This is a genomic window from uncultured Kordia sp. (assembly GCF_947489565.1).
Classification (GTDB): Bacteria; Bacteroidota; Bacteroidia; order Flavobacteriales; family Flavobacteriaceae; genus Kordia.
The window spans coordinates 57,672-115,342 of sequence record NZ_CANLEA010000010.1 but is presented as its reverse complement, the minus strand read 5'-3'; the positions used below and the strand labels follow the sequence as shown (position 1 = coordinate 115,342).

Sequence of the window (57,671 nt, the reverse complement as noted above, 5' to 3'; positions counted from 1 at the left end):
AATTTTTAGACAAACCTTACGATTTATTGATCAGTTATTACAGTGATGATATTTTACCATTGCAATTAGCGTCAGGTTTACAAAAGGCAAATTTTAAAATTGGAATTGCCGGATGCAGTCAAGAAATTCACGATGTTATCATTCAAACCAAAGAAAACGAATTGAAAATATTTGCAAAAGAATTACACACATATTTACACATACTAAATAAATTACAATAATGAAGAAATTCATAGGAACTGGAGTTGCCTTAGTGACACCTTTTAACAAAGACACTTCAGTAGATACGATTGCATTGGTCAACATTGTTGAGCATGTAATTGAAGGCGGAATAGAATATTTGGTGGTTTTAGGAACTACCGCAGAAAGTGCCGTTTTAACCACAGAAGAAAAACAGTTGGTTATCGATACTGTCGTAAAAGCAAATAATAAACGTTTGCCAATGATTTTAGGTATTGGAGGAAACAATACTGCTGCCGTTGTAGATGAATTAAAAAACACCGATTTACAGGATTTTGATGCGGTATTATCCGTTTCTCCATATTATAATAAACCTACTCAAGAAGGAATTTATCAGCATTTTAAAGCTGTGGCTGAAGCAAGTCCAAAACCAATAGTTGTATATAATGTTCCTGGGCGAACAGCAAGCAATATATTGCCAGAAACAATTATTAGACTCGCGAATGATTTTAAAAATATCATTGCTGTAAAAGAAGCAGCAGGCGATATTGTTCAAGCAATGCGATTGCTAAAAGATGCTCCAGAAGATTTCTTGGTAATTTCGGGAGACGATATGATTACCTTGCCTATGGTAAATGCTGGTGGAGCAGGTGTTATTTCAGTGATAGGACAAGGGTACGCTAAAGAATTTTCGGAAATGGTGCGTTTGGGCTTGGCAGGAAATATTAAAGCTGCCAATGAATTGCATTATCAATTGATGCCAGCCATTGATTATATTTTTGAAGAAGGAAATCCCGCAGGAATCAAAGCTGTATTTGAAAAATTGAACCTATCAACAGCTACGGTTCGTTTGCCTTTGATAGAAGCTTCGGAAGCACTCAAAGAAAAGTTGCATAATTTTACAGATGCATTATATGCTTAAAGAACGTACATGGCAAAAAAAGTAAAAGACCCAGGATTAGGAGAAGCTACCATTACATCCGCAAAACGAATGGTCAACAAAGATGGTTCGTTTAATATTAAACACCTGCATGGAAAAGTTGGAATTTCTGCTTTGTACGCGTATTTGGTAGATATAAGCTGGTCACGCTTTTTTTGCTTGGTTTTTTTAGTATACTTTATCATCAATATGACATTTGCCACCATCTATGTGAGTATTGGTGTCGAATATATTTCTGTAGAACCGCAAGGTTTTTTAGTAGATTTTGTAAATGCATTTTTCTTTTCCTCACAAACCATTACTACGTTAGGATATGGAGCTATGGCGCCAACAAGTGTATTGGCAGGAATTGTGTCGAGTTTTCAAGCTTTGATTGGGTTGTTAAGTTTTTCATTCGTCACAGGATTGTTGTACGGACGTTTTTCCAAACCAAAAGCATCTATTCAATTCAGTGATCATATGATTTACCGTGATTTTAAAGAGGGAAAAGCATTGATGTTTCGCTTGATGAATAGTAAGATCGATGTCATGATCAATCCGCGTGTAAAAGTCACGTTGGCGATGACAGAACCCGATGAAAAGCAAGGTTACAGACGTAATTTTTATCAGCTAGAGCTGGAAAGAGATCATATTACATATTTGCCAACCACATGGACATTAGTGCATGAAATTACAGAAGAATCACCTTTGTATAAATTCACAGAAGAAGAACTCAAAACACTCAACGGCGAGTTTTTAATCATGGTTTCCTATCATGATGAAGCTTTCAATGAAGAAGTGCACAAACTGCATTCGTATACTTTTGAAGAATTGCTGATGAATGTCGCTTTTGAAAAAGCATTCTATTACGATGAAGATGGTTTTACCGTGTTAGATCATCATAAAATAAGTAATACAAAAAAAATATAGCAAATCTTTATTTCAATAATCCTTCAATAGTAAGTCCTAATCTTTGAAGTTGCGAGAAGTTTTTAAAATCTTCTAGCAGCATTTTTTTAAAGCTTAAATAATCGGATGTCTCTTTCATTTTCGATTGAAATCGCGCTTTTTGAAATTTAAACTTTTCGATTTCCTCGGAAGTATCTTCTCCCGCATTTTTCTTTCGTGAGAAGGCTTCAATACTATCTAAAAGTCCCATGAAAATAGATTTTAAGTCCAAACCAGCTTCCATACGATCGGCAACCAATTTGGTTCGGTTCAAACCATACAAGGCAATGGAGATTTCGCCTTTTTTGCTTGGTTTATTATCGTCTAAAACTTTTGCTTTTACAATGCCAACGTCCTTTTCTTCGTTCACAGGAAATACAAAATGGTCGTCAGGATCATCGACACACGGATCAATAATCAATAAAATATCTTTTTCAGTATCTAAATCTTGGTTGTGCGATCGGATTCGTTTTGTTTCTTCGGCGATAGGGAAGCGGTTTTTCTTTCCTAGTGGTTTCAAACCTTCAACATTGGGTTGATCTAAATTGCTTTTTCGATTGCAAAGAATACACGACCATAGTAAATTGTGCCAATCAGCAGCCAACCAATAATAACCCGGTTCTATGAGTTTTTCATCGACAGCATCTCTAAAAGGATTGAATGCTTTTTTTGGTCTAAAATGCTCAATATCGGCATTGCTATTGGCTAAAAACTTACTATCGCAATACGCACATTTATCATTAAATACAGTACGAATTTTTTCTTTTAACTCTTTGTCTTTATACACCGTAAAACTTGGTGCTTTTTTGCCTTCCACTTTAAAATTAGCGGGATCAGCATAATAATTGATGGCTTCCAAAGTTTCTTCCTCAGCTTTGGTAAACATTTCATTTTCATCTTCTAATCGCGAAACGAAACCTTGAAAATGGACAGCATCTTCAGCAATCAATTTCAACAAATTGGTGCGCAGTTCAAGAGAGAGCGATTTTGTCTTTTCTGTATAGATGTTAATATTTGGAGTCTCTGGACGATTAATTTTTATCATGGCGTATGCTAGTAATTAAAACGTTACGATTTCCAAAGTTCTTGTACAGCTGATAATGTATCATCTGTTAGCTTTTCTAGATCACTTGGTTTTTCATTTTTCTTATAAAACTCATATTTTTCCTTTACGATTTTATATTCTTGCGTATTTAACAAAGTTTCACCTAACAATAAATCAGGTTTCAATTGCGCTTCCAACTCGCTCATTTCTTCTTTTTCCTCTTCGGATCTTGAATTCATAGCTCTCAATTCAAAATAGCGATTAAACTCAGCTTCTAATTCTGGATCCATCGTAGAACTCAAGCCAAATACAGAGGTTAAAATTTGTCCAATCCGCAATTCTTTCGGATTAGGAAGTTCCGTGATCACTTCTACATGTCTGTCCGCATCTCGTCGCATCAAAATCACTTCGCCATCATCCAAACCTCTCAAACACAACGGTTGATGTGTGGAAGCAATAAATTGCATGTTTTTAAAGGCTTTGCGAATACTACTCACAATGCGCATTTTCCATTGCGGATGTAGATGTGCGCCAATTTCATCAATAATAACAATACCTCTGGCTTCATCTGGATTTTCCCAGAAATTCATCACCAATTGTAAAATATCGGTAGTCAATGCCATTACGGACTGATATCCATCACTTAAATCTTTGAAGGTTTCCAAATGATGATTGACATATATTTTTACTTCATTTTCGGTTCTTAAAATTTCCTCATCTTCTGGAATGCGTAATAAATCTTTGATGATAATGGCAGCTCGTCGGAACAATTTTTCATCTAAATTCAAAAGCCATTTTTCAGCATCTCCTAACGGAATAAAAGGATTGAAAAGATTGTCAAGCTTATTCATTTTGTTGACAATATGTTTAGCTTCATGTTTGGAACCTCTTGGAAGCAATCGTGTAGCGCCATATGCCAATAAAAAAGTAGGAGAGGACCAAACTTTACTTTGCATATTTTCTTCCTGTAGTGATAATGGTAGCGTAACACTTTGTTCTTTAACATTGGTAAATGTCACGGAATCTTCTTCTATTTCTAATATTCGAGGATTTTTACTTCCTGTCATCCACACTTTAATAGTGGCTTTAGATTCTCCGTGTTTTATAAAACTTGTTGGATCAATTAAATCCATTCGAATCATATCCTGAAAATAATCAATATCGCACAAATTCATGCATAAGGATTTTAATACGGTACTTTTTCCAGTGCCATTTTCTCCTAATAACATGAACCACAATACAAAATTGCCTTCATCATTTACCAAATTGAATTCTTGACTTGTATACGTTTTTACATTGGTCAATTCAATCTTAGCGACAAAATGTTCTTTCAGCATATACATAGAACTCATTTCAGATTCTACATCCATATAGCTGCTTTCAACTTCTTGTGTAAAGTCTTCATATTCTTTGGTTGCGGCTTGCTTTTCGTCGTCTGTGTAGGTTTTGGTATATTCGAAAGATTTCGTTTGTAAAGGTTCCGTTTTAAACTCTTCAAGTTCTTTTAAAAAGGATAAAATATACTGTCTTTTGAGTCCAGCATACTCTTCGGAGCTAGCTGTCATTTTTTGCAAAATCTCGATTTCTGATTTTAGAAATTCAGGATCTTTTGCGTCCGACTCAAGTAATTTATATATTCTCGCGATAGCAGCTTTAATAGTAATGATGGTTTTTTCACGAGCTAGCACAAGCGCTGTACGATTTAAGCCTAAAATCATGATAGAAGCTTTTCCTCTTTCTGTTTTAGAGACAATCACACCTTTATCCGTATACATAAAGTGTTCTTCTGGATGATCGATACATGGATTTAAAATAAGAGGATTCTCGTCATTCAAATCATCATTGGGCGAAAACGCTCTTTTCGTTTCATCTTTAATAGGAAAGTAATTCTTTTTTTTAATATTACAGTTTCTACACGAAACTAATAAATTATCCCAATCATTTACCAACCACCAATATCCTGGATGGTCTGAAGATTCTGAAACACCACCTTTAGGTCGGTAATGTTCCAGATCTCCTACAAATGTGGTCAATATTAAACTTTCACAGTATGCACATTTTCCATGAAAAAGATCTTTTAGCGCATTTTTAATGGTTTTATCTAAATAATTCTTAAAACGAAATCGCCGTTGTCCTCTTGAGTGTTCGGCATATTCAAAAAAAGCTTTTGCTTCTTCAAGTTCTCTTGCTAATCTTTTGTTGTTTGGAAGAAGAGCTGATGGAATTGGGACAGCAGTACGATCTATATGAATCATTGCAAGACAATTTAAGGAGTTGTTATACGTTTTTAGAATCTACTAAAATTACAAAATTTTCTCACAGTCACAAAATGGCAAATATGCTTCGTTTGATAAAATTTAGAATTGCTAAAAAAATCAACAATCTAAAAGCGAAATATGTCTAATCTTCCAAAAGGATAAGACACCTAAAAACGCTTACAAGCTAGCTAAAAAGTTAAATCTATGATAAAGAATACTAAAATCAGATTTGTAAAGTTATTTTAGCGCTTTAAAAATGTTTTCATAATACATAATAAATACCTATTTTTGCCAGATGTTTAAAAAGATGAGGAAATTTCTATACCTAATTCTAGCAGTTGCTACGCTCGCTTCTTGTAGTGAATACCAAAAAGCGTTAAAGTCGGAAGATACGAAAGTAAAATACAAACTTGCGGAGCGTTTATACAAAGAGAAAAAGTTTAAAAAATCAAGTAGACTTTTCGAGCAAATTGTACCTAAATTTAGAGGAAAGCCACAAGGAGAGCGTGTTACATTTATGTACGGACGCACGTTGTTTGAAATTGAACAATATATTGTATCTGGATATCAGTTTGAGCGTTTTGCACGTTCATATCCAAAGAGTGATAGCGTAGAAGTAGCTTCTTTTTATGAAGCAAAAAGTTATTATATGCAATCGCCTCGTTTTAGCATAGACCAAAGAGATACATATACTGCCATTAATAAATTACAAGGATTTATCAATAACTATCCAGATTCAGAACATCTTGATGATGCCAATAAAATGGTAGATGAATTAACAACTAAGATAGAAAAGAAAGCATACGAAATTGCAAAACAATACAATACAATTTCAGATTACAAAGCTGCTATCAAAGCAACAGAAAACTTTCTTTCAGATTTTCCAGGAACATCTTTCAGAGAAGATGCAATGTATTTGCGTTTAAGCGCGATGTACAATCTTGCTATCCGAAGCTTTGAAACCTTAATGGAAGATCGTTTAAACGAAGCAGGATCAGCGTATAAGTCGTTGGTCAAGTTTTACCCTGAATCAAAATATAGAGAAGAAGCCGATAAAATCATGGCTACTATAACAGAAGAATTAGCAAAATTTTCAAAATAAAAATTATGGTTGATATTAAAAACTTAGACGCTCCAATTAGCACAAAAACAATTGAAAGAAATCAGTTTGATGCACCGACGGACAATATTTATGAAGCAATTTCAGTTGTAGCTAAAAGAGCGATTCAAATCAACTCTGAAATCAAAAAAGAATTGATCGAGAAATTAGATGAATTTGCTACACACAACGACAGTTTAGAGGAAATCTTTGAAAACAAAGAGCAAATCGAAGTATCTAAATTCTACGAAAAACTTCCAAAGCCACATGCAATTGCAGTTCACGAATGGTTGGAAGACAAAATTTACTACCGTAACACAAAAGAAGAAGCATAATTTATGTCAATATTAAGGGGCAAAAAAGTATTAGTAGGCGTTACCGCTGGTATTGCCGCTTATAAAATAGCTTCTTTAGTACGGTTATTCATAAAAGCAGGCGCCGAAGTCCAAGTGGTGATGACGCCTGCTTCCAAAGACTTCATTACACCGTTAACGCTATCTACATTATCTAAAAATCCAGTACACTCATCTTTTACGAATGAAGAAGATGATAATGCTGTATGGACAAATCATGTTGAATTAGGCTTGTGGGCAGATTTTATGTTGATTGCACCTGCAACAGCCAATACAATGTCCAAAATGGCTTCCGGAAATAGTGATAATCTATTGTTAGCAACTTATCTGTCAGCAAAATGTCCTGTATATTTTGCACCTGCGATGGATTTGGATATGTACAAACATCCATCTACCAAAAACTCTTTTGAACAACTCACCAAGTTTGGAAACAAGATGATTCCTGCAACAAGTGGTGAATTGGCGAGTGGTTTGGTTGGAGAAGGACGTATGGCGGAACCGGAAGATATGGTCGCGTTTATTGAAAAAGATATTTTAGATCAACTTCCGTTAAAAGGGAAAAAAGTCATGATTACGGCTGGTCCAACTTATGAAGCTATTGATCCTGTGCGTTTTATTGGGAATCATTCTTCAGGGAAAATGGGCTACGAATTGGCACGTGCAGCAGCTAACTTAGGTGCAGAGGTCACTTTAATTGCTGGCCCCAACAATCAAAGTATTTCGCATGCATCCGTAAAAGTAGTTGATGTAATAAGTGCGGAAGACATGTATAATGCAGCACACAACGATTTTTCATCGGCAGATATTGCCATTCTTTCAGCAGCAGTTGCCGATTATAAACCAAAAGATATTGCTACTCAGAAAATAAAAAAGAAAGATTCATCGTTACATATTGAGTTGGTGAAAACAAAAGATATTTTAGCATCTTTAGGAGACATCAAAAAAGCACAATTTTTAGTAGGTTTTGCATTAGAGACAAATAATGAATTGGAAAACGCAAAAGGGAAACTTACGCGTAAAAATTTAGATATGATTGTCCTAAATTCTCTAAACGATAAAGGAGCAGGATTTGGAAAACCAACGAACAAAGTAACTATTATTGACAAAAAAATGAATACCTTAGCTTTTGGGTTAAAATCGAAAGCCGAAGTAGCCATTGATATATTTAATGAAATTTTAAAGCGAATCCATGCGTAATCTTGTTTTAAGTCTATTGTTTTTATGTGGAATTTCTTTTGCAACAGCACAAGAATTGAACTGTCAAATCACTATTGACACACAACAAATCAATCAAACCAATCAGCAAATCTTTAAAACGCTCGAACGTTCGTTGAATGATTTTGTAAATAAAACCCAGTGGACAAATAAAAAGTTTGCTACTACAGAACGTATCAATTGTAGCATGGTGATTAATGTTTCTCAATACAATTCAGATGAATTTGTAGCCACCATCCAAGTACAATCATCACGTCCAATTTATAATTCATCTTTTGAATCGCCTGTATTTAACTTTAATGACAGACAGTTTCGATTTATTTATCAAGAATTTCAACCAATTGTATACAATCCGAATGCTTTTACATCAAACTTAGTTTCGGTTGTAGCGTATTATGTATATGTAATTTTAGGAATTGACGCAGATACGTTTTCGCTTCGTGGCGGATCAGATTATTTTGCACAAGCACAGCAAATTGTCAATCTTTCACAATCAGGACCATTTTTAGGTTGGAAAGAAGCAGATGGAAATCGTACACGTTGGACTTTACTAGATAACATGTTAAACAACACGCACAAAGAATACAGAACTGTAATGTATAACTACCACAGAGTAGGAATGGATAAAATGGCAGACGATTCGCGTGCAGCAAAATCCGCAATTGGTGGAACGCTAGAACTCTTTAAAGCATTGAACAATAGAAGACCAAATTCTTTCTTATTACAAACATTTTTTGATGCCAAATCAGAAGAAATTCAGCGAATATTTTCTGGTGGACCAAAAATAAATGTGGTACGCTTGGTAGAAACCTTAAATAAGGTAGCGCCATTTCACGCAACCAAGTGGGAAAAAATTAAATTCTGATTTTAGCGAAAATTTAGAGCAATACGCTATTTTTGTGAGCGGAAAACTAACGTAACAAAATTCTACAGCATTGCTCACACAACTTTCTATAAAAAACTTTGCCCTCATTGATTCTTTACAAGTCGAATTTGATAAAGGATTGACAATCATCACCGGAGAAACTGGAGCTGGAAAATCTATTCTTCTTGGAGGACTGGCATTGATATTAGGGAAGCGAGCAGATTTATCCTCCTTAAAAGACAAATCACGTAAATGTGTGATTGAAGCTGAGTTTTCTATTAAGAAATACAAACTCAAAAATTTCTTTGCAGCTAAAGATCTCGATTACGATCACGATACCATTGTGCGTCGAGAAATATTGCCTTCGGGGAAATCAAGAGCTTTTGTAAACGATGTGCCTGTACGTTTGGATGTATTGAATGCGCTAGGTGATCAATTAATTGATATTCACTCACAACATCAAACGCTACAATTAACCGACAATCAATTTCAATTTCAAGTCATTGACATTTTGGCGAATGTTTCAGAAGAAGTCAATTCGTTTAGAGAAGTGTTGAAAAACTATCAATTCACACAAAAAGAATTGCGTAACATTCGAGAAGAACAAGCAGCTTTAGAAAAAGAGCACGATTACAATATGTTTTTGTTGAAAGAATTGGAAGAGGCAAAACTTGAAGGATTGATTCTGGCAGATTTAGAAGCGCAATATGAACGTTTAAACAACGCAGAAGATATTAAAACAAATTTGAGTACTTCTGAACAAATACTTTCGGACGAACAAGTAGGAGTTTTAAATTTACTTTCGGAACTACAAGTCGCTTCGGGGAAACTATCGGAAATTGCGCCAGAATTTCAACAGTTGGCGGAACGTATTAAAAGTTCGTATATAGAATTGGATGATATTTATAACGAAATCATCAACTTGCAAGGAGAAGTTTCTTTTGATCCAGCATTGTTTGAAGAAATCTCTGGAAAGCTTCAAAAAATATTCGATCTGCAAAAAAAGCACAATGTACTTACCGTAGAGGAATTACTTTCGATTCAAACAGAACTTTCAGAAAAAGCTTCCGTTTCAGAAAACATAGATGCGGTGATTCAAGGAAAAGAAAAAGAATTACAAGAATTGAGTAAGGAACTGCAACAAATAGCAAAGATAATTCACAAAAAACGTTCGCAAGGAATTCCAACATTAGTGCAGCAGCTAGAAAATATGTTAGCAATGCTTGGCATGCCGAACGCACGTTTTGAAATCAAAGTACATATAGGAAATCAGTTTCACGCCAATGGTATGGATGATTTACAGTTCTTATTTTCGGCGAATAAAGGAGGAAGCTTTAATGAATTGAAAAAAGCGGCTTCTGGCGGAGAATTATCGCGCGTTATGTTATGTATAAAAGCCATCTTATCAAAATACATGCAATTGCCAACCATTATGTTTGATGAAATTGATACAGGAGTTTCTGGAGAAGTGGCTAATAAAATGGCAAAAATCATGCAGCAAATGAGCAAAAGCATGCAAGTATTTTCCATAACGCATTTGCCGCAAATAGCAGCCAAAGGGAAACAGCACTTCAAAGTATACAAACAAGATGTAAACGAAGTTACGACTACACAATTAAAACAGTTGCATGCAGAAGAGCGCGTACAAGAAATTGCGCAGATGTTAAGTGGCGCTAAAATTTCGGATTCAGCCTTGGCAAATGCAAAAGAATTGTTACAATCCTAAAAAAGAAGTTTCGAACCTTAGAAATCGATCATTTCAATCTTTTACCATATATTTGAACCACCAAACGACTTAAAAATAACAAGCATGTCATATAACTTATTAAAAGGAAAAAAAGGGATCATATTTGGTGCTTTAGACGAAAACTCTATCGCATGGAAAACTGCTGAACGCGTGCATGAAGAAGGAGGAACATTTGTATTAACAAATGCGCCAATTGCAATGCGTATGGGAAAAATAAATGAATTAGCAGAAAAAACTGGTTCAGAAATTATTCCTGCTGATGCTACAAACCTCGAAGATATTCAAAACCTAATAGAAAAGTCAATGGAAATCCTTGGCGGGAAAATTGACTTTGTATTGCATTCTATCGGAATGTCTGTAAATGTTCGTAAAGGAAGACATTATACAGATTTAAAATACGATTGGATGACTAAAGGTTGGGATGTTTCTGCAGTATCTTTTCACAAAGTAATGCAAACATTATACAAAACCGACGCAATGAATGAGTGGGGAAGTATTGTTGCATTGACATATATGGCAGCACAACGTACATTTCCAGATTACAACGATATGGCAGATAACAAAGCATACTTGGAATCAATTGCGCGTAGTTTTGGATACTTTTTCGGAAAAGATAAAAAAGTACGTGTCAACACAATTTCTCAATCGCCAACTCCTACAACAGCAGGTCAAGGTGTAAAAGGTTTTGGAGGATTTATCTCGTATGCAGAAAAAATGTCACCGCTTGGAAATGCAACTGCTTTAGACTGCGCAAACTATACAGTCAGCTTATTCTCTGACTTAACAAAGAGAGTAACTATGCAAAACTTATACAATGATGGTGGATTCTCAAATACAGGTGTCAGCCAAGAAGTAATAGAAAGATTCACAGAAGAATAAAAAATATTTTATCAAAAATGAAAGTGCCTCTAAGTTTAACTTAGAGGTATTTTTTTTGGAAAAAGTGTACAGAAAATTAGTATTGATAAAGATGCTGTGATTTTTAGAAAAGAAATCAAAAAATACTTATTACTGTTTAAGCTTAGTAAACACGTAGGTTTTATTAGAAGTTAGATGCTTTATCATTGTGCTTCATGAGTATATTAGTGTTAAATATTTGTGAAATTTAAGTTGTTTTAATAGTTTAGGAGTCTCGAACTCAATAATTTATTTACCGACTGCCTATGAAAAGACGACTACGCTTCTCCTTTTCGTTTATTATTTATATCATCTGTTTTCAGCTAAATGCACAAGCTTATTTTGAAAATCAAGCGACCACATTGGGTGTGGATGATTTTAGCGGAACTACATATCTAGGAAATGGAATTTCTTTTTGTGATTATAATGATGACGGATGGGACGATATTACCATTGGTACACAAAGTGGCGATCCTTTAAAGATTTACAGAAATAACGGAGATGGAACTTATGCGCTTGAAACTACATTGGTTCCAAATAACAATGCGCAACAAAAACAAGTAATCTGGGTAGATTTTGATAATGATGGCGATAAAGATTTATATGTTTCTGGCGATGTTGATGGAAGTCGTTTATACAGAAATAGCGGAACTACTCTAGTAGATGTAACTATAAGTTGTGGCTTACCAACGGCAGCTCAAGATAACTTTGGAGCTTCTTGGGGCGATTATAATAATGATGGATACTTAGATGTTTTTCTATGCAACAGAGGATTAAGTACGCCACAACCAAATTATTTATACAAAAATAACGGTGATGGTACTTTTTCAAATGTAAGTGCAGCTGCAGGAATAGACAATGGAAGTCACTTATCATTCTGTTCTGCATTCTTTGACTATAATAATGATGGATGGCAGGATATATACATGGCAAACGATAAAGTGAATACCACAAATATTTTATATAAAAATAATGGCGATGGTACTTTTTCGGATGTAAGTGAAGAATCAGGAACCAATCTAGCAATTGATGCAATGTCAGTTACGATTGCTGATTTTGATAGAGACAGTTGGTTTGATATTTATGTAACCAATGGAATTCCAGGAAATTATTTATTGCGAAACAATGGCGATGGAACATTTACAAACATTGCTTCTGATACAGGAACCATGTTTGAAAGCATTGCATGGGGATCCGTCTTTTTAGATGCTGAAAATGATGGTGATTTAGACTTATACGTAAGTGGATCACTTGATGGAGGAGTCCCAAGCCTTATTTCAGCAGCATTCTACACAAACAATGGTAATGGCACATTTAGCATTTTAGGAAGCTCTGGTTTCGAAAATGATAATACTGAAAGTTATGCAAATGCTATTGGAGATACGGATAATGATGGTTTTCCTGAAATTATAGTGAGCAACTCTGGCGGAGATGATATCTTTTTGTGGAAAAACCAAACGACTTCTAGTAATAATTGGCTAAAAGTCAATTTAGAAGGTGTTGCAAGCAATAAACAAGGAGTTGGAGCTATTATAGAACTCAAAAGTGAAGGAGTATCTCAGTACAGATATACTGTATGTGGAGAAGGTTATATTTCGCAAAACTCAGAAACAGAATTCTTTGGTATAGGAGTCAATACAACAATAGAATATGTAAAAGTTACTTGGTTAGGAGGTGCGCAAGACATTATATATGATGTAATACCAAATCAAGCTTTAACTATTTTAGAAGGAAGTAGTCCTTTAAGTACTGAGGAATTTCAAGAAAGAAATGCTGTTCAAGTATATCCAAACCCAACTAACGGAAAAATTTGGCTACAAACAACTACAAACGAGACCTATAAATATGTCATTTTTGACAGTCGAGGAGTACAAGTAAAAAATGGAAAAATAACGCCTCAAAATTACATGGATATTTCAACATTATCTTCAGGTTATTATACGCTTAAAATATTGGGTGAAAAAGCCGTTTTTAATAAAAAAATAATGTTAAAATAATGTAAATATAAACCGTAAGAAAAACCGCTTTTTGGGTGTTTTGTCGACAAAAAATGTTCTTTTATCGATATTAACATGGTTGATTCAAAAAAAATGTGGTTCTTTCAATTGATATTCAACTAACTAACAAAAAATCAAACTTTTTATGAGAAAAATTACACTTAAAATTTTTATGGTAATGTGCTTGTTTGGGACCTTTATTGGTACCTCTCAAACATTAAACCAGGCAGCAAACTGGCCTAACGCCGGTTGGTCGCTTTCAGGTACTTACACAGCTGGAGGATTACTTTCAGATCCTACTGGTGCTGGTACCTCTTTAACTTGGGATGATGATGCTGCCGGAAACGGATCAGCAGATGATATCATTGCAACTTCACCAGTAATCGATCTTACTGCAGCTAGTGGAGCAGGAGAAACTTGGATTACTATCAATAGTGCATTTACGTATAGAGCTCTTGGTGGAGACGTCTTAATTATTGAAACGTATGACGCAGACGCAATGACATGGTCTACGTTATATACATTTGCAGGAAATTCTACTGTCAATGACTTTCAAACATGTGCTAACACAGAAGCATATACGACTCCAGTACTCGATATTTCTGGATTTACAGGTACTCAGTTGTCAGGATTCCAATATAGAATATCTTATAATGACCAAGGAGGTTGGCAATGGGGATGGTGTGTAACTTCACCAACTATTACATCTGCTGCACCGCCATCATGTATTGACCCTTCTATGTTAACAGCAACAAATATCGCAGATACTACTGCTGATTTAGGATGGACAGAAAACGGAACAGCAACAGCATGGGATGTAGAAGTTGTAACTAGTGGTGCAATGGCAACAGGAACACCAACTGCTTCTGGGGTAATGAATCCTTATGGAGCTACTGGACTTACTGCTGATACATTATATGACTTTTATGTAAGAGCTGATTGTGGTGGATCTGGAACATCTAACTGGATTGGACCATTCACATTTAGAACTGCTTGTGCAGCAATTGCAGCAACATATACAGAAGACTTTGAAACGTTTACACCTGCAGTAGATGCAGCATTTGCAGCTGAAAACTGCTGGACAGGAACTAATACTGGAGGATCTTACTTCTGGGAATCTGCAGCTGGTACAGATGCAGGGTCAGGAGGAACAGGACCAGATCCAACAATTACTACAGGAAATTATTTTTATACTGAAGCTTCTGGAGCAGCAAACGGAGATGTAGCTGAATTAGTTTCTCCATTAGTAGACTTAACAGCATTGACTGCGCCTGCATTAACATTTAACTATCACATGTTCGGTGCACAAATTGGTACTTTAGATGTAATTGTTAATGGAACAACAAATGTTTGGACATTATCAGGACAACAACAAGGAACTGCTACTGCACCATGGGAACTAGCAGTTGTTGATTTAGCTGCGTATGCAGGACAATCGATTACTGTAACGTTTAGAGCAACAGCAGTAGGAACTTTTGAAGGAGATATTGCTATTGATAATGTATCATTTACTGAATTACCAGCATGTCCATTGCCAAATGCATTAACAGCTACAATGATCACAGATACTACTGCTGATTTAGGATGGACAGAAAACGGAACAGCTACAGTTTGGGATGTTGAAATCGTTGATGTAACTGGTGGAGGAATGGCAACAGGTACGCCAACAGCTACAGGAGTTGCGAATCCTTACTCAGCAATGGGACTTACTCAAAACAATGATTATGCTTTTTATGTAAGAGCTGATTGTGGTGGAGGAACATTCTCTGCATGGGCTGGACCATTTAACTTCTCAACGTTAGAAACTTGCCCAGCGCCATCAGGATTAACCGCTACAAATATTATGGAGACTAGTGCTGACTTAGGTTGGACAGAAAATGGAACTGCAACTACTTGGAATATTGAATTAGTAGACATAACAGCTGGAGGAACAGCAACAGGAACTGCTACAGCTACAGGAGTTATGAACCCTTATTCAGCTACAGGTTTAGTTGGAGATAATAACTATGAATTCTATGTACAAGCTGATTGTGGACCAGGTGGATTATCTGCTTGGGCAGGACCATTTGCATTTGCAACACCTTATGTTGCAGTACCGCCATCTTGTACTAATGGTATCTTCTTAGATTCAGGAGGTAACTCAGGAGATTACGGTGTTGGTGAAAATATTACATATACAATCTGTCCAGATATGGCTGGAGATGGTGTAAATGTTGAATTTACATTCTTCTCTGCTGAAAATAATGGAACTGGATGTTGGGATGGACTAACTATTCACAACGGTGCAGATGCTATGGCAACAACTATTGATCCTGCTGGAGGCGGAACAATTTGGTGTTGGGATAGAAATGACACGCCTGCTGATGGTTCAGGAGACTTACAAGGTATGACTATTACGTCTACAGATGCTTCTGGATGTTTAACATTCGTATTTACATCTGATGGTTCTGTTACAAGACCAGGATGGACTGCAAATGTAACTTGTGCACCATTATCAGTAGAGTCTGCAGAAGTTAGAGGTTTCTTACACTATGTAGATACTGTAAACAACAGCTTTGTAGTAAACGCACAAAGTACTATCAATTCTATTGAAGTATTCAACTTAGTTGGACAAATCATTACGACTGCGAAGCCAAATGCTGCTGCAGGAGAAGCGAACTTAGGTTCAGTTAAGAATGGAGTGTACTTTGCAAGAGTAACATTAGAAAACGGAAGAACTTCAGTTGTAAAATTCGTGAAGTAACCTTCTAAACAATATATTATAATGAAAAGCTGCTCAATATTGAGCAGCTTTTTTTATTTCCTGTTTTAATGAGTATACTTATTCTCAAAAATATTGTAATACTATTTATATGTAGATAAATAAGTTTTTCTCGATTTTAGATAAAGTAAAGTGTCTTAGTAGTAAAACTAACGATCAAATAACCGTTTTTACTGCTTATAAACGAGAGATGTGTAGTTGGTAAGCAGTTGTATGTAAATAATTCATATATTTATATACAACTATTTAACAACCATATACATGAGAAAAACTACACTTAAAACTTTATTTATAATGTTTTTTGCATTTACCTATATTGGGTATGCTCAAACATTAAATCAAAATGCAATGTGGCCTAATGGAGCTTGGACGCTTACAGGAACATACAATGCAGATCCTTTAGCATTGGAAGCTGATCCTACAGTTTCACCAAATTTCGCTTTTGATGATGACGATGCTGGAAATGGAAGTGATGATGATATTGCGGCAGAATCACCAGTAATTGATTTAACGGCTGCGCATGCAGCAGGAGAAACTTGGATTACCATTTCTGGTGATTTTGTTTATAATTATAACAATGATGACATTCTACAATTTGAATACTGGGATGCAGATGCAAGCACTTGGAATATTATAGGACAACCATTTAATGCTGATACAGCAGGAGCTCCAACAAATGATTTTTGTTCAGGGACTTCAGAAACTTATACAACCGAAGTTCTTAATATTGTTGCTTTTACGCCAACACAATTATCAGGCTTTCAATATAGAATTTATTTTGATGATTTAGTAGGTGGCCCAGGTTTTGAATGGGGATTTTGTTTTGATTCACCAACAATTACTTCTGCGGCACCACCAACATGCCCAGATCCATCTACTTTAGCAGCTGCTAATATTACCGCTTCAACAGCAGATTTATCTTGGTTAGAAAGTGGATCTGCTACAGCTTGGGATGTAGAAATAGTAACAGCTGGAACAGCTCCTACAGGAACACCTACAGCTACAGGTGTTTCAAACCCATATACTGCAATGGGACTTATGGATAATACAGAATATGACTTCTATGTAAGAGCTAATTGTGGTGTAGATGGTGTTTCCAATTGGATTGGACCTTTTACATTTAGAACAGCCTGTACTGCATTTACAGCACCATACACTGAAAATTTTGAAACATTTACTACTTCGGGATCAGCATTTGCTTCTGAAAATTGTTGGGAAGGAACTGGCGGTGCTTATTTTTGGGAATCAGCTCCAGGAACTGATGCAGGTTCAGGAGGAACAGGACCAGACCCATCAATTACAACAGGAAATTACTTTTATACTGAAGCATCTAATGGAACAGCAGGCGATACAACAGACTTAATATCTCCATTAGTAGACTTATCAGGATTGACAACTCCATCACTAACATTTAACTATCATATGTTTGGAGGAGAAATAGGAACTTTAGATGTATTAGTAAATGGAACTACGAATGTTTGGACATTGTCAGGACAACAACAAACAAGTGCAACAGCCGAATGGGAACTTGCTACTGTAGATTTATCTGCATTTGCAGGTCAAACTATATCGGTTACCTTTAGAGGAACAAGCGCAGGAACATTTGAAGGAGATATTTCAATTGATAATGTAGTATTTGATGAATTGCCAACATGTACATCGCCGAATGCATTAACAATTAGTAATATCACTGATACTACAGCCGATTTAGGATGGACAGAAAACGGAACAGCCACCATTTGGGATATTGAAATAGTAACAGCTGGAACACCGCCTACAGGAACACCTACAGCTACAGGTGTTACAAATCCATATACTGCAACGGGACTTACAGAAAATACAGAATATGACTTCTATGTAAGAGCTGATTGTGGTGTAGATGGAACATCAACGTGGGCAGGACCTTTTACGTTCAGGACAGCTTGTGCTCCAATTGCAGCAACATATACAGAAGATTTTGAAACCTTTACAACAGCAACAACAGCTTTTGTTTCTGAAAACTGTTGGTCAGCAACCAATACAAGTGGGTCTTATTTTTGGGAATCAGCACCAGGAACCGATGTAGGTTCAGGAGGTACTGGACCAGCACCATCTATTACGACAGGAAACTATTTTTATACAGAAGCTTCAGGATCAGCAATAGGAGATGCAGCAGAGTTGCTTTCTCCTCAAGTAGATTTAACAGCTTTAACAGCGCCTGCATTGACATTTAACTATCACATGTTCGGAATGCAAATCGGGTCATTAGAAGTCATTATAAGTGGATCTACTGTTTGGTCTTTATCAGGTCAGCAACAAGGAGGAGAAACGGAACCATGGGAACTTGCAGTTGTCGATTTAGCAGCGTATGCTGGACAAACTGTTACAGTAACATTTAGAGCAAGAAGTGCAGGAAGTTTTGAAGGAGATATCGCTATTGATAATATTTCCTTTACAGAATTACCAGCCTGTCCTACACCAAATGGGTTAACTGTAACTAATATTATGGATACTAGTGCTGATTTAGGATGGACAGAAAATGGAACATCTACAGCTTGGGATATTGAAATCGTTGACATTACAGGAGGCGGAATGGCAACGGGCACACCAACAGTATCAGGAGTTACAAACCCTTACACGGCAATGGGACTTACTCAAAATAATGATTACTCTTTCTATGTAAGAGCTGATTGTGGAGGCGGAACATTCTCTGCATGGGCAGGACCATTTTCATTTACAACACTTGAAACATGTCCAGCGCCAAATGGATTAACAGCCACAAATATTACGGAAACTACAGCTGACTTAGGCTGGACAGAAAATGGAATGGCTACTTCGTGGAATATTGAATTAGTAGATATAACTGCTGGAGGAACTGCAACAGGAACTGCTACAGCTTCTGGAGTTATGAATCCATATATGGCTACAGGTTTAGTAGGAGACAATAATTATGAGTTTTATGTACAAGCAGATTGCGGACCAGATGGAGTTTCTGCATGGGCAGGACCATTTGCTTTCAATACACCTTATGTGGCTGTACCACCTGATTGTACAAATGGAATCTTCTTAGATTCAGGAGGAGCTTCAGGAGATTACTCAAGTAATGAAGATATTACGTATACAATTTGTCCAGATATGGCTGGAGAAGGAGTACAAGTAACGTTTAGTTCGTTTAATACAGAAAATAATGGAGCTGCAGCTTGTTATGATGGATTAACAGTTCATAATGGAGCTGATGCAATGGCAACAACAATTGATCCACCAGGAGGCGGAACTATCTGGTGTTGGGATAGAAATGATACACCAGCAGTAGGAACAGGAGATTTACAAGGTATGACCATCATTTCTACAGATGCTTCAGGATGTTTAACTTTTGTATTTACTTCAGACGGATCTGTAACAAGACCAGGATGGGAAGCAACAGTGACCTGCGCACCATTATCTGTTGAATCTGCGGAAACAAGAGGTTTCATACACTATGTAAATACGATAACGAATAGCTTTGTAGTAAATGCTCAAAGTACTATCAAATCTATAGAAGTATACAATTTAGTTGGACAAATTCTTACGACAGCAAAACCAAATGCGACAGAAGGAGAAGCAAATTTAGGTTCAGTTAAAAACGGAGTGTACTTTGCAAGAGTAACATTAGAAAACGGAAGAACTTCAGTTGTAAAATTCGTGAGGTAAGCTTCTAAACATATATTTATCATTAAAAGCTGTTCTTCGTTGAACAGCTTTTTTTGTTTCCCTATATTTGCGGCATGCAAATAAAATTCTCAATTGTTGTTCCTGTATATAACAGACCTGATGAAGTAGCAGAGTTGCTTGAAAGCATCTCAAAACAGACATATCTGGAAGATTTTGAAGTTGTGATCGTAGAAGATGGTTCTACAGTTTCTTCTGAAGAGATTGTGAATACATACAAAGATTCGCTAGATATTAGTTATTATTTTAAACCTAATTCTGGACCAGGTGACTCACGTAATTACGGAATGAAGCGTGCTAAAGGGAATTATTACCTCATATTTGATTCAGATTGTATTTTACCACAGCAATATTTATCAGAAGTTTCAAAAGCATTAGATCATAAGTATGTAGATTGTTTTGGCGGACCAGATGCAGCGCATAGTTCATTTACTACCATACAAAAGGCAATTAGCTATGCAATGACCGCTTTTTTAACCACAGGAGGAATTAGAGGTGGAAAAAAGGCTGTCAATAAATTTCAACCGAGAAGTTTCAACATGGGAATTTCCAAAGAAGCCTTTGAAAAAACTCAAGGTTTTGGACAAATTCATCCAGGAGAAGATCCAGACTTAACAATTCGTATTTGGAACGCAGGTTATGAAACCATACTTATTCCAGAAGCGTATGTATATCATAAACGTAGAATTTCTTGGGAAAAATTTCATATTCAAGTCAACAAGTTTGGAATGGTGCGTCCAATACTCAATTTGTGGCATCCAGAAACGGCTAAACTTACGTACTGGTTTCCAACACTATTCTGTATAGGACTTGTAACTTCTATAATTCTCAGTATATTTTTTGCTTTTCATTGGTTTTTAATAGGATATGGTGTATATTTTATAGCCATATTACTAGATGCACTGCGCACAACAAAAAGTATCAAGATTGCGTTTTTATCAATCATAGCAGTCTGTATTCAGTTTTATGGATATGGTATTGGATTTTTAAAATCGACCATCGCATTAAAAATTTTCAAACAAAAACCCGAAGAGCGATTCCCAAAACTCTTCTTTAAAAAATAACATGCTTAAAGGAATAAAAAGTTTATTTAGCGCTACGATCAAAGGAAAAAAAATCAACGTATTTTTAATATTCTTTGTGGTTTCCTTTATTGTTTGGACACTTGTAAAACTCTCTGATACGTATACTGATACGATTAATATGACGGTTGCTTATAAGAACTTGTCAAACGATAAAATTCTATTAGGAAGCCAAGAAAATAACGTGCAGGCGCAAGTAAAAACGACAGGATTTCGCATGTTGCGTCAAAAATTCTTCAAAAAAGAAATAGAAGTAGACTTAAAGAAAGTTGCAAAAACAAAAAAAGAGAATACATTTTATGTGCTTGCTAACGACGCTATCAACAAACATATTTATCAAGATATTGAAATTTTAAACGTATCTCCAGATACCTTATACTTTACATTAGGAAAAAACAAAACGAAACGCGTTCCTGTAATTCCTCAATTAGAACTTGAGTTTGAACAAGGATTTAATTTATACGATTCGTTGCGTATAGAACCAAAATTTATTGAAATATCAGGACCTGAAGATGTTGTAGACAAACTAAAAGTAGTGTATACCGAAATCAAACAATTGGAAGATATTAATGCTGATATTGATTTAGAATTAGAACTCGTAAAAAATGATTCCTTAAAACGTCTGAAATATTCGCAACCAACGGTAAAGGCAGTAGCAAAGGTTGATAAATTTACAGAAGGGAAACTAAATATTCCATTACAAGTGCAAAATCTTCCTCAAGGATATTTAATCAAACTATTTCCAAAAGAAATAAGCATTACCTATACGGCGAATGTATCTGACTTCAATAAAATTACGGAAAACGACTTTGCGGTATATTGCGATTACAATGATATTAAAAACACAAATGCATCTTTTTTTATTCCGAAATTGGTGAAATTTCCAAAAACGGTAAAAACACATCGCATTGAAGACAAAAAAATAAATTTTTTAATCAAAAAATGATAGTAGGACTTACAGGCGGAATTGGCAGTGGAAAAACAACCATTGCAAAGATGTTTCATGAATTAGGCGTTTCAATATACATAGCAGATATAGAAGCTAAAAAGTTGATGCATACTTCTCAAGAAATCAAAGAAGAATTGATCGCTGCTTTTGGAGAAGAAACCTATGTAGATGGTGAGTTAAACCGAAGTTATTTATCAAACATTGTATTTAATCAACCAGAAGAACTACAAAAGATAAACGCTATAGTGCATCCACGTGTTGGCCAACATTTTAAAGATTGGTATATGTCACGAAGCGAAGAAAAATACATTATAAAAGAAGTTGCCATTTTATTTGAAAATGATTCTTATAAACATTGCGACAAAATTATTACGGTTGTAGCACCTTTAGAAACACGTTTTCAACGTTTGTTACAAAGAGACCAAACCACACGAGAAGCCATTCAAAGTCGAATCAATAATCAGTGGGATGATGCTAAAAAAATAGCACTTTCTGATTATGTAATTCACAATGAAGATTTAGAAAAAGCAAAAACTCAAGTTGCTAAAATACATCATGAAATTTCGCTGTTAAGTCAGAAAATCTGATGAAATTAACATATTTGTTAAGGTTTGGTTAAAAAGTTAATATAACCGATATTATACGTTAATTTTGATCAAATGAGTAAACGATTATTTATTGTTCTAGTCATTTTGATGAGTTTATCACTCATTGGGATTATATTTGTTCAAGGCTATTGGATTGCCTCTGCTGTTGAAGAAAAACAAGAGTCTTTTTCCTTGAATGCAAATCAAATCTTAACCAGTGTATCCGAAAGAGTGTCTGAGTATGAGGACCGAAGATACTATTTGCGATTTCAAAAATTGATGGATAGTGTAGGAGAACCAAAAGATGCACAAGTGTTAAATGTCTATCAGATTACTAGTAGAGATGAAAAAAATAATGAAACTAGTATATATACTCGCGGAATTATAGAGGAAGATTTTAATATTTTTCCAACGTTCATTGACAGTGCTTCCGAAGATGACAGTACTTCCATTAAAAACTTTAAAGTGGTGGAAACGCGCGTTACGTACCGAGAAGATTTATTAGATAATACCGATTTAAAACTATCTCCAGTACAGAAGTTTAAAAGAGTAAACAGCGTTTCTAAAAAGATGGCGCAGTACAAGGAAGTCATTAATGAATTGACGAAACAAGCTCCCATTGATGAACGTGTAAACAATGATTTGTTATCCTTTTTAATACAAGCCTATTTGGATGAGTTGGACTTGGATATGGATTTTGAATATGGTGTGTATGATGATGGACTTGCTACAAAAATAAAATCGGACGGATTTAAGATAACAAATGAAGGAATGTACGATGTTCCATTATTTGAAAATGACGATCAAAAAACAGGGTATACATTATTTGTAAGTTTCCCAAAAAGAAACAAATATGTATTGTCATCCATTATGGGAATGGCAATTATGTCCATCGTTTTTACGTTAATAATTATAATTGCATATTCTAGTGCTTTGTATCAGTTGATCAAACAGAAGCAGATTTCTGAAATTAAAACTGATTTTATCAATAATATGACGCACGAGTTTAAAACACCAATTGCCACCATCAATTTGGCTTTAGATGCTGTACGAAATCCGAAAGTCATTGACGATAAAGATAAAGTAAAGCGTTATTTGCGAATGATTCGTGAAGAAAATAAACGAATGCATGCACAGGTAGAAAATGTATTGCAAATTTCCAAACTTGAAAAAAACCAGTTGGAAATTAGTAAGGAAGAAGTAGATGCGCACGACTTAATAGAAGATGCAATGTCGCATATAGAATTGATTGTAGAAGATCGAAACGGATATGTAAAAACGCATTTGGAAGCAAATGATTCAATGGTAATGGCAAACGATACACACTTTACCAACGTTTTGGTAAATGTATTAGACAACGCCATTAAATATACGGAAGGAGAGCCAAAAATTGATATTTACACTGAAAAAGTGAAAAATAATATACAGATTAGAGTAAAAGATCAAGGACAAGGAATGTCCAAATCTGTACAAAAAAGAATATTTGAAAAATTTTATAGAGAACATACAGGTGATATACATAATGTAAAAGGGCACGGACTTGGCTTGGCTTATGTAAAACGTATTGTCGACGATCATGGTGGACAAATAAGCGTTGAAAGTGAGAAAGGAAAAGGAAGTACATTTATCATTAAATTACCTTTAATATTGTAACTAGCATGGAGATTCAAAACAAGAAAATTTTATTAGTAGAAGATGATCCGAATTTTGGAACTGTATTAAAAGACTATCTATCAATGAACGATTACGACGTTGTTCATGCAAAAAACGGAATGGAAGGATTTGAGAAATTCAAAAAAGACAATTACGACCTTTGCATACTTGACGTCATGATGCCGTACAAAGATGGTTTTACACTTGCGAAAGAAATTCGTGAAAAAAATACAGAAGTCCCAATCATTTTCTTAACTGCAAAAGCACTCAAAGAAGATGTGATGAAAGGATATAAAGTAGGCGCAGATGACTACTTAAATAAGCCTTTTGATTCGGAAGTATTATTGATGAAAATCAAAGCAATAATGCAACGTAAAACATCAGATTCAGTAGCAGACAGCAAACAATTTGAATTCGTTATTGGAAGATTTAGCTTAAACTCAAAACTACGTTTCTTAACGTTTGATCAAGAGGAGCCAATCAAATTATCGCCAAAAGAAAACGAATTATTGCGTTTATTAGCATTGCACGAAAATGATTTAATGCCAAGAGAACTGGCGTTAACAAAGATTTGGAGAGATGATAACTATTTCACTTCACGATCTATGGATGTTTATATTGCCAAACTACGTAAGTATCTAAAAAGAGACGAAGACGTAGAAATTTTAAACATTCACGGAGAAGGATTTAGATTGGTAATCAAAAATAAAGCGGAGTAGTAGTACTGCTCTAATTTTCCCTCAAACATTTGAAAAATATAGTCGACTACCCGAATGTCGACTTTTTCATTTATTCCCTAGTAAGTCTATGGAATATGCACTTATGGTCAAAGTTGTTTTTTTGATCATATTTAGAAAAAGCTCAGTTTTTAGTACCTTTAACGAAACTGATTGCTATGAAAAAATACTACTTACTATTAACTATCTTTTTAATAGGGTCAAGTCCTTTATTCTCTCAAGATTTAGATACATATAATTTTATAAAAACTAGTGTTAATGGTTATGATTTATGGAATTATGCCTTTACTACTGATGGTACGGGAAATATCTATGCTACGGGAAAACTAGACAATAATAATACCAACTACGAAGAAATTGTTACAATAAAATACATGCCAAACGGAGTTTTAGATACTTCCTTCGGAACTGATGGTATTTTCACCTACGATTTTGGATCAATGATATATCAAAGAGGCATTGATATTGCGATCGATGCCAACGGAAAAATATTGGTAACAGGCTATGCTGCAGAATCATTTACACATCGAAATTTATTTGTGATTCGATTGAATCAGAATGGAACATTAGATACAAGTTTTAATACTGATGGTGTATTAGAAATTGATAATGGATATTCAAACACTGCCTATAAAATTATAGTTGATGATAATGATGAAATTTTTGTCGGAGGTACTATTTCTACAAGCACTGTTAGTCAATTAGCAATTATTAAATTAAACGATGATGGAACGTATGATACTACTTTCAATCTTGACGGAATAAGTGTTACAGATCTTGGAAATAGTTCTGATAACAATTATATAAGTGACATGAATATACTTCCTGATGGTAAAATAATGACGCTTGCCAATACAGAATATAGCATATTACTCGTCAGATTCACAGATAACGGCCAACCAGATACAACCTATGGCAGTGGTAATGGAATCTATGAATACAGCTCAGGAAGTACTAGTTTTGAATATTATGCGAGTGAATTTCATATCAACACTGATGATACTATATTTATATTAGCTACAAAATACTGTGTTGGATGCAACCCTGGAAGTGGAAGTAATACCAATCGTTTTATTTTTAAAATGAATGCCAATGGAGCTTATGACAATACATTTAATGGGAATGGAGAATATTTTATAGACGACTTCTTCTCGCCAAGAGTATCTATGGCAGTTTCTCCAACGCAAGAAGTATATATTGCTGTGAAATTATTTGATTTTCAACTTCGAAAATTGACAAGCAGTGGAAATTTGGATACTTCTTTTTACGGAGATGGAAGTTGGAATCCTTCAGAAACAGAACGTAGAAAAATGTATCCGCTAGAAATGAATTTGAATGCAAGTGGAGAATTAATGATATTAGGTAAATCCACACTCAATCAACTCAGTGATGAATCATTATTCTATTCCGTGTTACCAGAACAAAGCAATGTTATCTTAAGTGTAGATGAAAATGAAGTTAACGGAACATTTGCAATGTATCCAAATCCAACGAATGATGTTGTTTATGTAAAAAATGACAATATGCAGGCTTCTATAACTGTTGAAATATTTAATGCTTTAGGCATGCGTTTATTTTCAAAAGAAATTTCAAACATGGACAACGCTATCAGTTTAAAAGGATATCCAGCTGGAATGTATTATGCAAAAGTTTTAGGAACAGATACGACAAAGTCAATTCTAAAAAACTAATATATTTTCTAAAAAATTAGCGTGTTAATTTGTGAATAATGTCTGCATGTTGCGGATATTCCTGTTGTAAGCTTGTACGTTCTGCCAATTCGAAATCTTCAAAATCGAATCCTGGTGCTACTGTACAACCTACAAACGCGTATGAATCTTTTTGTGAAACACTTGATGCGAACCAACAACCCGCCGGAACCACTAATTGTGGCTGTTCTCCTTGACTAAAATTCATTCCGACTTTATGTTCTATATAATCTCCATTTTGATCAATTACATGAACGCTGAGTGAACTTCCACCATAAAAATGCCAAATTTCATCTTGTTTAATTCTGTGAAATGCTGAAAAATTCTCAGAAGTCAATAAAAAATAAATACTTGTACAATAGCTGCGATCTCCAGAAAAATTATCTGGTAAGGCAGCTTTAGCAATCACTTTTTCACTGCGGTATACTTCTTTATAAAATCCGCCTTCCGGATGTGGTAATAATTGTAAGCTTTCTACGAGTGTTTGTATTTCTTGGTTCATGGGTTTTTGGTCTTTGGTTTTGGGTCTTTGGTTTTGGTAATGTTTTTTAATAATTAGTTTTAGTGATTTTTTGTCATATTGAACACAGTCGAAATAAAGAAAAGTTGCATCGAGAAGAATTCTTTAAATCTTAGCTGTTCTCGATACTAAATTTTTTCAAAATTTCACTCGAACTAACGTTCAGATAATCTAACAAGTCTAAGAAAGTCTAAGAAAGTCTAAGAAAGTCTACCTTCAATTTTCTCCACAATCGTTTTTATATCTTCTTCATAATCAAACCATAAAGTAGTTTCATCTCTTCGGAACCAAGTTCCTTGTCGTTTGGCAAAACGGCGTGTATTTTTCTGAATCTCGCTCACGGCGAATTCCAACGTGCAATTTCCGTCCATATATTCAAAAAGCTCACGATAACCAACAGTTTGTAAAGCATTCAACGCTTTATGCGGATACAACGCTGTTGCTTCTTCTAGCAAACCTTCGTTCATCATAATGTCTACACGTCGATTGATACGATCGTACATAATCTCACGTTCGGCAGTAAGTCCAACTTTGATCGCTGTAAAATTTCGAGTAGCCGTTTTATCTTTCAAAAAGCTAGAATACGGTTTACCGCTTCCAATACAAATTTCCAAAGCGCGTATCAAACGATGCGGATTTTCAAGCGCAACACGTTCATAATACACAGGATCGAGCTTGAGCAACATTTCTTGTAAAGACGCAATGCCAGCAGTTTCAAGCTGATTATTTAGGTTTTCTCTAATTGTAGGATCAACTTTTGGAAAATCGTCCAGACCTTTAATCACGGCATCTACATACAATCCGCTTCCGCCAACCATGATTACAATATTGTGTTTTTGAAACAACGTGTCTAGCTTTGCAATGGCGTCTTTTTCAAACTGTCCTACATTATAATCGTCAAAAATACTGATATGCTGAATAAAATGGTGTTTTGCAGCACCTAACTCTTCCGCAGAAGGAACAGCAGTACCAATTTCCATTTCTTTAAAAAACTGTCTGGAATCGCAAGAAATAATTTCTGCCTTAAAATGTTGTGCGAGTTTTATACTCAGCGCTGTTTTTCCAATGGCAGTAGCACCGACAACAGAAATTAAATAGTTTGTCATCAAAAAAGGATTAATCAGTTTTTTTAGGATTCAATTTTTCACCACAATCAAAACAAAATTCGGCATTATCTCTGTGTCCTTCCGCAGAACAATTTGGGCATGATTGTGTATTGAGATGAATTTCTTCTTTTTCCATCGTAGCCAATTCAGCCGTAACAATTCCCGTAGGAACAGCAATAATTCCGTAACCCAAAATCATAATGATAGAGGCAATAAACTGTCCCAAAGGAGTATGCGGAGCAATGTCACCATAACCCACAGTCGTCAAGGTCACAATGGCCCAATAAATACTTCGCGGAATGCTTGTAAAACCGCTGTCTTTTTCACTTTCTATCAAATACATAACAGAACCCAAAATGGTACAGAGAATTAAAATAAACATGATAAAAACACCTATTTTAATTCTACTAGACTTTAATGCTCGCATGATATTGTTCGATTCGCCAATATAACGCGCTAGTTTTAAAATTCTAAAAACACGCATTAGGCGCAGTGCTCGTAAGGCAATTAATGATTGAGAACCCACGATAAAGAAGGACAAATACATCGGAATTGTAGATAGAAAATCAATAATTCCATAAAAGCTAAAAATATATTGTGAAGGTTTTCGAATCGAAATAATTCTGGCAAAGTATTCAAACGTAAATAATATCGTAATGATCCATTCTGCTATAAAGAGAAAATTTCCATACTGCAAAGCAAAATCATTCACACTTTCTAGCATTACCAATGCAATACTAGCCAAAATCAACACTAAAATAACTACATCAAATAGTTTTCCCGCAGGTGTGTCAGCTTCATAAATAATTTCGTGAAGTTTCGATTTCCAATGTTTCGCCATGCTGCTAAAATACTATTAATTTAGGAATTCTTTTTCTTAATGGTTAAAAGTGTATTTTTTTGAATTTTTACGACATCTCTAAAGAACGATTTTAAGACTTCATATTCGTCAGTAAGATAGTGAAACTCATTGATCATTAATGTAAACGTCATATTGAGTTTTCCATCTTTTTCGACTGTCGTAAGTTTGTACGCAGCTTTCTTTTCTGGCATTTCAAAGAGTTGATCTTTGGGTAAATTTTCAAAAGAATAATTTGCAGGAAGTGAAACTACAAAACGCGTAGTATACATTCTTGGATATGCAAAATCTACAGGATATTCGCGTTTTTCTAGTGTAAACGGATTCTTAGGAAAGATTTTAAATAAGAAAGGATCTAAAAATAAAGCATCATTCGTAAATTCTTTATCAATAGTAAATTCAAAAGATTCTCTTAACGGAAGTTCGGGCGTTTCTTTATCGAGGACTTTATAATTGGTGATTTCCAAATCGGGATATTCGGTTTCTATGATATTTAAATAATCTTCAACACGTGTTGTATCTGCAACCGTTCTGTGACGCAAAGCTATGTGTCCTGTAGACATGTTTGTGAATCGACCTTTAATTGCACCTTCTTCATCAAATTGTATGCTGATCGATGTGATAAATTTATTTATAGGATTTGGAGAAATTGTTTCCCAGTAACTTTCTGCCACAAAATCAAGAGCTCTTCCTTTGTAATTCAACGCTCTCAAAGGCAAAATACCAAAAGGAGCATTTTTGTCAGTAGCATCTAAAAAGTACACATTTCCATTGACAATAGTTTTTACAATGATATAATTGAAATCACTCATTTCTGGATACTTCTGAGTCGGAATGCCATGATCTCGTGTAGATAATAACAATACTTCTGCATGAACTCCAGCAGCTTGCAAAGCATTCATTAATGATAAATTGATTTCTGTTGCGTTGCCTCGTTTTTTTCGAAACGCTTTTCTAAGCTCATTTTCACTAAGTCCGCCAAGTTCACCACTAAACGTATAATGATCTCTGATGAATTCGTATATTTTGGTTGCTTTTTCTAAAGAAGGTTTGATTGCTAAAATTTCTTTAGGAAGAAATCCTTTGAACATCGGTTTTTTTAGAATGGATTTGATATTATCATGATCTTCATTGATGGCAGCATCAAACTTTGCCCAAGTATCTGTATATCCGTAACTTCCAATGCCATACAAACGGAAACTTCGATACTCTGCAAGATCAAATTCAATTCTAGCGATATAATTTTGATATGATAAGGAATATTGTTCTTCTTTAAAAGCAGGAACATTGAGCATTACATAGCGCAATACCTCACAAGAACCTGCATCGCTTAATTCTGGAATTTTAAAACAATTCTTAAGCGCAAAAGCCTTGTTCACATCAAGTTTTAATTGTCCTTTGAGCGATCTGAGGAATTTATAATTCGATGGAATTTTTGCATTAAATTCAGAGCGTACTTTCGGAATGGTAGCTTGAAACATCCAAGGTCTAAAAGCAAACGCGTATGGAGATACAAGACTGTATTGATATTCAATGACACTTCCAACTTTTACATTAGGAAGCAATAGTTTTACCTCTGAAATACTTCCAGAAACATTGTTTTTTATAATTTGAGTTTCCTCTAAATTTGAAGAACCATCCGGATTGTGTGTAATTCCTTTTATATGAATTACTTTTTCCGATCCTATATGCGGAATGGTAATATTGGCTTCTTCTAAACCTTCTGTGGATAGAATTTTGATTTTAGAATAATAATGAAGAGTTGTGTAAATATCATTAGCTTCTTCTACATATTCAAAAGTTTTGTTTCCTTGTTCATTCAAAACCACCGCTGCGGCATTGGTATCTTTTGAATACACTGTCATACTGAGTTCTTGCTCAGATACTTTATTAAACTGTTCTTCAAATGGATTTTGCCCAAAAGTTTGGAATGATACGATGCATAAAATGCACACACATAAATATTTCATAAATAAAGAATAATATTAACCTAGTTTCTTTTTAATGGCCAATCGTGTGTTTTTTTGGAGGATGGATAATTTACTAAAAAAATCTTTCAATTCCTGATATTCTTCAGGTTCAAAGTAAAAACTGTTTAAAATAAGCTTAAAAGTTAGATTTAATTGTCCGTTTTGTTGTATCACTTTTAAACCACAAACTGCTTTTCCATCGGCCAAAGTAAAATTTTGGTTCTCTGGAATGTTTACAAATTCATAATTTGGAGGTAATGATAACAAAAAACGTGTGGTATGTACACGCGAAAATGCAAAATCTACAGGATATTGACGTTCGTTCAAACGGAACGGATTTTTTGAAAATACTTTGGTGAAAAACGGATCAATATAGGTTTCTCCACTTGAGAAACCTTCTTCATCAAATGCTAGCGTAAATACTTCTTTTAGCGGTTTGTCAACATTGGTGCGTTCTTGTGCTTCATACTTTTCAACCTCCAAAAACGGCAAACTTTCTTCAAAATCGTCCAAATAATCTTCGGTACTTTGCGATGCCAATTCTTCACGTTTGCTGTATGCTAAATATCCGGTATTTACTTCCGTCAATTTTCCTTTGGCTACACCTTCTTCATCTACAATAATAGTGACAGTCGTATTTTGGCGATTTTCTGGATATGGATTGATGGTACACCAATAACTTGGATTTTTAAAATCCATGGCGCGTCCATTATAATTTAAAGCACGAATTGGCAACAATCCAAATGAAAGCAACTTTTCTGTAGCATCTAAAAAGAAGGTTTCTTCACCGATCGTAACTTTGGCAATTACATAATTAAAATCAGACATTACAGGATGTTTCTGTGTTGGCAATCCTTTGGCGCGTGTTGATAGCATGACAGTTTCCGCTTTAATATCTGCTGCGAGTAAGCTGTTAATTAGCGAAAGATTGATTTCGGTAACATTTCCAACTTTATTCTGAAAAGCTTGTCGCACATTGGCATCTTGAAACAATTTATAATCTCCATTCCATGCGTAATGATTTTTGATGAATTCGTATACTTTTTGTGCTCTTTTTAATTTAGAAGGTTCATTTAAAATTTCTTTTGAAAGTTGATTCTTAAAGAACCCTTTTTTTCGCACTTGTGCACCAATATCTTTGTCTTTGCGCATTTCTTTATCAACGGCTTTCCATGTTTTTGTATACACATCTTTTCCGCCATCAAAACGAACAAATTCAGCCAATTCAAAAGCAATTTTAGACAAATAATTATTTCTTGAAAGCATGTATGATTCTTCCTTAAACGCAGGAATATCTTTCATGGCATATTTAAGTAATTCGCAATCAGCTCTGCCAGTAATGCCAGGAATTTTAAAACATCTTTTTGTAACAGATGCTTCATTAACAGCTAACTTCTGAAAACCTTTTAATGTTCGGTTATAACGATAGTTTGCAGGAATTTTGGCATTAAATTCACTGTACATTTTTGGAATGTCCGATTGAAAATCCCAACCTTCAAAATTGTAAATAAAAGGTGATTCAAGCGTGTACTGATATTCCAAAACGCTTCCAACTTTTACATTGGGAAAGGTGAATCGTTTTTCGCCATAAAAGCTATTAATATCTACCGAAAACACCTGATCTTTTCCTAAATGGTCAATTTTATCAGAATTGTGTGTAATGGCTTTTACGTTCTTAATGACTTCATACGAATTTTTACCTTTATAAAACGGAATTTGAACTTTTGCAGCTTGCTCAATTCCTTGCTTGTCTAAAATTTTAATCTTCGCATAAAAATGTTTGATTAAAAAAATACGATCATTCACAACATCAAAATAATTTTCTCCGTATTCTTCAATCACTACGGCGTGTGCAGTCGTATCTTTCTCATAAACAGTCATATTAAGTTCTTCTTGTGATACTTTATTAAACTTAATACTCATTGGATTTTGCCCATGACAAAACAGAACGCTTAACATGGTAACTAGTTGGTACATCGGTTTCATAATGCTAATTATGTGTTATAAGGTAATGATCTTAAATTTGTTTTTACGGCGAAGATGACTCTGAATAATATGTTGAACATCTCTATTATTCTGCATTGGAGTAATGATGGTTTTTAAAACTTCTCTATTGGTAATTTGATAGTTTAGACTGTAAAAACCATAGCCTTTATATTCGCCATTTTCAATTAAAATGGCACTGCGTTCATCATGATGGCGTCCGCGATCAATGATCAACATATCTTTGTTTGAGTAACTGTATTTTTCAATAGCTTGTAATGCACGTTTATTATAACTTTCGGGAGTTTCTTCCTTAATACAAGCACCTTGACATTCTTTTATAGTATACTGAAAACAGTGCTTTTTAGTGGCGTACAGTTCGTTTAGTTTTTGGCACAAACCAAATTCTTCTGTCAGTTTAAACATGACATGCTTTGCCTGTGAAATATTGGTGAAAGTAGTGATGTACTTTTTGCGTCCATCTGCTTTTTCTAAACGAAAATTAATATAGCCAAACTCATCTGTATGCGAAGTCATGCCGTATTGAAAAATAGTTCTGCGTTGCGCACGATTGTAGATGGGTTTTTTAAGTTTTATTTCTTGACTTTCTTTTAAAAGTGCCACCAATTCGCTTCCTGTACGTTCAAAAGTTACAGCTGCGACTTGTTTTTGAATCTTTTTAGATTTGTTATTGGTGCCTGTGAAATGTTGATTGACACGTTTTTTAATATTCTTACTTTTCCCGATATAAATAATTTCACCTTTATTATTGTGCATATAATATACGCCCGTGGCAGAAGGTAAATTTTCTAAAATATCGAGTAGGCGTGTGGCAACTTTCTTCTTGATTTCTGTTTTGACAGCTTGTTGAATGATATCTTTTTCAGAATCTTTATCCAACAGTAATTGAAATAACTTTACCGTAGCAAGTGCATCGCCAGAAGCTCTATGTCTATCACTCATAGGAATTCCCAATGCGCGAACTAGTTTTCCTAATTTGTATGATTCCATTTCTGGAATGAGCTTTTTAGAAAGTTCTACGGTACATAAAGATTTGCGTTTGTATTCGAAACCTAGACGTTTAAATTCCATTTGAAGAATTCTGTAATCAAAACTTGCATTGTGTGCTACAATGATACAATCTTGTGTAATTTCTACAATTCGCTTGGCAACTTCGTAGAATTTAGGAGCATCGCGAAGCATTTTATTGTTAATTCCAGTCAAATTTACCACAAAAGGTTGAATTTCACGTTCAGGATTTACGAGGCTAATAAATTGATCTACAACCTCATGACCGTCAAATCTATAAATAGCAATTTCTGTAATTCCTTCTTCATTATATTTTCCACCTGTGGTTTCTATGTCTACTATTGCGTACAAACGATCTGCGTAATTTTTAGATTATGCTATAAATATAAAAATATCCTAAGGATGTTTGCTATCTAATGACGCTTAATCTTTAAAAAATATAGATGAAATACGGGTAAATACCTGTTTATTACTTTTCCTACAATATAATAATGATGGTATTTGTTGAATTTTTAGAAGCAAACAAACTCATTCATGGCTTATATAGGATAATTTCGTGCGCCAAAAATACTACTTCCAATACGCACCATGTTGCTACCTTCTTCAATAGCGAGTTCATAATCGCCACTCATGCCCATAGAAATAGTTTCCAAGCGTTCATGAATAGATTGTAAAACACCGAAGGTGTCTTTTAGTTTTTTAAACTCTTGTCGCACTTGCGTGAGATTGTCTGTAAAAGTTGCCATTCCCATCACACCAACAATGACGATATTTTCTAGTTCTTGAAATTCATTGGAAGTAAGTAGCGCAGTAGCTTCTTCTTCAGACATTCCAAATTTAGAATCTTCTTCGGCAATTTTTATTTGAAGCAAGCAATCAATGACGCGATTGTGTTTTTTTGCCTGTTTGTCAATTTCTTTTAGAAGTTTGAAATTATCTACACCATGAATCAAATCTACAAACTCAGCCATGTATTTGACTTTATTTCGTTGTACATGACCAATCATATGCCAAGAAATATCTTTGGGTAATACTTCCCATTTTGCTGCCATTTCTTGAATCTTATTTTCACCAAACACACGTTGTCCAGCATCATATGCTTCTTGTAAATCGCTGACAGGTTTTGTTTTGGAAACAGCAACTAAGGTAACTTCTTTCGGTAAGGAAGATTTTATATTGATTAATTGTTCTTTGATAGACATTTCTAATCTTTTAGTATTTGATTTTTGATTAACGATTGATGATTGATGATTGATGTTTTTTTAAACATTAGAACTCATAAATAGTAACACCACTGCGTAATTTAGGTTCTATATACGTGCTTTTTGGAGGCATGGTTAAGCCTTCGTCAGCAATACGCTTCATTTCATCAACATTCACAGGAACGAGTCCGAAACCAACAGCAAATTCGCCTGAATCAATTCGGTTTTTCATTTCAATGACATTGTGCTTGTCATATCCGTAATCAATTCGACTATCGTTTCGCAAATCGGTAATACCTAAAATAGGTTTCAATATGGTAATGAAGAGAATATGTGTGTCTAATTTGCTTAAGGAATCGGTAAATTCATAATCTGTCTTTCGCAAGTATAACGAATAAAATTCACCATCTAAATACATGCTAAAATGATGTTTTTTAGAAGGTTTATAAAGTCCGTTACCTCTATTTTCAATACGAAATACTTGATCGAGCTTTAGCAAAAAATGTTCTTTTGATAAGCCATTTAAATCTTTAATCAAACGATTAAACTCATAAATACGCAACTCTGATTCAGGAATCAAATAGCTCATAAAAGAATTGTAGCTTTCTTTGCCTGTATGCGCACTATTTTCATTTTTGGCATCGACACTTAGTAAAAAAGAAGAAGCCGAACGGTGATGTCCGTCCGCAATATAAATAGCATCCATACGCGTAAATTCTTCCTGAATAGCTTTGATATCATCAGTATTTTCAACCAACCATAAATAATGTGTATCTCTATAAGTTGTGGTAAATTCAAATTCGGCACGTGTTTTTGTATACGATGCTAAAATGTTGCCAATAGTTTCAGAATCAGGATAGGTGAGGAGCACAGGTTCGGCGTTGAAACCAGCCGTTTTCAGATATTCTTTAAAAATCTGTTCTCTATATTCTATCGTATCTTCATGTTTCTTGATGATATTATTTTTATAGTCTTCTGTACTTGCTGCAGCGACAATTCCTGTAAAAACTTGCTGTTCGCGATTGACAACTCTATAAATATAAAAACACGGTGATGCATCTTGCACCAAAATTCCATCTTCTTTAAACTCCAAATACCGATTGCGCACCAAACCATAGCGTTCTTTTCCAGAAATTTCTTTATGATATTTATACCCAGGATTTACAATATGTAAAAACGAAAACGGATTGTAATTCAAACGCGCTTCTCGTTGGTCTTGTGTATAACTTTGATACGATCGTGCTGCGACAAGACTTACTTTGTCACGTGTTGGTCGTACTGCTTTGAATGGTTGTATTTTTGCCACGTTATTCTCTGTTTGATTTGATAAATTTCGTAGGATCTAAAAATCCTTTTGTATTCTTACTATATCCGCCACCGATTTCCATAAAAATGGCGTCGCGAATTTCTAAATGTAAATGTGCATAATAAGCGCCATCAGCATTGCCAATAGTGCCAATTTGCATTCCTTTGGTTACAAAGCTACCTTTTTTTACAGAAATTTTATCGCAATGTGCATATAAGGATTCGTAATAGTTGCCTTTGTATTTGTGAACGATGCGAATGACATTTCCCCAACCGCCACCATAGTCTTCAGCAAATTTTACATATCCATTTCCAATGGCATAAATAGGATCGCCTAAATCGGTGTTTCCGCCACCAGTTCCGTTCCAATCGTCACCTAAATGATCGTTTACCGTAAATTTTTGTGCATTGTAATAGCCTTTTGCATCTGGTTTTCCCACAGGAAAGTCAAAACCTTTGGCGATATACGTTGGATTTTTTTTAAATAAAGTATCAAAAAAGACAAACGGATCTTGCGATACATTTGTCTTTTTGATTTGGTTTTTAGACACGCTTTTTTGCTCCGTTTGTTTACAACAAAGCAAACACAAACATAGTATAACTAAGAGTTGTTTCAAGCGTTTATATAAGTTTTGAATTTTTTAAAATCGTCTTCCGAGTAAAATATATTATGTGGAACATATGCATACTTTGTTTTGGTAACATAGATAAGCCAATAATCCTCTTTGATGATTACATTTTTGAGTTCGCCCATTTTCCAAGAAGCACTTTTGCCATTGCTTGTAATTTGTAAAGTATCTTCATCAAATTGCACTTGTGTATCCGAAAAAAACGGTTCTAAGTTTTTAACAAACGTTAAAATGAGAAAACTAAAACCTGCAACAATTAGTACAATCAAACTGTACAATGCAATCAAACGACCGAGTTGCCAACCTAATAATAGCGTCCACACAATTAAAAATGGTAAGAGTTGTAGCAAACTTCTTCCAAAAATAAAAAAGAAGATATTTCGATACTTTTTACTCGTTAGTTGATACGTTTTGGTATCGATCATTAGCTAAACATTTTTGCGACTTTTTCCGCTTTTCTACTTTCTGCATAATCGTAAAATCCTTCTCCAGATTTTACACCCAATTTTCCTGCCATTACCATATTTACTAATAGTGGACACGGCGCGTATTTTGGATTTTTGAATCCTTCATACATTACATTCAATATAGACAAACACACATCTAGTCCGATGAAATCTGCCAATTGTAATGGTCCCATTGGATGTGCCATTCCTAATTTCATTACCGTATCAATCTCTGTAACACCTGCAACACCATTATACAACGTTTCAATAGATTCGTTGATCATTGGCATTAAAATTCTGTTGGCTACAAATCCTGGATAATCATTTACTTCCGTTGGCACTTTATTCAATTGCTTAGAAAGTTCCATGATAGTGTTTGTTACTTCATCAGAAGTATTGTACCCACGAATAATTTCTACCAACTTCATAATTGGTACAGGATTCATAAAGTGCATTCCAATCACCATTTCCGGACGCGAAGTTACCGCCGCAATTTGTGTAATAGAAATGGAAGACGTATTGGTTGCCAAAATGGTATCTTCTGAGCATAATTCGTCTAAATCTCTAAATATTTTCAATTTTAAATCTACATTTTCAGTAGCAGCTTCTACGACTAAACCAGCATACTCAACACCTTCTTTCAAATCGGTAAAAGTGGTAATATTGCTTAAGGTATTTTGCTTGTCTTCTTCAGAAATACGTTCTTTAGAAACCATACGATCTAAGTTTTTCGTAATGGTTGCAATTCCTTTATCGAGTGAAGTTTGAGAGATATCTATTAGTTGAACTTTAAAGCCAAATTGAGCAAAAGTGTGTGCAATTCCATTGCCCATTGTTCCTGCTCCGATGACAGCTACATTTTTCATATTATATAGTTTATTTAGTCTGTAATTTTAGTTTTTTACCATGTATAGGACAAAAATTCCAAGTCCCGTTGAATAATTTATCATCTTCTGGACATACTTTTTTTTCAACCATCGAACTTAGTGGAAGCATGAAATCAAATTCTTTTTTGTTCAATAGTACTGTAAATTTCCCTTTGCTTAACGGATTCGCGATCAGTGTTCCGTCTTTTGCTTTTTTGGGGAAGACATGAAATTCTAATTGCTCTCCAAATTGTCCTAACATTTGAGAAATCATAGGTTTCATGATGGATAATGTCATTTTAAAATCTTCAGGAACAAGACTATCGTCTAAAGGTTTATAAATAGTTCCTTTTTGATCTTTGATTCGTACGGTAGATTCTTTCTTATCCAAACTACCATATGCATTAATTTCAGTGTTGATAATACATACTAAAGTGAATTTTCCAAAAGAATCAATCATTTCATCAATATATGCACGATCACTATCAACAATATTGCTGTCTTCTAAAGATAATCTCCAATATTTTGACGGAATCCACCAAACCATTTTAAAGGCATCTTTTTCCTTACTCATGATTTGAGCATCCTTTATAAATGCTGATAAATCTATATTCTTGGCAGGAATTATTTCTTCTTCTTGTGAAAACGCAAACGTTATCGTAAACAGACAAATGCACAAGAGTGTTTGTTTTAGTATGTTCATTTGAAAATTATTTATTGAATTTTTCTATGATTTGAATCGCAACACGTAAAGCTTCTGTTCCTTGCTCTAAGGAAACAATTGGTGTTGTATCATTGTTGATGGCATCTGCAAACGTTTCCAATTCATCTAGGATAGCATTGTTTTGATCAATGTCAGGATTTTCAAAATAGATTTGTTTTTTTACGCCTTCTGCATTTTGAAGAATCATAGCGTATTCGTCTGCTACTTTAGGCGCATCTTTCATTTTTACCACTTCCACTTTTTTCTCCAAGAAATCTACTGAAATGTAAGCATCACGCTGAAAGAAACGACTTTTACGCATGTTTTTCATGGAAATACGACTTGACGTCAGATTGGCAACACAGCCATTTTCAAATTCCAAACGCGCATTGGCAATATCAGGCGAATTGCTAATGACAGAAACACCGCTCGCATTAATTTGTACAACTTTAGATTTTACCACACTTAAAATAGCATCAATATCGTGAATCATTAAATCTAAAACCACAGGAACATCTGTACCACGCGGATTGAACTCAGCCAAACGATGTGTTTCAATAAACATTGGCGAGTTAATTTTATCTTTCACCGCCGTAAATGCAGGATTGAAACGTTCTACATGTCCTACTTGTCCTTTTACATTGTATTCCTTAGATAAAGCAATTAACTCTTCAGCTTCTGCAACAGTATTGGTAATTGGTTTTTCTATAAAAACGTGCTTTCCTTTGGTAATTGCTTTTTTTGCACACTCGTGATGAGAAAGTGTTGGAGTTACAATATCTATTACATCTACCGCATCAATCAATGCATCAATCGTATCAAAATATGTGTATCCAAATTCAGCCGCTATTTCCTTTGCATATTCAGGATTTGCATCATAAAAACCGACTAGTTCGTATTTGGAAGATTGTTGTAATAAACGAAGATGAATTTTTCCTAAGTGTCCAGCACCTAAAACTCCAGCTTTTAGCATAAAAAAAGTGTTTTGCACAAAAATAATTTATTTTTCTAAAACGCTTAGATTTATAACAAACAATTCTCTTGGAAACCTATTATTTTTTATTTTTTTTGTTTGAATGCGGAATGTAAGTTGAAATGCATTCGTACTCAATAACTTGTATTTTTAATGAATTATTTGTGTTGTTAGATAAAAAATACTGTTATTTTTGCGAACAGATGAAAGACTCGTTTAAACATAAAGGAATGCGAAACCAGTTAGCGCAAGTAGTTGCTAACAAGGGAATTACTGATGAAAAAGTATTGGATGGAATTCGAAATATTCCACGTCATTTGTTTATGGATTCGAGTTTTGAAGCACACGCGTACCAAGACAAAGCGTTTCCTATTGGCGCCGATCAAACCATTTCTCAACCGTATACCGTAGCGTTTCAAACACAATTGCTCGCCATAGAAAAAGGAGCGAAAATTTTAGAAATCGGGACAGGAAGTGGCTATCAAACAGCGATGTTACTCGAATTAGGAGCCAAAGTATACAGTATTGAGCGTCAAAAAGAATTGTTTAAGCGTACGAGTCTATTCTTACCAAAGTTAGGATATAGACCAAAAAAACTCATTTTTGGCGATGGTTACAAAGGCTTACCAGAACAAGCACCTTTTGACGGAATTGTGGTTACCGCAGGCGCGCCGTATGTGCCAAAACCTTTATTAGCACAATTAAAAGTAGGAGGAAAGCTCGTCATTCCTGTGGGAGAAAATAATAAAGCACAAATCATGACGCTATTCATTAGAATTTCTGAAAAAGAATTTTCTAAAAAAGAATTTGGAGAGTTTCGTTTTGTGCCTATGTTGGAAGATAAGAACTAGTTTACAGTATCAATTTCTTTCCAATCTTGATTAAACCGTATGGCAGATAGTTTATTGTAAAGGTATACTAAACCGTTCGTTGCAGCCATTCCATCATCTTCTATCGTTTTTGTAGTTCCATCTTTAAAATGCACTTTCAAAGTAGCAGATGCCGAATGCATGCTACCAGAAAAATAATCATCGTAATAATTCTTTATTTGCAAATAGCTTATGATATTGCATAGTTCCATATAATCTTCCTTCCGAATGATGGTTTCAAATTCTCCTTCTTCGTTTTTTATATCGGCAATACGTTCTTTGCCGAAATTGTGATATTTAGCCTTAAAAGTTGAAGTTGAATTTTCATTTAAAATTAATTCATAAACGGGACAATATCCATGGCAACCATGTGTTCTAAATTCTATATTAGCAATTTCATACGCTTTTGAAGGTTTTACATAATCGATAAAGGTTCCAAATTTATACCTGAGTGTCGTTTTGGAAATGCCATTCTCTGAACGTTCCGCAAAAGCATGACTAGAATAGAGTTCAATTACTGGAATTTGATCTTTGTAAACCAATTTTGGATAGGTTGGGAAATCATCATGATATCTTAAATTTAAAGGAATTGCAGTATATTTTTCTTTTCCATCATTCATAATTGCCAATACTAGCAATTCATTTTCATAATACTCTCCAGTCACGACCAAATCGGTATATCCATTGCCGTCAAAATCTTCTTTGATAAAGGTGAAATTGGGAAACATAGAATCCAATCGATGCTTTAATGTAGCAACAAGATTTCTACTATTCATACCATAAAACTTAGGCGATTTTGTTATGAATTTTTGCAAACTTGAATCTACACTTTTTACAAATTGACGTAACTCTGGAAGCGATGAAATGTTATCAACCTTAGTAAATACTTTGGGTTTGTATGATGTGCTTTTTTGCTCTGAACAAGCAGATAAAAAGACAATAAATAGTAAAGGAATTAAAATTCTCATATACATATAACAACGTGTTTTTACAAAGATTGTTATACTGCTTTAAATTCTTCTTGACGAGATCTTTTATAGTTTCATAGGTATTATTTTGAATTGGAATAATTATGTCATAATTTTAGTAACAACCGAAGTAATTACTGTATTCATACCACTAAAAAATAATAGATAAAATTTTATAATTATTGGTTAGACAATCGCTAAGTAATAATTGGACTTCCCTACAATCCATCTGACTTTTAAAAAACAACTTAATTATAAAGAAAGATGATATGGATGAATTAATTCAAAATATTGATGAAAACCTAGAAACAACTATTTGCGGATTGATTAAAAAGCAAATGCTAGCTTCCCCAGAACGAATAGCAATCGTAGATGGAACTACCAGAATTGACTATAAAACCTTGTTAGAAAAGGTTGATGAAGTTGCTGGAGAACTCAAACATCGTAACGTTTTGCCCGGATCTTTAGTAGGAGTCTGTATGAATAGATCGTGGGAACTTATTGCAGCTTTAATCGGAGTGATGCAAGCAGGATGTGCGTATGTTCCACTAGATCCATCATACCCTGAAGATAGAATCAAGTACATGTTGAAAAATTCTCGTGCGGTGATCACTATTGTTGATGCTGAACAAACTGCCAATCTGTGCAAAGACGCAACGGAGTTAATTCAAATTGATAATTTAGGGAATCACAAAAGTGCTGTAGTGAAAGCCAGTGCGAATGCGTTGGCGTATATTATTTATACTTCTGGTTCTACAGGAAAACCAAAAGGTGTTGCTGTAGAACATCGTAGTGCTGTTGCGATGAGTCAATCGATGCGAGCATTGTTTAGTGATGCAGAATTGAATGGAATGCTTGCTGCAGCATCGGTATGTTTTGATACTTCTGTGATGGAAATCATGGGAACTTTAGCATTAGGCGGAAAAATTATATTGGCCCAAAATGCGTTAGATTTAAATCATATTCCAGCAGTTGCAGAAGTAAGAACCTGTGTGATGGTTCCGTCTTCAGTACAAGCATTACTTTCCGTAGAAGATTTGCCAAGCGGCATAAAAACACTCATTTTTGGAGGAGAAGCACTCAAACGTTCGTTGGTAAAGCAAGTATTTGACCAAAAATCAGTTTCACGCGTATTCAACTTTTATGGACCTACAGAAGACACGGTATTTTCTACGGTGAAGGAACTTTTTGAAGATACTGAAATCGTCACTATAGGAAAGTCTGTAAAAAACTCAAACTCTTATATTTTAGATGAAAATCTACAGCTTCTACCGATTGGCGAAGCAGGAGAATTATACCTTGCGGGAAGCAAACTCGCACGTGGATATTTATATGATGAAGAAAAAACAAAAGAACGATTTGTTGAAATAATACCTAGCGACCTCATTCCACATAAAAGATTATACAAAACAGGCGATTTGTGTAGCAGACTACAAGATGGAGACATTGAATTTCTTGGACGTGTAGATCAGCAAGTGAAAATAAGAGGTTTTCGAATTGAATTGGAGGAAATAGAATCCACTCTCGAAACAATGAAAGGTATTAAAGCTGCCGCAGCTTCAGTGATAGAAGGAGGAATTGGACAAAAAATACTTGCTGTATATGTTGTAACGGATAAAGATATGTCACCGACAAAGGATTCTATAAAACTTTATTTGTCAAAACGATTGCCAAAATATATGATTCCTCAAGTTGTAAATTACCTTGACAAATTACCGCTTTTACCAAATGATAAATTAGATCGTAAAAAGCTTTCTAGTGTACAGCATGATAATAATTGTACATCTGCATCAACAACAGGCAAAGAGTTTCAAAAATTGACAAAATTATCTACTGAAGAATTAAAAAGTAACATTTCTGAAATCGTTAAAAATGAATTTGTTACAATTTTGAATTTAGCCAGTTCCATTCAAATCTCACCTGATGAATCATTTGAGAATTATGGATTAGATTCGCTAAGCACATTGGAATTTAGTAGCAGACTTTCGAATGCATTAGCTATTAAATTATCGGCGCATGTAATTTTCGAAAATCCAACACTACACACACTTTCAAACTATATTGCTACTGTCGTTAGTGGGAATGAAGTTTCCGCAAAAAAGCAATTCAATACTACGCTAGATTCATTGGCAACTTTTCAATCTCACATTCAGTCGAGTCATCCTACATTTCAAGCCGCAAAAGTTACAGCATGGAGCGTGACGGATAAGAGTAAGTTAGTTCAAGAAGTAATGCGTATGGTAAATACAAATCGTAGAAATCCGTATGGAAAAGTTTTAAAAACGGGAAGTGCCACGAAAGGAATTGTGGGCGATGCGTATAATGATGAGGTACAAGAAGCTATTATTTGGACCACTAATTTATACTTAGGATTAAATCGTGATCGTGAGGTTATGAATAATGCACTAAGTGCTTTAGAAAACTTCGGAACAGGTATGGGAACTTCCGCTGCAGCATCCGGAATGACGAATCAGCATTTAGAATTTGAAACAGAATTTGCCAATTTGGTAGGTAAACCAAGTGCATGTTTGTTTCCTACGGGATATACGGCCAATGTTGGAGCTGTGGCTGGACTTTTAGGGAAAAATGATGTAGTTGTTATTGATCAACTTTGTCATGCATCTATAGTAGATGGAGCACGTCTTTGTGGTGCAACTGTTCGAACATTTAAACATAATAATGTTGCGGATTTAGAATCCGTTTTGCAATCAGAAGTATCTCCATACAATACTATTTTAGTCGTACTAGAAGGCGTATATAGCATGGGAGAAGGCGCAGCACCAGTTGCAGAGATTGTACGGATGGCCAAAAAATACAATGCGCTTGTATTGGTAGATGAAGCACATTCTTTTGGTTTTTATGGAGAAAATGGAGCTGGAATTTGTGCAGACCAAGGAGTTACTGAAGAAGTAGATTTTATCATGACTACACTGAGTAAAGCTTTAGGAAGTCTTGGTGGAGTTGTCGCTGCGAATCATGAACATGTTGATCTTTTAAAATCATCTTCGAGAGCTTATATTTTTCAAGCTTCCATAAGTCCCGCAGATATGGCAGCTGCGCTTACCGCTTTAAGACGTCTTCGTTCGGATGCTACATTACAAGAACGATTGTGGGATACAACGCGTTATATGCGTACACAGTTTGAAGATGCTGGATATGATTTAGGCACTGGCGATGGACCTATTGTCACACCACATTTTGAAGATAAAGATAAATTATACGCTATTGTACAAAGTTTATATAAACGCGGTGTGCAAACATCTGCGGTAACCTATCCAATTGTGGAAAGTGGAAAAGGACGTTTGCGATTTATTTGCTCTGCAGCACATACAAAAGCCGATGTCGATAAAACACTTGAAGCGCTTATATTAGCAGAAAAAGAAGTTGATCTTGAACTTGCATCAAAACGTAACAAAGTTGAAACTACCAATACAGAACGTTTCAATTTAGACGATTGGAGCGATAGATTTGTCAATTATCTTAGACAATCAATAGCAACAAAAAAGCTTCCTACTCCAGACTTGCAAATCACCCTAAAAGTGGAGGAAGATTCTGAGCCATTTGTAATGCTAATCAAAGAAGGAACTGTCACAACAAGTACCTTGCCTACTGAAGATATCTCTTTTTGTTCATTCGTATTTGATACTGAAGTCTCCATGGCTGCTTTACAAGCGTGTGATATTCAAGAATTGCTTGCTAGTATATGTAATGGAAGTTGTAAACTCAAAGGACAAACAGAACCTTTTATATGGTTTTTTAGCAGATTGATAGACTATAAAAAAGATGCTCAAATACTTTCTGATGTAACTCATACAGCATCAGAAGAAGCGATTGCTTAGAAAAAGGTATAAGATGTACTAAATTGAGCGCATTCGGGAAATCTGAATGTGCTTGATTTTGGTATGTGTTGTTTGGCGTGTTTGTGGATGATTTCGTTGCGTGTTTCAACAAATAATTTCGCTAGTAAGCTAGAAGCTAGCAATTGAATATATACATTGTTAGGTAAAGTTTTTTTACATTCCATCAATAACTTCAGAGACATAATCAATTTCTGTCAAAGTATTAAAATAATGAGGGGACAATCTTATAACCCATTCAACTTCTTTCTTTTCAAAATCAATAATACCCCATTGTTTGTTGCTTACACTAAAATAGATATTGTTTTCTTTTAATTTGGTTATTGTGTGTTCAAGTGATTTGTTAGTTTTGTTAAAGGTTAAAATATTGCATTTTTTTAATCCTTTATCATATAAATTTATTCCGGGGATAGAAGAAATATTATTTCTAAAGTGTTTCATTAACTTTGAATTATAAGATTGAACATTATCGATGCCTATTTGATTTAGATATCTTAATGCTTCAGTAAAACCTATTTTTAATGCATAAGGTTTTTCCCAAGTTTCAAAACGTTTTGCCGATTCAATAATCTCAAAATCATCTGTTTTTGTCCATCTTGCTCCAAATCCATCTATGAAAAGTGGATAATAGTCCTCTTTTAATACTCTGTCAGAAACATATAGAAATCCTGTCCCTCTTGGTCCTCTTAGAAATTTCCTTCCAGTTACGGTTAAAAAGTCACATTTTATTTCTTGGACATCTACATTTATTTGTCCTATAGATTGGCAAGCATCTAAAAGAAAAAGCACATGCCTTTCATTGCAAATTTTTCCAATTGCTTTTACATTTTGTATTAAACCTGAATTGGTTGGAACATGAGTAATGGCAACCAATTTGGGTTTATGAATATCTACCAAATTTTCAAAATCTAATAAATCTAATTCTCCATTTTCTAAAGTTTTGATTCTTTTAATTTTAATCCCAAATCGTTTTTTTAAAGAAAGAAATTGAATCTGGTTTGAGCCATAATCAACATCTGATGTTATTATTACATCATTAGATTTGAAGTTAATAGAAGACAATGCTTTAATGTATGAATCGGTTGCGTCATGTGTATAGGCAATATTATAAGGTTTTGAATTAATTAATTGAGCAGCTTGAGAGTAGAAGATTTCTATATCCTCTCTTTCATTTTCTGCAACTAAATATCCTCCATGATTTTCTTCACTCTGTAAATAAGTCGTGATTTGTTTTACAACAGATTTTGGCATTAATGAAGAACCTGCGCTATCCAAAAAAAACTTTTTGTCACAATCTTTAATATCTTTTCTAATCTGTTCTATGTTCATTTTTATCGAATTTTACCTAAACATTTATTTTTTGATTATTTTCTTGGTATAATATTTTGAGTCAGTTTCTATAACTACAAAGTACACTCCATTACTCAAATTACTCATATCTACAGAATATTTTTCATTAATGATATGATCTATTTTGATATGAAATTGGAATCCTATACTGGAAATAAGTGAAATATTTTTTATATTTTCTTTTGTATTGATAACTACTTTTGAGGAGGTAGGGTTTGGAAGAATAGTGAAATTATTAAATTGAAATGTGTCATTGGATAAAGTAACGGTGTCAAAAGAGAATCCTGTAGCTGTATCGGTAGCTATGGAATTACCAACGGAATCTTGATATTCTAGAGTTATATCATAAATGCCATCTGCTAAACTATTTGAACTAGCGATAAGAATTTCTGGAGTTGATGCAAAATTCAATCCGTCAATGTTTCCACTAAAAGACGTTATATCCAATAGTGTTAAAACAATATCATTATTACTTGCATCAGTAAATGTTAATTTAACAGTTCCTGTAAGTGGTGTTTCTGGAATTGTAAACTGTAAGTTTATTAGAGAACTACCCGGTGTAGTTGAAGAATTATCCGAGGGACTAATAAGTACTGGAGGTAAGGTAACAGAATCATAAGTAATATTAGTATTGATATCACTAAGAAAGGGGTTCCCTGTTGTATCTAAATACGCTAATTGCACAGAATAGGTATCATCCGGCAAAAAAAAAGAATTACTAGAGGCAACAAAAGGATTGTTTGTGATATCAGAACTATCAAGAGTTGTACTGTGTTGCCCTGCATTTTCAAAGCTGTTATCAAAGGTGACGACGACTGTAAATGACCCTACAAATGTTAACGTTACGCTTCCTGGCATTGCATTTAAAGGTAATGTGAAATCTACAAAAATATCATTAGCATTAGAGGAATTGGATGTGGGAGAATTAAGGGTTGGAGTACTTAAAACTACTGGAGTACTAGAACAAACTGGATTGAAAGAAATATGTTCTAAACTATTTACTTCTGCCGTTGCATTATAACTTCTAACTACGGGATTACAATAGTCATACGCCTGAGTAGAAAACCAAGAAAATAGGATCATAGACAGAGTAACTATTTTTTTCCATTTAAAAGTGTAGTGTTTTTTCATTTAGGATTATTTTTTATAGTTTGTAAGACTTACTAAAAATGTAGAAAAAAGGCAATTATAACTACATCATAATATTTCTCTTTTAATTTTTATTCAATTTATAAATATAGTGTATTGAAAAAATCATAAAACCTTATGATCAAGTAATAAACATTTTACTTCGATCAAATTATATAGTTTTACAGAATGTATTTTTTATCATTCTACTTCTCACTTAAACTCTACACAAACACTTCGCAAATTCTTCTTTAAAACGGGTTTGATTCTTGAGTTTCGCCTGCGTTTAGCATTTCAGGTTTCACAAAAATCATTAGTATTCACTTCAGTTTACGTTTCTACATTCCGCGATATTACTACACTTAGTGGCTAACCTCCTTTATACTTATAGCATTATCACTATGTTCTGTAATGTATGTGAAACAAGAATTTCTGTTATCATACCTAGTACAGTAAACAGCAGGAACTTTGTTTATTATAACTTCCTCTTATTTTCCTTAAATGTAAAACAAAGATTATATATACAATGGGGTTTTCCGTAATTTTTCGACAAGCTGAATAAAACTGCATTGATAAATTCAACAAGAGCGTTCAGTAGCGTAAAATAGATTCCTGCCTGCACTTCGATAAACTTAGTAACCACGCAGAAATGACAGTATTCAGCTAATTAATAAGATACTGAGTTTATGAGCTTCTAAGTTCAAGATGACATAAGAAAGCACGTTTTACGAATTCCGTAATAAAATCATGTAGCAAGTACATGATACATATAGTGAATAATAAAAAACTAGCGGAAACTCTTCTTAATACGATCTAGATTACGTTTGTTGTCGCGATCTTTCATGGTTTCACGCTTATCGTGGATTTTTTTACCTTTTGCCAACGCAATAGAAAGTTTGGCCAAGCCTTTTTCATTTAAAAACAAACGCAAAGGAACAATGGTTAATCCTGAGTTCTTGACTTGTTTGTTTAAGCTGCGCAACTCTTTTTTGTTCAACAATAACTTACGTGTGCTTCTTGGTTTGTGATTGTAGTGTGTCCCAAAAGCGTATTCTTCAATATACATATTCACTACAAAAAGTTCACCGCGCTCGTTGAATTCGCAGAAACTTTCGGCAATAGAAGCTTTGCTCAACCGAATGGATTTAATTTCCGTTCCTGTGAGTACAATTCCCGCTGTATACTTATCTAAGATTTCGTATTGAAAGCGCGCCTTCTTGTTTTGTATGTTGATGTTTTTTTGCATGAATTGCCAAAGTTACTAACATTTCTTAGAATCGCAAGTATATAGGCATCTAAGCTTTTATAATTCCTAATAATATCTTTCAATAAACTATGACTTTTGTCATTTTTCCTTGAGAAAGTCGGACATACATTTGTACTATAATAATTAAATAATAGACTTATGAAAAAAGCAGTATTCGGTGTTTTTTTATTGTTAGGAATTGTTCAACTAACAGCACAAGAAGATGTTCAACAACAAGATGAAAATACGTTCAAAAAATGGCAGGTGCGCGCACGTATAATTTCTGTTATACCAAATGAAAGCGCTACTATTGAAACTATTGGTGGTGATGTTTCTATCGCTACAGCCTATGTTCCTGAATTGGATTTCACCTATTTCTTCACCGAAAATTGGGCGGCTGAATTAATCTTAGCAACGACCAATCATGATGTTGAAGCTATCAATACTGCAGTTGGGACAATTGATTTGGGCGATGTTTGGTTATTACCGCCTACATTAACGTTGCAATATCATTATCCGCTAGGCGATTTTAAACCATATATAGGAGCCGGAATTAACTATACCATTTTTTACAGTGCAGATGAAGGTCCAGTGGCAGACGCTATAGATTATGATAATAGTTTCGGATTCGCTTTTCAGGCAGGATTTGATTATGCACTTACAGATACTTGGTTTTTAAATTTAGATATAAAAAAGATCCTCATTCAAACAGATGCTACTGTCAATGCGAATACAGCACTAGGAGCAACCGTAGGAGCAGATGTAGATATCAATCCGTTAGTAATAGGAATTGGTATTGGAATGAAGTTTTAATTGTTTGCACATAGTTTGGGAAAAGAAAACGTCGCTTTTGAGTGACGTTTTCTGTTTTTACAGAGAAATTGAACGTTATTTATAAATCACGATTTACTTTTCTAGGTAGCTCTTTTTCAAATGATTAAGTTTAAAGTAGTATGAACCTTTTTAAAACCAATTATTATGAAAAAAAAGCAATTAAACAACTTGAAGCTTAACAAAAAAAAGATTTCAGATTTAAGCAGCATGAACCAAATTAAAGGAGGAACTGCATTAGAATGCGCAATTAGTATGTGGATTTGTCCAATAGTAACACATACTATTTCTTTGGCTGTTTGTCCAAATGATGATACTTCTGCGAATGGTTGTACTGGAACTCCAGATGAAACTATGACTTGTGCCAATTGGTCTTGTACTTGTCCAAAATAATAGAATTATATACCAAACAAAAACGCCACTACAAAGTGGCGTTTTTTTATACTATATTTTAGATGAAAATTAATTTACCGTCAATAATTGTACTGTTTTAGAATCTCCAGAAATGGTAACAATGTATAAGTTTCCATTGTTATCGTCTTTAATAGATTCATAATCTTCTCTTTGAATCAGTCTATTTACAAAGGCTGGTGTTGTATTACTGTGACCAACAATTAAAACTGTTTGTCCTTTAGTTTTCTTTAAAAAATCATCTAGTTTTATTCCAAATGGATTATAGGTTTTTATTTCTAATTCTTGTGATTCTGCTGTTGGCTTCGCCGTTTGTCGTGTTCTATTATAGTCTGTAGAATACACAGCGTCAAAAGGCACTTTTTTAAATACAGAAGCCCAATATTCAGCTCTGTTGTGACCTTGTTTTGTTAAATCTGGATTTTTATTGCTTTTGTCAGAACGATCTTTTTCCGCATGACGAATTAAGTAGTACACAGAAGTTTTTACTTTTTCTTCTTTCTTAGTGTCTTTTCTTTCTTGTGCAAAACAATTTACGACTAAGAATAAACTTAGCACGAATAGTATATTTTTTTTCATTAGGTGTTTGTGTTTTTTGATTAACTAATAGCAAGTGCAATTTCGATCATTTCTTTGAAAGTTTGCGCTCGTTCATCGGAAGTTGTGGTTTCATGCGTTACCAAACTATCCGAGATTGTGAGTAAAGATAATGCTTTTACTTGAAAACGCGCAGCAATTGTGTATAAGGCAGAAGTTTCCATTTCTACACACAAAACGCCATACTTTGCCCATTTTTTATAATAATCAGGATCTTCTTGATAAAAAATATCGCTAGTCAAGATGTTTCCGGCTTTTACAGGAATGTTTTTTTCTTTGGCAACATTAATTGCATCCATAAACAATTCCGCATCAGCAGTAGGCGCAAAGTTTTCTCCCAAAAAAGGCAAACTATTCATGCTACTGTTTGAAGAAGCTGACATGGCTACCACAATATCACGAATTTGCACTTCTTTTTGATATGAACCTGCACTTCCTACACGAATGAGTTTTTGCACATCGTATTCATTGATCAATTCATGTACATAGATGGAGATTGATGGCGCGCCCATTCCGGTACCTTGTACAGAAACAGGTTTCCCTTGAAATGTTCCTGTATAGCCGTACATACCACGAATATCGTTGTATAATACTGGATTTTCTAAAAATGTTTCTGCAATCCATTTGGCACGAACTGGATCGCCAGGAAGTAATACTGTGGATGCAATATCACCTTTTTTTGCATTGATATGTATGCTCATAATTAATAACTGTTTTGAGCTGAAGTTCCAGAAACAATAGCAATTCCGTTAGAAGTTCCGATACGAGAAACACCAGCATCAATATATTTTTGAGCGGTTTCAAAGTCACGAATACCACCAGAAGCTTTTAGTTTTGCTTTTCCGTTTACAGCATTTTTCATCAAATTGATTGCTTCTAAAGTAGCGCCGCCAGTTCCGAATCCTGTGGAAGTTTTTACAAAATCAGCACCTGCATTTACCGCAAGTTGAGATGCTTTTACAATTTCTTCATCCGAAAGGTAACAGGTTTCTATAATGACTTTTAAAACACTATTTCCAGCAGTAAATTTTAGCTTTCTGATTTCTTCTTCGACTAAATTTTCTTCTCCCGATTTAAGCCAACCCAAATTGATAACCATATCAAATTCGTAAGCACCATCAATTTTTGCCTGTCGCAGTTCTGCTACTTTCGCTTCGGTACTCATTGCGCCCAACGGAAAACCAATAACACTACAGACAACTACATCGGTGTTGGGAAAAAGATAATCCTTTGCCAAATTTACATGTGAACTATGCACACAAACAGAAAAAAAGTTATGTTCAATAGCTTCTGTACAGAGTTGTTGTATGTCAGCGATCGTTGCTGTAGGTTTTAGTAACGTATGATCGATATAACGGTTAATGTTCATAAAACGTTCAGTTTTGCTGTAAAGATACTTAAAAACTCAACTTCGAAAACTGATAATTATCAAGAAATGCTGACCATTCGCAAACTTTTTACACGTTCGTCAAAATTAGTCTCAGCTACAGGAAGTTGAACATTTTCAAAAAGTGATAAAAACTGTTCATTATGTTCGTGTGCTTTTCCTTTGAGTACGTTGAAATGCACAAAAGAACTCCACATCACCGCTTTTAATTCGGTTTTTTCTTCATTGTACATGCGAATTTCAACTAAGAGTTGTTTTTTGCCATAGTGAAGCAATTGTGATTCAATAGTAACGGTTTCCATCACATTTGCAGGTCGTAGGTAGGCAATTTGATGCGAGCCAACTACCCAAGTTGTGCCTGTTTTTTTAGCATTTTCGAAGATATTTAAATCATAGTGCTCAATCAATTGATCTTCTCTTGCATTGATGAGGTAATCTAAATATTTACTGTTGTTAAGATGATTTAAAGGATCGCAATCTTGAAATCTGATTTTAGTTTTGCTGGTTAAAATTTTTGGTAATTCGTTCATTATATGTTGTTTTTAAAATATACCAATTGGTATATTTTTGATTAAAAAAATAGTTTTATGCTCTTAATTCGGTATCAATCATTTTATCAATTTGATCCATGGTGTCTTTAATGTAAAATTCATCATCCATGGTATATGCCATAAAAATTGCTCCTTGAATCATGGTATCGATACGTTTTGCGGTAAACATGGCGTTGACTTCAGTGCTTATTTCTCCACGTTCAATTCCATCTTCAATTATCGTTGCTAATTGATCTTGTATGCGTTGAATAATGGTGCGCACTTTTTGTAATAGTAATGTATTTTGATTATTCGCGTCCACGCCAACATTTAAAATAGGACAACCACCCATTTTGTTTGTGTATAAATAATAATTACGGTAAAAATCGGAGATCAGAAACAGCTTTCTGATAGGAGAATTGCTCTTGTCCATATGCTTTACGAGTTCTTTCATTAAAAGCTTTACCATAAACTTAAAGGAAGCAATGGCCAGTTCTTCTTTGTTTTTGAAATTTCCGTAAATGGCACCTTTTGTCAAACCTGTTGCTTTGGTAATATCAGAAATACTAGTCGCGGCGTATCCATTCTTATTAAAAATAGGTGCGACAGTTTCTACAATAAAAGCGGCGGTTTTTTCGGCTTTCGTAATCATACTTCAAATATAATTAAAAAAATATACCGATCGGTATAAAAATGGTTTTTATTGTTAACACGTAGTCGAAGTATAGTTTCTATGTATTGTTAAGTGGTTGATTGTTAGTAAATTTATGTAGTATTAATTTAAAATATAAATCATGAAAAAAAGAAACTTCACTATAAAGCTGGCATTGAAAAAGAAGGTAATTGCTGTGTTAGATGCTAAAAAACTTACAGGAGGAAGCGCCAATGCTAATTCAGACGATCCATTAACACATAACAGTTTGTGCCCAATTGAAACATGTTCATGTACAGATCCTAAATTTGATAATTGCAAGCCAGTACCAGTAGATAATCAGTGATTTTTTTGAAAAAAATGGTGTCGTATTGCTAGTTTAGTTGAATCATTAATTTCTAATACATCTAATACTATGAAGAAAAAGAATTTGAATATGAAGTTACGTTTGAGAAAGGATAAGATCGCTTCTTTCAATAGTAAAAAAGTAACAGGAGGAATCGCATATAGTCCGCCGATTACTGTCGAGCAAGATGTATGTCAACCTTCTGATATCTGTTCAGATAAAGAAACCTGTCCTTATCATTGTATCACCATGCGAGAAGATGCTTGTTATACGGATCCAATTATCAGTTGTACTCCTGATGGTTGTGGATCAATGGTTAATTGTCAAATTTAAAAAAGTATATCATGAAGAAAAAGAATTTGAATGTCAAGTTGCGTTTAGGAAAGAGTAATATTGCTTCTTTTCGCCCCCGAACTGTCAAAGGTGGAACTGCAAATGCAGCAGATACACTAGCACAAACCATAGGTCGTCCATGTCCATTTACGGATACTTGTCCGTATACAGAAACCTGTCCGTATCAAAATTGTCAAACAGTGAAGGTTGATGCTTGTTTTACGGATCCTGGTATAAGTTGCGCGCCAGATACTTGTGCAGGTACATACAATAAAAATTAGTATTGAATTATATCCTACTATAATTATAAATTTTGAGTTAGTTAGGAAAGATAGGAGTGTGGCTTTGTATATGCTTCTATCTTTTTTTGCTTATGAGTATTTAAAAGGAATTGCATCATATTCAACTCAATCAAAAAAAATGTTATTCCAGTTTCCATTCGACTAAAACCAACGATAAAATGACATCATTCCAAACTTCAAAACTCGATAATTTTGGTCTGACAGGAATAATACTTGTTGGAATCCATTCCGTTCTACCATTGATATACATTAGGGCTTTGTATCGCAACGCTTTTTCAAAAGGATTGTCTACTTTTAACATCATTCCTTCATGATTTTTGCCTTTTACATTTTGAATAAATTCAATAACAATGGTCTTTTCTGGATTCAAATTTTCTTTGACAACTTTCATAGAATGAATAGAATCCGCTTTTACCTCAGTTTCAATAAATAGTTTTTCTGTAGGATAGATTTGAAGAATTTTATCTTTTACAAAATATGGTGAAATAGGAACGTCTTGTTGGTAATAGTTGACAGTATCTACAGCAACAGTTAATACAAAAGCATCTCTATTTGGTTTTTCATTTTGTGCATGAGCGTAAATACTAAATATCAAAAGTGTACTTAAAATTATTCTTTGTAACATGGTTTGGTTTTAGATGTTTATTATTTAACTTTTTAAAGTTACAGTTATTGTTTTAATGACTGTAAATTCTTTATTGAAAATTCAGGTTTTATTTATTTCACTGAATGACTTCTTTTCTTTCGATTCAAAACTATTTTATATGCCTTTATACTATTTTAAACTTTCTTTCGTTGGCAGAAAGAATTCTCAAAATTTTAACTTTTCCCTGTAAAATAAAGCCTTTCGAACAGCGTTTTATGTATGAATCTTGTAGTTCAGGAGATGTGAATATTTCCTGTCTTTGTTAGTAAACATCAAGAGCAGCTTTTTGTGAGCTGCTCTTGATTACTTTTATTTATAGAGAATATCTTACTTAATTCTCAATCAAACTTGTTTGGTTTCTAAAGACCAATTCATCATTGAATTCATCTAATAAAATAATACTTTCAGCAGTAACTTTTCCACTTAGAATTTCTTTAGATAATTCATTTAGTACTTTTCGTTGAATCACACGTTTTACAGGTCTTGCACCAAATTGCGGATCAAATCCTTGTTGTGCTAAATACTGAATGGCTTCTTCGGTAGCATCTAAGGTAATTTGCTGTTTTGAAAGCCTTTTTACCACATTTTTTAATTGCAAACGCACAATTTCTTTGATGTCAGCTTGTGTTAAAGGAGTAAACATCACCATGTCATCAATACGATTTAGGAACTCAGGTCGCACCGTTTTCTTTAACAAGCCTAAGACTTCCACTTTAGCAGCTTCTGTAGCGCTGTGCATGTCTTGCATTGCCTTAAACTTTTCTTCAATGATATGACTTCCCATGTTTGAAGTCATAATGATGATAGCATTTTTAAAATCGGCAACTCTTCCTTTATTATCAGTCAATCGTCCTTCATCCAAGACTTGCAATAAGATATTGAAGGTATCTGGATGCGCTTTTTCAATTTCGTCGAGTAAAACCACTGAATACGGTCTGCGTCTTACGGCTTCTGTCAATTGTCCGCCTTCATCATAGCCAACATATCCTGGAGGCGCACCAACCAATCTACTCACCGAATGCGATTCTTGATATTCGCTCATATCAATACGTGTCATCGCGTTTTCATCGTCAAACAAATAGGAGGCAAGTGCTTTTGCCAATTCGGTTTTTCCAACACCTGTCATTCCTAAAAATAGAAACGAACCAATAGGACGATTGGCATCTTGTAGTCCTGCGCGACTTCTACGAACCGCGTCTGAAACGGCAACAATAGCTTCTTCTTGTCCTACGACACGTTTGTGCAATTCTTTTTCGAGTTGTAATAGCTTTTCACGTTCGCTTTGCAACATTTTAGTTACCGGAATTCCCGTCCATTTTGCTACTACTTCGGCGATATCTTCATTCGTTACTTCTTCTTTAATCAGCGCGTTTTCTTCCTGCGTCTCTAGTTCTTTCTGTAAGACATCTAATTGTCCTTGCGCTTCTTTAATTTTTCCGTAACGCAATTCAGCTACTTTTCCATAATTTCCTTCGCGTTCGGCACGTTCGGCTTCTGCACGGTAATTTTCAATGGCTTCTTTGGTAGCTTGTACTTGATCTACAACATCTTTTTCAGATTGCCATTTGGAGAAAATCTCATCGCGTTCTTCTTTAATATTTGCCAATTCTGCATTCAACGATTTCAGTTTTGCTTCATCATTTTCGCGTTTGATGGCTTCAATCTCAATTTCTAATTGCATGATACGTCTGTCTAAAACGTCCAATTCTTCAGGTTTTGAGTTGATTTCCATGCGTAATTTAGAAGCAGCTTCATCAATTAGATCGATGGCTTTATCGGGTAAAAATCTGTTTGTAATATAACGTTGCGAAAGTTCGACTGCGGCAATAATTGCTTCGTCTTTGATACGAACTTTATGATGTGTTTCATATTTCTCTTTGATCCCTCTTAAGATAGAAATCGCGCTTTCAGTATCTGGTTCGCTCACAGTAATTTTCTG

The 57,671-nt window shown here is 34.5% G+C and carries 51 protein-coding genes (2 of these 51 cut by a window edge); 25 read left to right on the top strand and 26 right to left on the bottom strand.

Features of this window, described 5'->3' with window-relative positions; all coding sequences use genetic code 11:
• The 3 genes in view from Q0845_RS14900 to Q0845_RS14890 are tightly spaced (at most 9 nt apart) and all read left to right on the top strand, a layout consistent with a single transcriptional unit that may run on beyond the window.
• Nucleotides 1–221: the 3' end of a hypothetical protein gene (locus tag Q0845_RS14900; protein ID WP_298514748.1), read on the top strand. The gene continues 313 nt to the left of window position 1, outside the view; the window shows 221 of its 534 coding nt (coding positions 314–534); the start codon falls outside the window, past its left edge; the stop codon is at nt 219–221.
• On the top strand, nt 221–1,102 hold the full coding sequence (dapA, locus tag Q0845_RS14895; RefSeq protein WP_298514745.1) for a 4-hydroxy-tetrahydrodipicolinate synthase: 882 nt from the start codon (nt 221–223) through the stop codon (nt 1,100–1,102). The genes Q0845_RS14900 and dapA overlap by 1 nt, the downstream gene beginning before the upstream one ends.
• A gap of 9 nt (nt 1,103–1,111) precedes the next feature.
• On the top strand, nt 1,112–2,029 hold the full coding sequence (locus tag Q0845_RS14890) for an ion channel (RefSeq protein WP_298514743.1): 918 nt from the start codon (nt 1,112–1,114) through the stop codon (nt 2,027–2,029).
• Between the two features lie 7 nt (nt 2,030–2,036).
• Here Q0845_RS14890 and Q0845_RS14885 read toward each other — a convergent pair whose 3' ends face one another.
• Complete coding sequence (locus Q0845_RS14885) at nt 2,037–3,092, bottom strand: hypothetical protein (RefSeq protein ID WP_298514741.1); 1,056 nt, start codon at nt 3,090–3,092, stop codon at nt 2,037–2,039.
• 23 nt (nt 3,093–3,115) lie between these two features.
• Nucleotides 3,116–5,347, bottom strand: coding sequence for an AAA family ATPase (locus Q0845_RS14880; protein ID WP_298514738.1), 2,232 nt, complete (start codon nt 5,345–5,347; stop codon nt 3,116–3,118).
• Nucleotides 5,348–5,657: 310 nt separating this feature from the next.
• Here Q0845_RS14880 and Q0845_RS14875 point away from each other — a divergent pair, with 310 nt between their 5' ends.
• The 15 genes from Q0845_RS14875 to Q0845_RS14805 all read left to right on the top strand — a co-directional run bounded on the left by Q0845_RS14875 (nt 5,658) and on the right by Q0845_RS14805 (nt 26,670).
• Complete coding sequence (locus Q0845_RS14875; RefSeq protein ID WP_298514736.1) at nt 5,658–6,452, top strand: outer membrane protein assembly factor BamD; 795 nt, start codon at nt 5,658–5,660, stop codon at nt 6,450–6,452.
• Nucleotides 6,453–6,457: 5 nt separating this feature from the next.
• The gene (locus Q0845_RS14870) at nt 6,458–6,784 is read left to right on the top strand and encodes a DNA-directed RNA polymerase subunit omega (RefSeq protein ID WP_298514734.1); all 327 of its coding nucleotides are present in this window, start codon (nt 6,458–6,460) and stop codon (nt 6,782–6,784) included.
• Between the two features lie 3 nt (nt 6,785–6,787).
• Nucleotides 6,788–7,999 carry a bifunctional phosphopantothenoylcysteine decarboxylase/phosphopantothenate--cysteine ligase CoaBC gene (gene coaBC, locus Q0845_RS14865; protein ID WP_298514732.1) on the top strand — a complete coding sequence of 404 codons (1,212 nt, stop codon included), beginning with the start codon at nt 6,788–6,790 and terminating at the stop codon, nt 7,997–7,999.
• Nucleotides 7,992–8,882 (top strand): DUF4835 family protein, encoded by an 891-nt coding sequence (locus Q0845_RS14860; RefSeq protein ID WP_298514730.1) that lies wholly within the window; start codon nt 7,992–7,994, stop codon nt 8,880–8,882. The genes coaBC and Q0845_RS14860 overlap by 8 nt, the downstream gene beginning before the upstream one ends.
• A 70-nt stretch (nt 8,883–8,952) precedes the next feature.
• On the top strand, nt 8,953–10,608 hold the full coding sequence (recN, locus tag Q0845_RS14855; protein WP_298514728.1) for a DNA repair protein RecN: 1,656 nt from the start codon (nt 8,953–8,955) through the stop codon (nt 10,606–10,608).
• Nucleotides 10,609–10,692: 84 nt separating this feature from the next.
• The gene (locus tag Q0845_RS14850; protein WP_298514726.1) at nt 10,693–11,508 is read left to right on the top strand and encodes an SDR family oxidoreductase; all 816 of its coding nucleotides are present in this window, start codon (nt 10,693–10,695) and stop codon (nt 11,506–11,508) included.
• Nucleotides 11,509–11,792: 284 nt separating this feature from the next.
• On the top strand, nt 11,793–13,523 hold the full coding sequence (locus tag Q0845_RS14845) for an FG-GAP-like repeat-containing protein (RefSeq protein ID WP_298514724.1): 1,731 nt from the start codon (nt 11,793–11,795) through the stop codon (nt 13,521–13,523).
• Between the two features lie 145 nt (nt 13,524–13,668).
• Nucleotides 13,669–16,266 carry a T9SS type A sorting domain-containing protein gene (locus Q0845_RS14840; protein WP_298514721.1) on the top strand — a complete coding sequence of 866 codons (2,598 nt, stop codon included), beginning with the start codon at nt 13,669–13,671 and terminating at the stop codon, nt 16,264–16,266.
• Between the two features lie 279 nt (nt 16,267–16,545).
• On the top strand, nt 16,546–19,953 hold the full coding sequence (locus Q0845_RS14835) for a fibronectin type III domain-containing protein (protein ID WP_298514719.1): 3,408 nt from the start codon (nt 16,546–16,548) through the stop codon (nt 19,951–19,953).
• Nucleotides 19,954–20,027: 74 nt separating this feature from the next.
• Entirely contained in the window at nt 20,028–21,035 is a 1,008-nt protein-coding gene (locus Q0845_RS14830) for a glycosyltransferase (RefSeq protein ID WP_298514716.1), read from the top strand.
• 1 nt (nt 21,036) lies between these two features.
• Nucleotides 21,037–21,999 carry a CdaR family protein gene (locus tag Q0845_RS14825; RefSeq protein WP_298514714.1) on the top strand — a complete coding sequence of 321 codons (963 nt, stop codon included), beginning with the start codon at nt 21,037–21,039 and terminating at the stop codon, nt 21,997–21,999.
• Nucleotides 21,996–22,589, top strand: coding sequence for a dephospho-CoA kinase (coaE, locus tag Q0845_RS14820; protein WP_298514711.1), 594 nt, complete (start codon nt 21,996–21,998; stop codon nt 22,587–22,589). The genes Q0845_RS14825 and coaE overlap by 4 nt, the downstream gene beginning before the upstream one ends.
• A gap of 72 nt (nt 22,590–22,661) precedes the next feature.
• Complete coding sequence (locus Q0845_RS14815) at nt 22,662–24,242, top strand: HAMP domain-containing sensor histidine kinase (protein ID WP_298514708.1); 1,581 nt, start codon at nt 22,662–22,664, stop codon at nt 24,240–24,242.
• Nucleotides 24,243–24,247: 5 nt separating this feature from the next.
• The gene (locus tag Q0845_RS14810) at nt 24,248–24,961 is read left to right on the top strand and encodes a response regulator transcription factor (protein ID WP_298514705.1); all 714 of its coding nucleotides are present in this window, start codon (nt 24,248–24,250) and stop codon (nt 24,959–24,961) included.
• 176 nt (nt 24,962–25,137) lie between these two features.
• Nucleotides 25,138–26,670 (top strand): T9SS type A sorting domain-containing protein, encoded by a 1,533-nt coding sequence (locus Q0845_RS14805; RefSeq protein WP_298514702.1) that lies wholly within the window; start codon nt 25,138–25,140, stop codon nt 26,668–26,670.
• A 16-nt stretch (nt 26,671–26,686) separates the two neighbouring features.
• On the opposite strand, the gene Q0845_RS14800 is transcribed toward Q0845_RS14805, so the two are convergent.
• The 13 genes from Q0845_RS14800 to Q0845_RS14740 all read right to left on the bottom strand — a co-directional run bounded on the left by Q0845_RS14800 (nt 26,687) and on the right by Q0845_RS14740 (nt 40,279).
• Nucleotides 26,687–27,190 carry a cupin domain-containing protein gene (locus tag Q0845_RS14800; protein ID WP_298514699.1) on the bottom strand — a complete coding sequence of 168 codons (504 nt, stop codon included), beginning with the start codon at nt 27,188–27,190 and terminating at the stop codon, nt 26,687–26,689.
• Nucleotides 27,191–27,408: 218 nt separating this feature from the next.
• Nucleotides 27,409–28,314, bottom strand: a complete 906-nt coding sequence (miaA, locus tag Q0845_RS14795) for a tRNA (adenosine(37)-N6)-dimethylallyltransferase MiaA (RefSeq protein WP_298514696.1) — start codon at nt 28,312–28,314, stop codon at nt 27,409–27,411.
• Between the two features lie 10 nt (nt 28,315–28,324).
• Nucleotides 28,325–29,155, bottom strand: coding sequence for an ion transporter (locus Q0845_RS14790; protein ID WP_298514693.1), 831 nt, complete (start codon nt 29,153–29,155; stop codon nt 28,325–28,327).
• A 20-nt stretch (nt 29,156–29,175) separates the two neighbouring features.
• Nucleotides 29,176–31,128, bottom strand: coding sequence for a DUF3857 domain-containing protein (locus Q0845_RS14785; RefSeq protein WP_298514689.1), 1,953 nt, complete (start codon nt 31,126–31,128; stop codon nt 29,176–29,178).
• Between the two features lie 30 nt (nt 31,129–31,158).
• Nucleotides 31,159–33,129 carry a DUF3857 domain-containing protein gene (locus tag Q0845_RS14780; protein WP_298514687.1) on the bottom strand — a complete coding sequence of 657 codons (1,971 nt, stop codon included), beginning with the start codon at nt 33,127–33,129 and terminating at the stop codon, nt 31,159–31,161.
• Nucleotides 33,130–33,144: 15 nt separating this feature from the next.
• The gene (locus Q0845_RS14775; protein WP_298514684.1) at nt 33,145–34,506 is read right to left on the bottom strand and encodes an exonuclease domain-containing protein; all 1,362 of its coding nucleotides are present in this window, start codon (nt 34,504–34,506) and stop codon (nt 33,145–33,147) included.
• 188 nt (nt 34,507–34,694) lie between these two features.
• Nucleotides 34,695–35,357 carry a YggS family pyridoxal phosphate-dependent enzyme gene (locus Q0845_RS14770; protein WP_298514681.1) on the bottom strand — a complete coding sequence of 221 codons (663 nt, stop codon included), beginning with the start codon at nt 35,355–35,357 and terminating at the stop codon, nt 34,695–34,697.
• A 67-nt stretch (nt 35,358–35,424) separates the two neighbouring features.
• Nucleotides 35,425–36,663: a DUF1015 domain-containing protein gene (locus Q0845_RS14765; protein ID WP_298514679.1), complete on the bottom strand. Its 1,239-nt coding sequence runs from the start codon at nt 36,661–36,663 to the stop codon at nt 35,425–35,427.
• A gap of 1 nt (nt 36,664) precedes the next feature.
• On the bottom strand, nt 36,665–37,213 hold the full coding sequence (locus Q0845_RS14760; RefSeq protein ID WP_298514676.1) for a M23 family metallopeptidase: 549 nt from the start codon (nt 37,211–37,213) through the stop codon (nt 36,665–36,667).
• A 62-nt stretch (nt 37,214–37,275) separates the two neighbouring features.
• Entirely contained in the window at nt 37,276–37,716 is a 441-nt protein-coding gene (locus Q0845_RS14755) for a YcxB family protein (protein ID WP_298514674.1), read from the bottom strand.
• Complete coding sequence (locus Q0845_RS14750; protein ID WP_298514672.1) at nt 37,716–38,603, bottom strand: 3-hydroxybutyryl-CoA dehydrogenase; 888 nt, start codon at nt 38,601–38,603, stop codon at nt 37,716–37,718. The genes Q0845_RS14755 and Q0845_RS14750 overlap by 1 nt, the downstream gene beginning before the upstream one ends.
• A 10-nt stretch (nt 38,604–38,613) precedes the next feature.
• Nucleotides 38,614–39,306, bottom strand: a complete 693-nt coding sequence (locus Q0845_RS14745) for a hypothetical protein (RefSeq protein WP_298514668.1) — start codon at nt 39,304–39,306, stop codon at nt 38,614–38,616.
• 7 nt (nt 39,307–39,313) lie between these two features.
• Nucleotides 39,314–40,279 carry a Gfo/Idh/MocA family oxidoreductase gene (locus Q0845_RS14740; RefSeq protein WP_298514665.1) on the bottom strand — a complete coding sequence of 322 codons (966 nt, stop codon included), beginning with the start codon at nt 40,277–40,279 and terminating at the stop codon, nt 39,314–39,316.
• Nucleotides 40,280–40,482: 203 nt separating this feature from the next.
• On the opposite strand from Q0845_RS14740, the gene Q0845_RS14735 reads away from it, so the two are divergent.
• On the top strand, nt 40,483–41,130 hold the full coding sequence (locus Q0845_RS14735) for a protein-L-isoaspartate(D-aspartate) O-methyltransferase (RefSeq protein WP_298514640.1): 648 nt from the start codon (nt 40,483–40,485) through the stop codon (nt 41,128–41,130).
• Here the strand turns inward: Q0845_RS14735 and Q0845_RS14730 are convergent.
• Nucleotides 41,127–42,122, bottom strand: coding sequence for a DUF6438 domain-containing protein (locus Q0845_RS14730; RefSeq protein ID WP_298514638.1), 996 nt, complete (start codon nt 42,120–42,122; stop codon nt 41,127–41,129). The genes Q0845_RS14735 and Q0845_RS14730 overlap by 4 nt on opposite strands.
• Before the next feature lie 263 nt (nt 42,123–42,385).
• On the opposite strand from Q0845_RS14730, the gene Q0845_RS14725 reads away from it, so the two are divergent.
• Nucleotides 42,386–45,955, top strand: coding sequence for an amino acid adenylation domain-containing protein (locus Q0845_RS14725; RefSeq protein ID WP_298514635.1), 3,570 nt, complete (start codon nt 42,386–42,388; stop codon nt 45,953–45,955).
• A 174-nt stretch (nt 45,956–46,129) separates the two neighbouring features.
• Here Q0845_RS14725 and Q0845_RS14720 read toward each other — a convergent pair whose 3' ends face one another.
• The 3 genes from Q0845_RS14720 to smpB form a co-directional block, all read right to left on the bottom strand.
• Nucleotides 46,130–47,302 (bottom strand): aminotransferase class V-fold PLP-dependent enzyme, encoded by a 1,173-nt coding sequence (locus Q0845_RS14720; RefSeq protein WP_298514633.1) that lies wholly within the window; start codon nt 47,300–47,302, stop codon nt 46,130–46,132.
• Between the two features lie 24 nt (nt 47,303–47,326).
• Nucleotides 47,327–48,454: a T9SS type A sorting domain-containing protein gene (locus Q0845_RS14715; protein ID WP_298514631.1), complete on the bottom strand. Its 1,128-nt coding sequence runs from the start codon at nt 48,452–48,454 to the stop codon at nt 47,327–47,329.
• Nucleotides 48,455–49,238: 784 nt separating this feature from the next.
• On the bottom strand, nt 49,239–49,697 hold the full coding sequence (smpB, locus tag Q0845_RS14710; protein WP_298514629.1) for an SsrA-binding protein SmpB: 459 nt from the start codon (nt 49,695–49,697) through the stop codon (nt 49,239–49,241).
• A gap of 159 nt (nt 49,698–49,856) precedes the next feature.
• On the opposite strand from smpB, the gene Q0845_RS14705 reads away from it, so the two are divergent.
• Both Q0845_RS14705 and Q0845_RS14700 read left to right on the top strand, forming a co-directional pair.
• Entirely contained in the window at nt 49,857–50,510 is a 654-nt protein-coding gene (locus tag Q0845_RS14705; RefSeq protein WP_298514627.1) for an OmpW family outer membrane protein, read from the top strand.
• A gap of 165 nt (nt 50,511–50,675) precedes the next feature.
• The gene (locus tag Q0845_RS14700; RefSeq protein ID WP_298514626.1) at nt 50,676–50,921 is read left to right on the top strand and encodes a hypothetical protein; all 246 of its coding nucleotides are present in this window, start codon (nt 50,676–50,678) and stop codon (nt 50,919–50,921) included.
• A 69-nt stretch (nt 50,922–50,990) separates the two neighbouring features.
• On the opposite strand, the gene Q0845_RS14695 is transcribed toward Q0845_RS14700, so the two are convergent.
• Genes Q0845_RS14695 through Q0845_RS14675 form a run of 5 tightly spaced genes read right to left on the bottom strand, consistent with a single transcriptional unit; the run spans nt 50,991 to nt 54,105 of the window.
• The gene (locus tag Q0845_RS14695; protein WP_298514624.1) at nt 50,991–51,518 is read right to left on the bottom strand and encodes a histidine phosphatase family protein; all 528 of its coding nucleotides are present in this window, start codon (nt 51,516–51,518) and stop codon (nt 50,991–50,993) included.
• Between the two features lie 20 nt (nt 51,519–51,538).
• Entirely contained in the window at nt 51,539–52,237 is a 699-nt protein-coding gene (deoD, locus tag Q0845_RS14690; RefSeq protein ID WP_298514621.1) for a purine-nucleoside phosphorylase, read from the bottom strand.
• A 2-nt stretch (nt 52,238–52,239) separates the two neighbouring features.
• Entirely contained in the window at nt 52,240–52,905 is a 666-nt protein-coding gene (deoC, locus tag Q0845_RS14685) for a deoxyribose-phosphate aldolase (RefSeq protein WP_298514619.1), read from the bottom strand.
• 59 nt (nt 52,906–52,964) lie between these two features.
• Entirely contained in the window at nt 52,965–53,453 is a 489-nt protein-coding gene (locus Q0845_RS14680) for a thioesterase family protein (RefSeq protein ID WP_298514617.1), read from the bottom strand.
• A gap of 55 nt (nt 53,454–53,508) precedes the next feature.
• A complete protein-coding gene (locus Q0845_RS14675) occupies nt 53,509–54,105 on the bottom strand; it encodes a TetR/AcrR family transcriptional regulator (RefSeq protein WP_298514615.1) in 597 nt (198 codons plus the stop codon).
• A gap of 142 nt (nt 54,106–54,247) precedes the next feature.
• On the opposite strand from Q0845_RS14675, the gene Q0845_RS14670 reads away from it, so the two are divergent.
• The 3 genes from Q0845_RS14670 (at nt 54,248) to Q0845_RS14660 (ending at nt 55,065) form a co-directional block, all read left to right on the top strand.
• A complete protein-coding gene (locus Q0845_RS14670; RefSeq protein WP_298514613.1) occupies nt 54,248–54,451 on the top strand; it encodes a hypothetical protein in 204 nt (67 codons plus the stop codon).
• A gap of 69 nt (nt 54,452–54,520) precedes the next feature.
• Complete coding sequence (locus Q0845_RS14665; protein WP_298514611.1) at nt 54,521–54,784, top strand: hypothetical protein; 264 nt, start codon at nt 54,521–54,523, stop codon at nt 54,782–54,784.
• Between the two features lie 11 nt (nt 54,785–54,795).
• On the top strand, nt 54,796–55,065 hold the full coding sequence (locus Q0845_RS14660) for a hypothetical protein (protein WP_298514608.1): 270 nt from the start codon (nt 54,796–54,798) through the stop codon (nt 55,063–55,065).
• 142 nt (nt 55,066–55,207) lie between these two features.
• On the opposite strand, the gene Q0845_RS14655 is transcribed toward Q0845_RS14660, so the two are convergent.
• The gene (locus Q0845_RS14655) at nt 55,208–55,711 is read right to left on the bottom strand and encodes a hypothetical protein (RefSeq protein WP_298514607.1); all 504 of its coding nucleotides are present in this window, start codon (nt 55,709–55,711) and stop codon (nt 55,208–55,210) included.
• A 352-nt stretch (nt 55,712–56,063) separates the two neighbouring features.
• Nucleotides 56,064–57,671 carry the 3' portion of an ATP-dependent chaperone ClpB gene (clpB, locus tag Q0845_RS14650; protein WP_298514605.1) on the bottom strand. The gene runs 993 nt beyond the window's last position, so 1,608 of the gene's 2,601 nt are visible here — the last part of the coding sequence; its start codon lies beyond the right edge, outside the window; its stop codon occupies nt 56,064–56,066.

Coding starts and splice junctions, on each gene's coding strand:
- dapA (WP_298514745.1), top strand. CDS start 221: ATGAAGAAATTCATAGGAACTGGAGTTGCCTTAGTGACACCTTTTAAC.
- Q0845_RS14890 (WP_298514743.1), top strand. CDS start 1,112: ATGGCAAAAAAAGTAAAAGACCCAGGATTAGGAGAAGCTACCATTACA.
- Q0845_RS14885 (WP_298514741.1), bottom strand. CDS start 3,092: ATGATAAAAATTAATCGTCCAGAGACTCCAAATATTAACATCTATACA.
- Q0845_RS14880 (WP_298514738.1), bottom strand. CDS start 5,347: ATGATTCATATAGATCGTACTGCTGTCCCAATTCCATCAGCTCTTCTT.
- Q0845_RS14875 (WP_298514736.1), top strand. CDS start 5,658: ATGAGGAAATTTCTATACCTAATTCTAGCAGTTGCTACGCTCGCTTCT.
- Q0845_RS14870 (WP_298514734.1), top strand. CDS start 6,458: ATGGTTGATATTAAAAACTTAGACGCTCCAATTAGCACAAAAACAATT.
- coaBC (WP_298514732.1), top strand. CDS start 6,788: ATGTCAATATTAAGGGGCAAAAAAGTATTAGTAGGCGTTACCGCTGGT.
- Q0845_RS14860 (WP_298514730.1), top strand. CDS start 7,992: ATGCGTAATCTTGTTTTAAGTCTATTGTTTTTATGTGGAATTTCTTTT.
- Q0845_RS14850 (WP_298514726.1), top strand. CDS start 10,693: ATGTCATATAACTTATTAAAAGGAAAAAAAGGGATCATATTTGGTGCT.
- Q0845_RS14845 (WP_298514724.1), top strand. CDS start 11,793: ATGAAAAGACGACTACGCTTCTCCTTTTCGTTTATTATTTATATCATC.
- Q0845_RS14840 (WP_298514721.1), top strand. CDS start 13,669: ATGAGAAAAATTACACTTAAAATTTTTATGGTAATGTGCTTGTTTGGG.
- Q0845_RS14835 (WP_298514719.1), top strand. CDS start 16,546: ATGAGAAAAACTACACTTAAAACTTTATTTATAATGTTTTTTGCATTT.
- Q0845_RS14830 (WP_298514716.1), top strand. CDS start 20,028: ATGCAAATAAAATTCTCAATTGTTGTTCCTGTATATAACAGACCTGAT.
- Q0845_RS14825 (WP_298514714.1), top strand. CDS start 21,037: ATGCTTAAAGGAATAAAAAGTTTATTTAGCGCTACGATCAAAGGAAAA.
- coaE (WP_298514711.1), top strand. CDS start 21,996: ATGATAGTAGGACTTACAGGCGGAATTGGCAGTGGAAAAACAACCATT.
- Q0845_RS14815 (WP_298514708.1), top strand. CDS start 22,662: ATGAGTAAACGATTATTTATTGTTCTAGTCATTTTGATGAGTTTATCA.
- Q0845_RS14810 (WP_298514705.1), top strand. CDS start 24,248: ATGGAGATTCAAAACAAGAAAATTTTATTAGTAGAAGATGATCCGAAT.
- Q0845_RS14805 (WP_298514702.1), top strand. CDS start 25,138: ATGAAAAAATACTACTTACTATTAACTATCTTTTTAATAGGGTCAAGT.
- Q0845_RS14800 (WP_298514699.1), bottom strand. CDS start 27,190: ATGAACCAAGAAATACAAACACTCGTAGAAAGCTTACAATTATTACCA.
- miaA (WP_298514696.1), bottom strand. CDS start 28,314: ATGACAAACTATTTAATTTCTGTTGTCGGTGCTACTGCCATTGGAAAA.
- Q0845_RS14790 (WP_298514693.1), bottom strand. CDS start 29,155: ATGGCGAAACATTGGAAATCGAAACTTCACGAAATTATTTATGAAGCT.
- Q0845_RS14780 (WP_298514687.1), bottom strand. CDS start 33,129: ATGAAACCGATGTACCAACTAGTTACCATGTTAAGCGTTCTGTTTTGT.
- Q0845_RS14770 (WP_298514681.1), bottom strand. CDS start 35,357: ATGTCTATCAAAGAACAATTAATCAATATAAAATCTTCCTTACCGAAA.
- Q0845_RS14755 (WP_298514674.1), bottom strand. CDS start 37,716: ATGATCGATACCAAAACGTATCAACTAACGAGTAAAAAGTATCGAAAT.
- Q0845_RS14750 (WP_298514672.1), bottom strand. CDS start 38,603: ATGAAAAATGTAGCTGTCATCGGAGCAGGAACAATGGGCAATGGAATT.
- Q0845_RS14745 (WP_298514668.1), bottom strand. CDS start 39,306: ATGAACATACTAAAACAAACACTCTTGTGCATTTGTCTGTTTACGATA.
- Q0845_RS14740 (WP_298514665.1), bottom strand. CDS start 40,279: ATGCTAAAAGCTGGAGTTTTAGGTGCTGGACACTTAGGAAAAATTCAT.
- Q0845_RS14735 (WP_298514640.1), top strand. CDS start 40,483: ATGAAAGACTCGTTTAAACATAAAGGAATGCGAAACCAGTTAGCGCAA.
- Q0845_RS14730 (WP_298514638.1), bottom strand. CDS start 42,122: ATGTATATGAGAATTTTAATTCCTTTACTATTTATTGTCTTTTTATCT.
- Q0845_RS14725 (WP_298514635.1), top strand. CDS start 42,386: ATGGATGAATTAATTCAAAATATTGATGAAAACCTAGAAACAACTATT.
- Q0845_RS14720 (WP_298514633.1), bottom strand. CDS start 47,302: ATGAACATAGAACAGATTAGAAAAGATATTAAAGATTGTGACAAAAAG.
- Q0845_RS14715 (WP_298514631.1), bottom strand. CDS start 48,454: ATGAAAAAACACTACACTTTTAAATGGAAAAAAATAGTTACTCTGTCT.
- smpB (WP_298514629.1), bottom strand. CDS start 49,697: ATGCAAAAAAACATCAACATACAAAACAAGAAGGCGCGCTTTCAATAC.
- Q0845_RS14705 (WP_298514627.1), top strand. CDS start 49,857: ATGAAAAAAGCAGTATTCGGTGTTTTTTTATTGTTAGGAATTGTTCAA.
- Q0845_RS14700 (WP_298514626.1), top strand. CDS start 50,676: ATGAAAAAAAAGCAATTAAACAACTTGAAGCTTAACAAAAAAAAGATT.
- Q0845_RS14695 (WP_298514624.1), bottom strand. CDS start 51,518: ATGAAAAAAAATATACTATTCGTGCTAAGTTTATTCTTAGTCGTAAAT.
- deoD (WP_298514621.1), bottom strand. CDS start 52,237: ATGAGCATACATATCAATGCAAAAAAAGGTGATATTGCATCCACAGTA.
- deoC (WP_298514619.1), bottom strand. CDS start 52,905: ATGAACATTAACCGTTATATCGATCATACGTTACTAAAACCTACAGCA.
- Q0845_RS14680 (WP_298514617.1), bottom strand. CDS start 53,453: ATGAACGAATTACCAAAAATTTTAACCAGCAAAACTAAAATCAGATTT.
- Q0845_RS14675 (WP_298514615.1), bottom strand. CDS start 54,105: ATGATTACGAAAGCCGAAAAAACCGCCGCTTTTATTGTAGAAACTGTC.
- Q0845_RS14670 (WP_298514613.1), top strand. CDS start 54,248: ATGAAAAAAAGAAACTTCACTATAAAGCTGGCATTGAAAAAGAAGGTA.
- Q0845_RS14665 (WP_298514611.1), top strand. CDS start 54,521: ATGAAGAAAAAGAATTTGAATATGAAGTTACGTTTGAGAAAGGATAAG.
- Q0845_RS14660 (WP_298514608.1), top strand. CDS start 54,796: ATGAAGAAAAAGAATTTGAATGTCAAGTTGCGTTTAGGAAAGAGTAAT.
- Q0845_RS14655 (WP_298514607.1), bottom strand. CDS start 55,711: ATGTTACAAAGAATAATTTTAAGTACACTTTTGATATTTAGTATTTAC.